The sequence below is a fragment of the Oerskovia sp. NPDC060338 genome, from assembly GCF_042726295.1.
Lineage (GTDB): Bacteria > Actinomycetota > Actinomycetes > Actinomycetales > Cellulomonadaceae > Oerskovia > Oerskovia merdavium.
Genome location: NZ_JBHXCQ010000005.1, coordinates 229,886 through 286,540, shown reverse-complemented (window position 1 = coordinate 286,540; position 56,655 = coordinate 229,886). Strand labels below are relative to the sequence as shown.

The window sequence follows — 56,655 nt, the reverse complement described above, 5'->3', positions numbered from 1 at the left end:
CCACCCGGGGAGGGCTTCGATCTCGGGGGTGGGGCGGGGCACGACGACGTCGCTGGCCGCGAGCGCCACCCGGCCGTAGGCGGTCAGGGAGTGGTGGGAGATGCCGAGGTGGCGGTCGCGGGGGTCGGCGCCGGAGACGCGCAGGGAGGCGACGGGCAGGGCTCCGAGCGTGGCGGCGGCGTTGAGGGCTTCTCCGGCGGCGACGCCGGAGAAGCCCCAACGGGTGCCGGTGCCGAGGTTGCCGGGTCCTTGGGCGACGATCGCGAGGTCGGCGCCGGTGACGTGGCGGGCGGCGAGGAGCCCGGTGTGGACGGTGACGGCTTCGTGGTCGCCTCCGTAGGCCTGTCCGACGGTGAGGCAGGTGTGGATCCAGCCGGCGTCGCGCAGTCCGGAGACGGTGCGGGAGAACGCTGCGGGCAGGGCGCCGCCGTCGGTCATGACGTAGGCGATGCGGGGGGCGGGGCGTCCGTCCTGGGCTGCGGCGAGGCGGGCGCCGGCGACGATCGCGGGCAGCGCGGAGTGCAGGTCGGCGACGACGACGGGCATGCCGGCGAGGTCGTCGGCGTCGCGCAGCGTGTCGTGGTGGGGGGACTCCTGCTCGTCGACGCCCAGGACGAGGGCCTGCAGGGGGGTGTAGCGGGCCTTGACGAGGTGGCCGGGGCCCGCGGGCGGGTCGGTGGGGAGCGTGTCGGGCAGGGCGACGACGAGCGCGTACCCGCCGGTGCCGAGCCCCCGGGCGAGGGCGCTGACGTTGAGGAGGACGCGGTCGCCGACCTGGGGGTCGCCCACGAGCTGCGGGTAGGCGAGCGCGCGCACGGTCCGGGGGCGTTCTTGGTCGCCTGGTCCTGCGGTCGCGGGCAGCGGTTCGTCGAGCTCGACGGTCAGTTCTTGCGCGCCCTGCCAGCCTCGGCCGCGCGACATCACCCTTGCAGATCGCCACGTCATCACACGGGTGAGGCTACCGTTCGTTAGCGTGGGTGCCGATGCCTGATCAGACGAGCCAACCAGTCAACCCTGCGACGAGGCTGTTGAACCTCGTGATCGCCCTCGTGAACACGAGCGTGTCGATGACGAAGCAGCAGATCCGCACGAGCGTGGCGGGGTATGCCGACGCGCCCTCGCCCGAGGCGTTCGAGCGGATGTTCGAGCGCGACAAGGACTCCTTGCGCGACCTGGGGATCCCGATCGTGACGGTCGACGCCGGGGGCCACAGCGACGACGTGGGGTACCGGATCGACCAGGACGCGTACGCGCTGCCCGCGGTGGACCTGACCCCGGCCGAGTTCGGGGTCCTGTCGCTGGCCGCGCAGTTCTGGCAGGACAAGACGCTGCGGACGGACATCTCGCGCGCCCTGACGAAGCTGCGGGCGGCGGGGGCGGGGGAGATCGCGAACGACGCGGTCGCGGGCCTGGCGCCCCGGGTGCGGGCCGTGGGTGACGCGTACGGGCCGTTGCTCGACGCGATCGAGGCGCTGCGCGTGGTGTCGTTCACGTACCGGGCGGCGTCCACGGGCGAGGTGCGCACGCGCACGGTCGAGCCGTGGCGCATCGCGGCGCGCCGGGGCGGCTGGTACCTGCTGGGCTTCGACCGCGAGCGCCAGGCGCCGCGCGCGTACCGGCTGAGCCGTATCGAGGGGCGGGTGCGTCTGCTGGGGCGGGCGGGGGCGTTCACCATCCCGGAGGGTGTGGACGTCGACGCCCTGCTGGGGGCGCGCGCGGGGCGCGAGCTCGAGGCGCGCCTGGCGATCGGTCCGGAGCGGGCCGAGGCGTTGCGTGCGCGGGGGCGCAGCGACGGTGACGGCGATGGCACGGGCGAGGGCACGGGCGAGGGGGCGGGGCCCCGTCGGGACGGGCGCGACGTCGTGCACGTGCCCTACACGAACGCGCACACGTTCGCGGACGAGATCGCGGGGTACGGTGACGCGGTCGTGGTGCTGAGCCCGCCCGAGCTGCGCGACGCCGTCGTGCGCCGGTTGCGCGCCGCGGCGCGCCTGGGGTCCGCGGACCCGGCCACGGGTCTCACCCCTTCCCCGACCGACCGGTCCCTCGACCGGGACGGCACGAGCACGACGACGACCGAGGAGCAGCGTGGCTGAGCGCGCGGACGACCGGCTGGTGCGCCTGCTGGGCATCGTCAGCTATCTGGACGGGGCGGGCGGCGTGCCCGTCGAGGAGCTCGCGTCCCGGTTCGGGGTCACGACCCGCCAGATCGTCGAGGACGTCGACGCCCTGTGGGTGTCCGGCACACCCGGGTACTGGCCCGACGACCTGATCGACTTCGACGCGGACTCCCTCGAGCGCGGCGTGGTGCGCCTGACCGAGGCGCGCGGCATGACCCGACCCCTGCGCCTGGGCACGCGCGAGGCGGTCGCGCTCATCGCGGCGCTGCGCGCCATGGGGGAGACGGGCGCGGTCCGCTCGGACCGGGCACGCTCCGACGTCGTCGCCTCGGTCCTGGACAAGCTCACGGGCGCGACGGGCGAGGCCGCCGCAGCCCTGGACGTGCGCCTGCCCACCGACGGGGACCCCGCGGTCGTGGCGACCGTGTCCTCGGCCCTGGCGAACCGGCACCGGTTGCGCGTGCGGTACGTGACGAGCGCCGACGTGGTCTCCGAGCGGGAGATCGACCCCGTGGCCCTGCACACCCAGGACGCCTGGTCGTACCTCCTTGCGTGGTGCTACCGCGCGCAGGGTCAGCGCACGTTCCGCCTCGACCGGCTCCTGGCCGCGACCGAGCTCGACGTGCCCGCCGCCGAGCACGATCTGCCGACCGAGGTCGACTTCACGCCCACGGGCGACGCGCCCCTGGCCACGATCACGTTCGCGAGCCCCGCACGCTGGGTCGCCGAGCAGGTCCCGGTGGAGAAGGTCCGCAACCTGCCCGGCGGCGCGTTCGAGGTGTCGTTGCGGGTGACGAACCCCGTGTGGTTGCGCCGGCTGCTGCTCGAGCACGCCCGCCACGTCCTGGCCGTCACGCCCCAGGCCGTGGCCGACGACGTCGCGCAGGCCGCGAGCGCCGCCCTGGCCGCGTACGGGGAGTCCGCGGTCGGCGGCGGTGCGGTCGACGAGGAGCCCGACCCGGCCCCGAGCGTGCCGTCCGCGAACTAGGCTGGTCGGTATGTGGTTCACCATCTGGTCGGTCCTGGTCGTCGGCACGCTCGTCGGCGCGTTCTTCCTGGGGCGCGACCTGTGGCGCAAGGCCAAGGCGCTCCTGCGGCAGATGTCGGAGTCGTCGCAGGTCATGGACCGCTTCGCCCGGCGCACCGACGAGCTCACCGCGGCGGTGGCGGCCGCGCAGCCCAGCACCGCGCCCACCCTGTTCGACGACCCGGTGCTGCTGCACGAGCGCGTGGAGGAGCTGCGCGCCGAGCGGGCCGAGCGCCGGTCCCAGCGCAGGACCCGCAACAAAGTGACGTGGGACCGCTGGCGCCGATTCAACGCGTAGGATCTGCGACAACAAGACTCGCGTCCGACTCCAAGGGAGCCATCTCATGGGCATGCTGAAGCCCTGGCACATCATCGTTCTTGTCGTCGTCGTCCTGCTCCTGTTCGGGGCGAAGCGACTTCCCGACCTGGCCCGCAGCGTCGGCCAGTCGCTCAAGATCTTCAAGAGCGAGGTCAAGGACCTGCGCGACGACGACAAGCCCGCGGAGCCTGCCGTCAAGGATGACGACGCCCCCAAGGCCTGACCCGTGTCCAGCTCGACCAAGACGTCCGAAGGGCGCATGCCGCTGCGCGAGCACCTGCTCGAGATCCGCAAGCGACTCTTCCTGGTCTCGTGCGGCCTGGTCGCCGGCGCGATCCTGGGGTGGTTCCTGTACCAGCCGCTCCTGGACGCGTTGCAGGCCCCGCTCGAGAAGGCTGCCGCGGAGCAGGGCAAGGTCATCAACCTGAACTTCTCGGGCATGGCGACCGCGCTCGACATGAAGATCAAGGTCTCCTTGTTCCTCGGGGTCATCGTGTCCTGCCCGTGGTGGCTGTACCAGCTGTGGGCGTTCATCACCCCGGGACTCACGTCGAAGGAACGCCGCTACGCCATGGGCTTCCTGGGGGCATCGGTGCCCCTGTTCCTCGGCGGGGCGTTCCTGGCGTGGTGGGTCCTCCCGCACGCGGTCGACATCCTGGCCGGCTTCGTGCCCGAGGGCGCGACCAACCTCACCGACGCCCAGGGGTACCTGAGCTTCGTGATGCGGCTGGTCCTGGCGTTCGGGCTGGCGTTCGTCCTGCCCGTGGTCCTGGTCGCCCTGAACTTCGCGGGACTCGTCCGGGCCAAGGCGCTGTTCGCCGGGTGGCGCTGGGCCGTGCTCATCGCGTTCGTGTTCGCGGCCGTCATGACCCCGACCCCGGACGCGCTCACGATGATCCTCGTGGCCCTGCCGATCTGCCTGCTGTACTTCGGGGCCGTCGGGATCGCCTTCCTGCGCGACCGCAGCACCGACAAGCGCGACGCCGCAGCCCTCGCCGGTGCCTGAGGCACCTTCGCGCCCGGCCCGCCTCGGTGTCGTCGTCAACCCGACGGCCGACCGTGGGCGCGGCCGGGGCGACGGCGCCCGCACGCTCGAGCTCCTGCGCCAGGCCGGGCACGACGTCCTGGACCTCAGCGCCCCCAACGCGCCCCTCGCGCTCGAGAACGCCCGCGACGCGGTCGCCGGCAGCAGCACCCGCGGTCCGCTCGACGCGCTCGTCGTCGTGGGCGGGGACGGCATGGTCCACCTCGGCGTCAACGCGGTCGCCGGGACCACGATCCCGCTCGGGGTGGTAGCCGCCGGGACGGGCAACGACTTCGCCTCGGCCCTCGAGCTGCCCGTGCACGACGTCGACGCGGCCGTCACCCTGCTCCTCGAGTCCCTGCGTGCCCGCGCCGCCGGCACGGGCGGCACCCGCCTCGTGGACGCGGCCCGCGCAGAGCCCCTCGACGACCGGCTGGAGCCCCGTCCCGGACGCGAGCGCTGGTTCTGCGGCGTCCTGTCCGCAGGCCTGGACGCCGCGGTCAACGCGCGCGCCAACGCCCTGACCTGGCCGCGCGGCCGCGCCAAGTACGTGCGCGCCGTCGCGAGCGAGCTCGCGCGCTTCCGCCCCTACGGGTACCGCATCACGGCCGAGCTCGTCGGCGCCCCGGACGCCGCGGGTGCCGCGGCCGTCCTCCCCGCGGCACCCGCGGCGTCGGGGCCCCTCGACCCGGCCGGGACAGCCCCGAGCGCGCCGCCCGACGACGCCTCGCACCCCTTCGTGTGGGAGTCACCCGGGACCGTGGTCGCCGTGGCCAACGGGCCCCGCATCGGCGGCGGCGTCCTCATCGCCCCCGAGGCGTCGATCGACGACGGCCTGCTCGACCTCGTGACCGCAGGCCCGCTGACCCGCCTGGGCGCTGCCCGTGTCTTCCCGGGCATGTACCGCGGCAAGCACGTGCACCACCCGGCCGTCGACGTGCACCAGGCCCGCTCGGTCGTCCTGGAGGCCAGCGACGCCGGCGGACCGCCCCCACCCGCGTTCGCCGACGGGGAACGGATCTCGCGGCTCCCCGTGCGCGTCACCGTCGTCCCCGGCGCCCTCACGGTCCTCGACCCCCGCGCCTACCCCGACCGCGTGACGGCACCACGCCACCCCTGACCCACCGGCGGGCGGCGGACGCCGCGGTGCTGGCCGGGTGCCGGCCGCAGGACGACGACGTCCCCCGGCTGCGCCTGACGCCGGCACGTCACCGGCGGACCGTAGGGTGGAGCCATGACCGCAGCACCCCGCTCCGCCGGGACCGACGAGACCCAGAGCCCCGCGGAGCGCTACGCGGCGTCGCGCGCGCTCCAGGCAGCCTCCCGCACCCAGCTCGCAGCCTTCCGTGAGGTCGTCGGCTTCCCGTTCGACGACTTCCAGGTCCGCGCCTGCCAGGCACTCGAAGAAGGACGAGGCGTGCTCGTGGCCGCCCCCACGGGCGCCGGCAAGACCGTCGTGGGGGAGTTCGCGGTCCACCTGGCCCTCGCCGGTGGGCGCAAGGCGTTCTACACCACGCCCATCAAGGCCCTGTCCAACCAGAAGTACGCCGACCTCGCGCGCCGCCACGGCGCCGACCAGGTCGGGCTCCTGACGGGCGACACGTCGATCAACGGCGACGCCCCGATCGTCGTCATGACGACCGAGGTCCTGCGCAACATGCTCTACGCGGGCTCCCGCGCCCTCGACGGCCTCGCGTTCGTCGTCATGGACGAGGTCCACTACCTCGCCGACCGGTTCCGCGGCCCCGTCTGGGAAGAGGTCATCATCCACCTCTCGGACGACGTCCAGCTCGTGTCCCTGTCCGCGACGGTGTCCAACGCCGAGGAGTTCGGCGACTGGCTCGAGATGGTTCGCGGCGACACCGCCGTGATCGTCAGCGAGCGCCGACCGGTCCCGCTGTGGCAGCACGTCTTGGTGGGCTCGCGCGACCGTGGGGGGCGCACCCCGGGGGAGGCCGTACGCCCGGGGACCGGCGCCGACCTGATCGACCTGTACGCGGGGCACGTGGACCCGACGGACCCCGGGGTCAACCCGCCCATCAACCCCGACCTGCTGGTCGCGTTCCGCAGCGGTGCGCGCGACGGCGGGTACCCGGGCCGTGGCGGTGGCCGCGGCGATCGCGGGTACCGCGGCCGGGGCGGGCGTCCCGGCGGGTCGGGCGGCTACGGGAACCGGGAGGGGTCGGGACGCCGGACGCCGCCGCGTTTCGCGGTCGTCGACGCGCTCGACGCGGACGGCCTGCTGCCCGCGATCTTCTTCATCTTCTCCCGGGCGGGGTGCGAGGCCGCGGTGACCCAGTGCCTGGCCGCGGGCCTGCGCCTGACCACGCCCGACCAGGAGGCCCGGATCCGGGCGATCGTCGAGGAGCGCAGCGCGACGCTGCCCGCCGAGGACCTCGACGTCCTGGGGTACTGGACGTGGAGCGAGTCCCTCGCGCGCGGCATCGCGGCCCACCACGCCGGGATGCTGCCCATCTTCAAGGAGATCGTCGAGGACCTGTTCAGCAAGGGCCTGGTCAAGGTCGTGTTCGCGACCGAGACCCTAGCCCTGGGGATCAACATGCCCGCCCGGTCGGTCGTGCTCGAGAAGCTCGTCAAGTGGGACGGCACCTCGCACGTGGACATGACGCCGGGGGAGTACACCCAGCTCACGGGGCGCGCCGGGCGCCGGGGCATCGACGTCGAGGGGCACGCCGTCGTCGTCGACCACCCGGGGCTGGACCCCGTGGCTCTCGCAGGCCTCGCGTCCAAGCGCCTGTACCCGCTCGAGTCCTCGTTCAGGCCCACCTACAACATGGCCGTCAACCTGGTGGCGCAGGTGGGACGCGAGCGGGCCCGCGACGTCCTGGAGACGTCGTTCGCCCAGTTCCAGGCCGACCGCGGGGTGGTGGGCCTGGCCAAGCAGGCCCAGGCCCACGCCGAGGCCCTCGAGGGCTACGCCCAGGCCATGACGTGCGACCGCGGCGACTTCTCCGAGTACGCCCGGCTCCGGCGCGCCATCGCGACCCGCGAGGCGGACCTGTCGAAGTCCGCGCAGCGCGCCCGCCGGGCCCAGGTCGTCGCGGACTTCGAGAACCTGCGCGTCGGGGACGTCGTCGAGCTGCCCTCGGGGCGCCGCGCGGGGTACGTCGTGGTCCTCGACCCCGGCAAGGACGGCGGGTTCGACGGCCCGCGCCCCACGGTCCTGACGGAGGACAAGCAGGTCAAGAAGCTCACGGTCGCCGACGCCCCCTCGGGCATCCGCACGGTCGGCAAGGTCCGCATCCCCAAGACCTTCAACCCGCGCGTGCCCGCAGCCCGGCGCGACCTGGCGTCGTCGCTGCGCAACGCGCTCGGTGCGTTCGTCGACGTCCCCGGGGCCCCGGCACGCGGTGGCGGCCCGCGGGTACGGTCCTCGGCAGCCGACGACAAGGAGCTCACCCGGCTGCGCGCCGCCCTGCGTGCGCACCCGTGCCACGACTGCCCCGAGCGTGAGGACCACGCACGCTGGGCCGAACGGTGGGCCAAGCTCAAGAAGGAGCACGACGCCCTGGTGCGCCGCGTCGAGGGACGCACCGGTTCGATCGCCCGGGTCTTCGACCGCATCTGCGACATCCTCACCCAGCTCGGGTACCTCGAGGTCGACACGCACCCGGCCGGGGGCGGTCCGCTCGACCGTGACGCCACGGGCGGCGCGCAGGCTCCGGCGCAGGACCCGGCGTCGGCTTCCCGGACCGGGACCGGTCCCCGCCCCGCCCCGGAGGTCAAGGTCACCGACGCAGGGAACTGGTTGCGCCGCCTCTACGCGGAGAACGACCTGCTCCTGGCCGAGTGCCTGCGCCGTGGCGTCTGGGACGAGCTCGACCCGGCCGGCCTGGCCGCCGTCGTCTCGACCCTCGTGTTCTCGGCCCGCCGCGAGGAGCCGGGCGAGCCCTACGTCCCCGGCGGACCTGACGGCAAGCTCGCACGCGCCCTCGACGGCACCGTCGTGGTGTGGTCCGAGGTCGACGACCTCGAGGAGGCGCACCACATCGACGCGAGCGGCACGCTCGACCTGGGTCTCGTCGCCGCGGTGCACCGGTGGGCCAACGGCCGCAGCCTCGACGCCGTCCTGCGCGGGTCCGAGCTCGCCGCGGGCGACTTCGTGCGCTGGTGCAAGCAGATCATCGACGTCCTCGACCAGCTCGCGACGGCGGCCCCCACGCCTGCCCTGCGCAAGACCGCGATCCGCGCGATCGAGGCCGTCCGGCGAGGGGTCGTGGCCTACTCGAGCGTGTGACCTTCGCGTCACGCGCGGCCCTGGGCGCCCCTGGACGAGGCGCGAGGGGCGTCCGGTGGCCTATCGTGTGGTTTCGTGGCCTCCACCCTGTATCGCAACGGTGTCATTCATTCCTCGACCGACCCCTTCGCCGAGGCGATGCTCGTCGACGGCGGGGTGATCACCTGGATCGGCGCGAACGACACGGCCGCCGGGCTCGCCGCCCGTGCCGACCGCGTCATCGACCTCGACGGGGCCCTCGTGGCTCCTGGGTTCGTCGACTCCCACGTCCACGTCCTGGAGACGGGCCTGGCCCTGGCCGGGGTGGACCTGTCCGCGAGCGCCGGCGTCACGTCCCTGGCCGGCGCGCTCGAAGCCCTGCACGCGGCCGTGGCCGCACGCCCGGCGTCCCAGGCCGACGAGGTGCTGCTCGCGTTCGGGTGGGACGAGCAGGGATGGCCCGAGCACCGGGCTCCCACCCGCGAGGAGCTCGACGCGGCGTGCGGGGGAGCGCTCGTCTACGCGGCGCGGGTCGACGTGCACTCCGCGGTCGTCTCGACGTCCCTGGCCCGCAGGGCCGGGCTCGAGGGGCAACGCGGGTGGACCGAGACCGGCTGGGTCACCGAGGACGCGCACCACAGCGCCCGGGACGCGGCGCGCGACCTGAGCCCCGAGCGCCGCACGGCCATGTACCGCACGGCCCTGGACGCTGCGGCGCGCCGGGGGATCGTGTCGGTGCACGAGAACAGCGCCCCCTCGATCGACACGCGTGAGGGTCTGCGCGAGCTCATGGCGCTGACCGCCGACCCGGCGGGAGCCCTGCCGCACCTGGTCGCCTACCGCGGGGAGCTGTGCGCCACGCCCGACGACGCCCGTGCGCTGCTCGCGGACCTGCCCGGGCTCGCGGGCATCGCGGGCGACCTGAACATCGACGGGTCGCTCGGCTCGCGCACCGCGGCCCTGCGGCACCGGTACTCGGACCTGACCGGGGCGCCGGGCGAGGCCGGCCCCGACGGGCGAGGCAACCAGTACCTGAGCGCCGAGCAGATCGCGGCCCACCTGTCCGCGGTCGCCGCCGCCGGGACCCAGGGCGGCTTCCACGTCATCGGCGACCGCGCCATGGACGCCTTCCTCGTGGGTCTGCGCGCCGCGGCCGACGCCGACGGGGCCGCGGCGCACCGCCGGGCCGCGCACCGCGTCGAGCACGCCCTGTTCGTCGACACCAACGCGCTGTCCACGCTCCTGCTGTTCGGGGTCTCCCTGAGCATCCAGCCCGTGTTCGACTCCGCGTGGGGCGGCCCGGCCGGCATGTACGCCTCGCGACTGGGGCCCACCCGTGTCGGGGGCCTGTCCCCGTTCGCGGACCTCGCGGGGGCCGGGGTGCCCCTGGCCTTCGGGTCGGACTCCCCGGTGACGCCCCTGGACCCGTGGTCGGCGGTGCGTGCGGCCATGTCCCACGCGGACCCCGACCAGCGCATCTCCGCCCGGGCGGCGTTCCGGGCGCACACGCGCGGCGGCTGGCGCATCGCCGGCCTGGACCACACGGGCGCGGGACAGCTGCGCGTCGGGTCCCCGGCCCACCTCGCGGTGTGGCGGGCCGAGCACCTCGCGGTGCAGGGAACGGGCACCACGGTCTCCTCGTGGAGCACCGACGCGCGCTCCGGGACGCCTCTGCTGCCCGACCTGACCGACGGTGCGCCCGACCCGACGTGCCTGCAGACCGTGCGCGACGGCGTCGTGCTGTTCGACACGTTCGACTGAGTCCTCCGGCGCCCTCCCGGGCCTGCGGGGCGGTCCGCCGCCCCGCAGGTGCCCGTTCGGATTGACACCACCGTGAGGACCGGTAAGTTCGTTGACGTGTTCCGGCCTTCAGCGCCGCGGGGGAGCGAGCCACCATCTCACCGTTCTCCCCGTGTGCCCTGATGCGCATCGGCTCGACCCGCGCGTTCAGTAGACAACACGGCCTCACCGGTGGCGGTGCGACGTGGTCCGAAGGACGCGCGGGTCGGCCCACATCCACCCGCTGACCTGCAGGTGCGTGGCGTAGTCTGCACGGGTGTCGACCCGTGAGCCGAGCCGCTGGCTGCTGATCCTTCTCGCCGCCGGTGGCGGCCTCCTGACGAACGCCGCCTTCCCCGACCGCGGGTGGTGGCCCCTGGCCTTCCTGGGCGTCGCCGCCTACTTCCTGGCCGTGCGTCGCGACGGCGCCTGGTGGAACGCCCTGGTCGGGTTCGTCTGGGGGCTGGCCTTCTTCCTCCCGCACATCCAGTGGGCGCAGATCGCCACGGACACCGTGCCGTGGCTCGCCCTGAGCGTCCTGGAGGCCGTGTTCCTGGCGCTGCTGGGCGCGATGTGGACGTGGGTTCGACGCATCGGGTTCGTGGGTCGCAACCTCGCGTGGCAGGTCGTGACGTTCTCCGTGCTGTGGGTCGCGATCGAGCAGTGGCGCTCGGAGTTCCCCTTCGGCGGGTTCCCGTGGGGCCGGCTCGCCTTCTCCCAGGTCGACTCCCTGCTGGGGCGCACGGCCTGGCTCGGCGGGGGACTGCTCGTCTCGCTGCTCACGGCCGCGATCGGCGTCCTGCTGGCCGTGTTCCTGCTCGAGTCGCGCCGCCTCAAGGTCTTTCCCGCCCTGTGCTCGCTCGCGACCGCGGCCGTGCTGCTGGGGGTCGGGCTCGTGGTCCCGCTCGACGTGCGCGCCGAGACCGGGACGCTCGCGATCGGCGCGGTCCAGGGCAACGTCGACGAGCCCGGGCTCGGGTCCTTCGCCAACCGTGGCGTGGTCCTGCAGAACCACGTCGACGGCACCCTCGCACTCCTCGACGAGGTAGACCCCGGCGAGCTGGACGTGGTCCTGTGGCCCGAGAACGGCTCCGACCTGGACCCCCAGACCACGCCCGACGTCGCGGCGGACATCGACGAGGCCGCGAGCGCCATCGGCGCCCCGATCCTCGTGGGCGCCCAGGAGTTCCCCGAGTCGGGTGGGCGGTACAACGTGTCGCTCCTCTGGGTCCCCGGCGAGGGGGTCGTCGACCGGTACGCCAAGCAGCACCCTGCCCCGTTCGGCGAGTACATCCCGATGCGCAGCTTCGTGCGGATCTTCTCCGACCAGGTGGACCGGGTGACCACGGACATGATCGCGGGCGACGAGGTCGCCGTGATCGACCTTCCCTCCGAGCGGCTCGGGCGCACCGTGCGGCTCGGCAACGTCATCTGCTTCGAGGTCGCGTACGAGGAGCTGGTGCGTGACGCCGTGAACGCGGGCGCCGAGCTCCTGGTGGTCCCGACCAACAACGCCTCGTTCGGGTACAGCGCCGAGTCCACCCAGCAGCTGGCCATGTCACGCCTGCGGGCGATCGAGACCGGCCGCGCGACCGTGCAGATCTCGACCGTCGGGGTCAGCGGCATCATCGCCCCCAACGGGGCCCTGCTGCAGAGCACCGAGCTCTTCACCCCGGACCAGCTGATCGCCACCCTTCCCCTGCGCGACTCCCTGACCCCGGCCGTGCGCGCGGGCTACTGGCCCGGGTGGATCGCCGGGGGGCTGTCGGTCCTGCTCGTGGTCGCGGGCGTCACGGCTCACGTCAGGCGGGCACCGGCCGCGAGCGCCAAGGGCGGCGCCAAGCGGCCGGCGGCGAAGAAGACTGCGCGCCGGTAGAGGGACACCGGTCCGGTCGGCCCGCTCCACGGAAGCCCCGCTGCCCGACGGCGCCCCCTTCCTGGGTGAGCCGCCCCGCCCTGGGTGCGCGCCGCCGTCGGGCACGCAGAGCGACAACCGAGCGTGCCGTCCGACGGAACGACGAAGGACCCGGAACTCCGAGGAGTTCCGGGCCCTTCGAGGCAGTCGATCAGGCGCTGCGACGCAGCTTGCCGGCACGCAGGAGGCCGAGGCGCTCGTCGAGCAGCTCCTCGAGCTCCTTGATGGTGCGACGCTCCAGCAGCATGTCCCAGTGGGTGCGGGCAGGCTTGCCGGCCTTGGGCTCGGGGCGCTCCGCGTCACGCAGGAGGGCCTCCTCGCCACAACGGCACTCCCAGACCGCCGGCACCTCGGCCTCGGTCGAGAACGGCAGGATGATCGTGTGCCCGTTGGGGCAGTCGTAGTGAGCCTGGAAGCGGGGGGCGAAGTCGACGCCCGCGTCGGACTCCATGCTCTTCGCGCCGATGCTCATTCCACGTAGGGACCGGTCGGCCATGGTGTCCTCCAAGGGGTAGCGGCAGGGTTGTCTATGGGGGTCAACGTCCGGCCGGCTGCGAGTGTTCCGGTCGGACGTGAAGGTCCGGTGAAGCAGGAGGCACGCCGAACCCACCCGTCGAGGCTGCCCAGCAGACCGTGCGCATCGGGTAGGACACGCACTCCCGCGAGACCACCGACCAGGTTTCCGGTTTTCGCGGGCAGGCGCAACTTCAAGCGCAGAATCGGGGTGTGACGTTGCTCCGTCACGTGCGCTCGCGCGCCCGGTCCGGCGGCAAGAAGCCAGGCGACGGGAGGCTCCTCGTCCAGCACGAACGTGTCCTCGGCCGGCATCGACCGCTGCGCCGACGCGACGGGGACGCGCCGGTGCGGGACGGAGGCGGCCTGTCCGGATAGTCTCCAATGCCACGATCGCGGTACGGTTCCTCGTGTGAGGCACCAGGGACACGGCGAGCAGCGGACGGTCGACCATGGCGACCGTTGAGGCCTACGAGACGACCGCCGGACGGCGGTACATGGTTCGCTACCGCACCCCCGAGCGCAAGCAGACCAAGAAGCGCGGCTTCAAGACCAAGCGCAGCGCCGAGGCCTTCGCGTCCTCGCTCGAGGTGTCGATGCTCCGCGGCGAGTTCATCGACCCTGCGGCGGCCCGGTCGACGGTCCTCGAGCTCGGGGGAGCGTGGCTCCAGCGCCAGACCCACCTCAAGCCCTCGACGGCCCGCGCGATCGAGAGCTCGTGGCGCCTGCACGTCACCCCCCGGTGGGGGAGCGTCCCGGTCGCCGAGATCCGGCGCACCGCGGTCCAGGCGTGGGTCTCCGAGCTGAGCGCCGCCTACAGTCCCACGACCGTCGCACGCGCGCACGGCGCACTGGCCTCCTTGCTCGACGACGCGGTCGACGACCGCCGCATCCTCACCAACCCGGCCCGCGGTGTGAACCTGCCGCGCAAGGTCCGCCGAGAGCACACCTACCTCGACCACCAGCAGGTGGCCGCACTGGCCACCGCCGCCGGCCGGCACGAGACGCTCGTCCTGGTCTTCGCGTACTGCGGGCTCCGCTGGGGCGAGGCCGCCGGCCTGCGCGTGAGGGACCTCGACATGCTCCGGCACCGGCTGCGCGTCAACCAGAACGCGGTCGAGGTCGGGTCGGACATCGTCATCGGGACTCCCAAGACGCACGAGCGACGCTCGGTCCCGTTCCCGGCGTTCCTCTCGATGCGGCTCGCTGCCGCGTGCGAGGGCAAGGGGCGCGACGACGTCGTCTTCCACGGCGACCGCGGCGACTACCTCAAGCGCTCGAAGTCCGGCACCGGGTGGTTCTGGCGCGCGGCTCGCGACGCGGGCATCGACGACCACCTGACCCCTCACGACCTGCGCCACACCGCGGCGAGCCTCGCCGTCTCGGCCGGGGCGAACGTCAAGGCCGTCCAGCGCATGCTGGGACATGCCTCCGCGAGCATGACTCTCGACGTCTACGCCGACCTCTTCGACAACGATCTCGACGGCGTCGCGGTCGCTCTGGAGTCCGCGAGACTGCGCGCAGTCTCGCCTGGCTAGTGCCCGTGGTGTGCCCACGGGGTGTGCGCTTGGCTCCTGCAGGCTCGTGAGAGTGGCGGAATTTCAACGTTCCGACGGGGGAGAGGCGCTCATGCCCCGTGGGTATAGAACTCACGGGGTAGGCGCATCCGAGGGCAAATCGGGCATCGTTCATCGAGTGGCGAACTGCGCAGATCGCACCGGAGGCAGATCTCACCCCGACGCTCTCAGGGCTTCCTGGCGAAGTCTGTCGTCATCAAGATACTTCGCCGCACTTCGGACTGGGTGACACGTGAACGCTCCGCCCAGGCGGGTCGAGCGGGCGGGTCAGGGAGCGGCGGGCGGTCGGCAGGCAGGATGCCGACTCGCGGCGCGTTCCGACCTACCCGGTCTGTTGCTGCTCGGTAGGGTCGAGCGACAGGGCGCCGCTCGGGGGAGCGGCGCCGACGATCGACGAAGGGGTCACCCGGTGAGCAGCTCTCCTGGTCCGATGGACGTCACGTTCTCCGCTCCGATCGGAGTGAGCGTGCGCGGCGACGTGTGGTCGTGCGTCGAGGTGCCCGACTCGGTCGAGCTGTTGGGAACAGGGAAGGCCGTGCGGGTGGTCGCCACCGTGGACGGTCACGACCTGACGGCCGGACTGATGCCGACCGGGGCCGGCGGCCACATGCTCTCGATCAGTGCCAAGCTGCGCAAGAAGCTCGGAAAAGACATCGGAGATACCGTCACAGTTCACCTGACCGAACGATTGACGTGACCTTCGGAGTGCTTCCTTCTTTCCCGTCGGTCGCGCGACACGGTTTGCGTAAGCGGCCGACGGGAAATGGACAGGAGCCGTCCGGGGATTCAGTGCCAGAAGGCGATCAACGCGTCGGCCAGGGCCATTCCTTGGGCATGCCCGGCTCGAGCGGCCAGGGGCCGGAGCGACAGGTCCATCGCGTTGGCGCCGAACAGGTGCTCGGAAGCACTGTCCGGGAAGATCGTCTCCACCTCGCTGTCCAGCGCCCGGAGCTCGTCCACCTGCGCGGCGAGCTGCAGACCCCAGGCCGGCGGAGTGAACGACCGGCCGCCGAACGGTGACAGCACCAGCACCCGCTCGCACCCGGCGGCAAGGTCGGCGTTCTCGTTGCGCCGGTAACCCCCGTCGATGTACCGCCGTTCTCCGATCCTGTACGGCAGGCCGCTCGAACAGCTCGCCGCGACAGCGTCCGCCAGATCGACGCCGCTGAGGTGGTCGAACACGGCCGGCTCGCCGGACTCGGCATCGACGGCCGTGAGCAGCACCTTCCGCTGCGGCCAGTGCTGGCTCGGCAGCCGAGAGGCGACGGTGGCGCGCCACTGAGCGTGCCAGGACCCGTCCGATGCCGCTTCGCGGCCGAGGGCTGCGGCACCCACCTTTCGTCGCAGGTCAGCAGCGTCGTCGGCGGAAGCGATGAGAGCGTTCATCCGCTCCAGGTGGTCCACGACCGCGCGGTTCGCGGCACGCCCTCGGTCTGCGCCGGGTGCGCCGTTCGGACGTGGGGGAGCAGCGGCAAGGATCGTCGCGAGCAGCTCGGTCGGAGATGCGCCGGCCAGCTGGGCGGCGGCAGTCGAGCCGGCCGACGTCCCGACGGTGAGATCTGCCGCTGTCACGTCGAGCCCGGCATCGAACAGACCGGCGACGACGCCGATCAGCCAGGCGTTACCGGTGGACCCGCCGCCCCCGAGGACGAGCGCCCGCTCGCCGACAGGGAGCCGCGACAGGCTCTGGTCAATGTTCGAGGCGTCGGGGGCCGGGGAGAAATCAGGTGAGGTGTTCATGGGAGTCGCCTTTCGCGAAGTGCTGGGCGAGCGCTCCCTGCGACGACTAGCTCGGTCGCGCGATCGTGGACTGCAGGGGAGAGCCCGGTACGGGTACGGCGTTCACGGGTCTCACCTCCTCGACGACGGGTCACGATCAGGGCGACGCTAGCACGCCGCACGCGCGGCCGACCACGGAAATTCTCCGCCGACTGCTCCTCGCTGCAGGCTGCCGATTCGCCGACGGAAACTCGGCATGCCCAGGGCGGCCGCTTCGACAGCTTCCGACCTGATCATTACTCGCCCTTACCGTGCGGAATTTCATACCTCGCTCCAGAGCATTTCGTCATCGATTCTCCGAGCGAGGACGGAAGGTAGAACCTCGGCGACGCGAGGTCTTTCTCTGAGACGCGAGCGGGTGCGCCGTCGGTCACGATCGAGCAGATCTGGAGAAGCGCACGACGGCGTCCGTCAGTAGCGTCGAACCTGACGACAGACCCACCGAGAAGGGGGAACCACGATGACCGGCACCACGAAGTCGACCAAGACCGCCAAGGCCTACGAAGGATTCTCGGCCGAGGAGCGCGCGGCGATGAAGGAGCGCGCCAAGGAGCTCAAGGCGTCTGCGAACCGGGCCGAGGCGGAGAAGGCTCAGCTCGAGAAGATCGCTGAGCTGTCCGAGCCGGACCGCTCCATGGCCTCGCGGATCCACGAGCTCGTGGCCGAGCACGCGCCCTCGCTCGCACCGAAGACCTGGTACGGGATGCCCGGGTGGGCCAAGGACGGGAAGATCCTGTGCTTCTTCCAGCCTGCGGAGAAGTTCGGCGCTCGCTACCCGACCTTCGGCTTCAACGATGTCGCCCAGCTCGACGAGGGTACGTTGTGGCCCGTCGCCTATGCCCTCACGGAGCTGACAGCGGAGAACGAGGCGACGATCGCCGCGCTCGTGAAGCGGGCAGCCGGCTGACCGACGGCAGGTGTCGCCACTCCGTCACCATGCGGGTCAGAGCGCAGAAATGCGCTCTGACCTGCGCGAATACACATCCGGGAGCTGAAATCCGGGGGAGTGGCGGGCACACGTCTCCTGGCCGTCGTCTGGCACCATGCTCACCGTGCCCCTCGACATCCTGCTGGTCGCCGTCTCGCAGCGAGGCACGAGCTCTCGCCGTCGCACGCTGAGGACCGTGGCGGCCGCCTGCGACACCGAGGGGCGAGCTCGTCCGGCTGGCCGCGGCGAGCGGGCGGCCGTTGCTGGCGAAGATCGCCCCGTACGGAGACCTCGTCCTGACATCGTCGGAGGTGGACCAGCTGGTCGCCGAGCTGCGATCCGTCGACGGCGCGGCTTCCGGGGCCGCTGCGCGCATCGTGGACGAGGTCGTCGGCCTGGCCGAGCGGTGCGCCGCCGATGTGACCACAGAGCTGCACCTCATCGGTGACTAGCGGTCCTGTCCACAGATCGTTGGAACGACGCCCCTTCCAGCCCCTCTCGACCATCACCCCGCAACGCCGATAATGTACATTATGTCATTATGCCGAACGGGGCCACCCCTCTCGTGCGGCCAGACGGGCCCCTGGCGCCCTGAGCGACCACGCACAGCACGACTGGATCGAGCCTCGCCGGTCGCACGGCGTGCATCAGGATCGCACGCGGCGGACTCTCTCCTTCGCAAGGGCGTCGAGCAGCGGCGCGCAGCAGCCTCTGGAGTCGACGATGAGCTCAGGACCGTTCGCGGCCGCGCAGTCCGACAGGCCGACCGTCGTCGAGCCGGCGCCGTCACCCAGGAGCTCGCCGGCGCCGACCGGCCGTCGGCTTGCGGTCCACGGCGCGCGCGCGACCCTCGTGGCGCTGCTCCTGGTGACGACGCTCGGCGTGGCGGTGCTCGCGGCTGCGCTCGCCTCGATCTTCGCGGTCCTCACGGCCCCCTGGTGGATCTACCGGTTGTGGCTCCGCCCTGCGCTCGACCGGTCCCCCTCGAGTGCGGGCGCCCTCCTGGACGTTCGGCCCGGGCGGGACGGCGACGCGCCCCTCGCTGCGTCGTCGGGCATCTGAGGGCGCAGCTGCCCGCCCTCTTTCGCGATGGCACTGCTGGGGGTACTCTCCTAGATAAGGACATACAGGACAAACCATTGTGTTTGTCACAACACCATGCTCTGAGGGGCGAACGGGAGGACCGGTCCCCTCCAGCGTGTCAGTGGCGCCCCCTATGCTCCGGATGTCCGATGTCATCCCGTTCCCAGGAGTCGCACGGTGGTCGCCCCTCCCCGCCTACGTCGTGTCACGGTCGCCGAGGCAGTCGCCACGTACCTGTCGTCGGTGTCCGCGGAGACCGTCAGGGGTGTCCTCTCCCCCACGACCCAGCGCAACTACGAGCGCGACCTCCGAGAGCTCTCCTCCCTCGCCGGACCGGAGACGATCCTCGACGACATCACGGGCGACGACATCGACGACTTCCTCCTGCGCTACCAGATCACACCCGACGGCCGGTACGCCGATCCCCGGACCAAGCCCGACGGCCCCGGGAGGTCCGCCGCGACCGTGAACCGGTTCCGGCAGTCGATCTCCCGCTTCTTCACGCACGCGGCACGCGACGGCTGGGTCCAGGCCGACCCGATGCAGTGGGCCTCTCCCCCGGCCAGGCTCCGCGGCGGGCTGCGTGTCGCCCGGACCGCACTGTCCGCGACGGCCGCGCAGTCGCTGCTCGTGACGGCGAGCACCAAGCCGCGCACGGGCGACGCCGCGTCGCCGCTGCGCACCGCGTCCGGCGTGACGGCACCGCGCGTCGACCACGACCTCGCCCTGCGAGACCGCCTCATCATCGCGCTCCTGCTCATCCTCGGTCCGAGGGTCTCCGAGGTCGCTCGCGCGGACATCGACGACTTCGTCCGCGAACCGGACCAGACCCGCTGGCGGATCAAGGGCAAGGGCGGGGCCGTCCGCACGGTCAGCTTGTCCGAGCCGCTGTCGCGCGCTCTCGAGGAGTACCTCGCCGGCCTGCGCCCCCAGCTGCTCAGCCGGCGGCCCGGCGACCCTGATGCGACCCGTGCCCTCCTCCTCACCTGGCGAGGCCGGCGCATCGACGCGCAGGCGATCCGCGCACTCCTCAACCGGTGCATCGCCCGCATGCCCGACGAGTACCGACGGGCCGCGACCCCTCACGCCCTGCGACACACGACCGCGACGCTCCTCGTAGCCCAGGGTTGGGACGTCAAGGTCATCGCCGAGCTGCTGGGGCACGCGTCGATCGCGACGACAGGCGTCTACCTCGACCGCATCGAGGGCGAGCTGGCCGCGGCGATCCGGTCGCACCCACTCTCGACCGGGCTGCCTGCGGAGATGGGGAGCGAACCGCCAGCCGAAACAGACAGAGCGGGTGAAATCGGCACCCGGCAGCCCTGACAGCGCGAGCGTCGCGGCCGGTCCGGCCGACGTCACCCTTTTTCTCCGGGTGCTCTCGGTCTCCTGAGGCTACGGTGAGCAGGTGCGCCCCTCGAAGACCTCTCCCGTCCAGCTCGCCCGAACGGTGATGGCCCGTGCGGCAGTTCTCACGGTCGCCGTCCCCATGACCGTGGCCACGGGGCTCGTGATCGCCGATGCGATCCGCAAGCGCCGGGTCACGGACCCCAGCAGGTTCCCTCGATCGGCTCCCGCCGAAGGGCAGATCGGCGAGACGTCGACCACGATCTTCACCTACGGGGACGACCTCTACCGCGAGATGCTCGCCGCCATCCGCGGCGCCAAGCGCCGCATCATGCTCGAGACGTACATCTGGAAGAGCGACGAGCTCGGACAGGAGTTCAAGGACGCCCTCGTCGAGGCCACCGAGCGCGGCGTCGAGGTCTTCGTGATCTACGACGGCTTCGCGAACCTCGTGGTCCCGCGGGAGTTCCTGACGTTCCCCTCCCCCATCCACGTCATCCGGTATCCCGTCTTCCGCCCCGGTGTCCTGGTGCTCAACGTCCGCAAGTCCGGGCGAGACCACCGCAAGATCCTCGTGGTCGACGACGAGATCGGCTTCGTGGGCGGGTACAACATCGGCGCGGTGTACGCGACGCAGTGGCGGGACACGCACATCCGGCTCGACGGCCCGTCGGCCTGGGAGCTGCGCAACGCGTTCGTCGACTTCTGGAACTCCAACCGCAAGTCCCACCAGCCGCCGCTCGAGGACCCGGGCTCGCGCCTGTGGCTCCCCGAGCTCCGCGCGGCGCGCAACGCCCCCGCACACCTGGTCTTCCCGATCCGTGGCATCTACCTGGATGCGATCGACCGGGCCTCGGACCACATCTACATCACCCAGGCGTACTTCATCCCCGACCGGGAGATCCTCGACGCGCTGCTCATGGCCGCACAACGCGGCGTCGACGTCCGTGTCCTGGTGCCCGAGCGCTCCAACCACGTCGTGGCCGACTGGCTCTCGCGCGGGCTCTACACCACGCTCCTGCGGGGCGGGGTCACGATCTGGCTCTACAAGGAAGCCATGGTCCACGCCAAGACCGCGACGATCGACGGCCGCTGGACGACCATCGGCACCGCCAACATCGACCGCCTCAGCCTGACGGGCAACTACGAGGTCAACCTCGAGATCGTCGACGCGGGCATCGCTGGACAGATGGAGAAGGTGTTCGACGTCGACCTCAGCAACTGCCGCGAGCTGACGCTGACGGAGTGGTCGAGCAGGTCGCTCGCGGCCAAGCTCGGAGAGGTCGCGCTGACCCCGCTCCGCCCGCTGCTGTAGAGCCAGGACGGCTCACTCCCTCGTCGCGTCCGCGATCTCCTCCTCGGGGCGCGGCGGGACGGTCTCGTCGATCTCGATGACGGGCACCTCGTCGAACTCGGGGTGCTCGCGCAGGAGCTCCTGCGCGACGGCTTCTGGGTCGCGGTGGGCCTGCTGCTCGGTCATGGTCGGCTCCTCGGGGTGACGTCGAGGTGCTGTCCCACCTCGAGCGGACGGTAGTCGTAGGTCCCGCCGGTGCGCCCCACCCCGAACAGGCGGTGGACCAGGCCGAGCCCGGCGGACGAGAGGATCGCGTCGTGGATCGGCACCACGGTCCACGGGTCCAGCGCCCGGACGAAGTCGATGCCTTCCGACACCTTCATCCACGGCGCTGACACCGGTGCGAGCAGCACGTCGAGACGCCGGTCCGTCAGCGGTGGGACGAGCGAGTCACCCGGGTGGTAGACGCTCGCGCCGCCCGCCGAGAACAGGTACGTGACGTTCGCGACCCGCGGGATGTCGGGATGGATCACCGCGTGCTGACCGCCTCCGACCAGCACGGCGAAAGGCCCCAGGTCGAGCACGTCCCCCGGTTCGACGACCCGGTACCTCTCGCCGTCGGGGACCGCCCCCAGCAGGTCGAAAGCCGCCTGCGGACCGATCATCACCAGGTCCGGGTGCTCGTCGAGGGCCTTGCCGACCGCCGCGACGTCGAGGTGGTCCGGGTGCGCGTGCGTCACGAGGAGCGTCCCGGGGTCGGCGAGCGCGGCCGACGTGTCGGCGAACGTCCCGGGATCGACAGTGAGCGTGGTGCCTTCGTGGCTGAGTGCGACGCAGGAGTGTCCGTGGAACGTGAGGCGCATGAGCCTTCCTTCGACTGGGAGCTGCTGCTTCAAGTGTGCCGTGCGCGGCCGCGTGCGGCGCGAGGTGGCTCGGACGCGGCCGCGTCCCGCGCTCCCGCGGGAGCTCCGTCGTCGGGCTCCCGCTTCTCCGACGACGACGCGGGCCGGTGCGGGAGCGTGACGCTCCCCCACCGGCCCGCGGCCGACCTCCGGATCAGACGATGACCAGGACCAGGTCCCCGCCCTCGAGCTGCTGGACCGCACCGATCGCGACGCGCTGCACCGTGCCCCCGACGGGCGTCGTGATCGCGGCCTCCATCTTCATGGCTTCGACCGTCGCGACGGTCTGCCCGGCCTCGACCACCTCGCCCTCGTGGACCACGGGCGTCACAGCGCCGGCGAACGGCGCGGCGATCTGCCCGGGCGATCCGGGGTCGGCCTTCTCCGCCAACGACGAGTCGACCTCGATCGACCGGTCGCGCACCTGGAGCGGGCGCAGCTGACCGTTGAGAGTGAACATCACGGTCCGGCGACCGCGCTCGTCGGGCTCGCCGACCGCCTCGAGCCCCACCAGGAGCTTGACGCCGCGGCCGAGCGAGACCTCGACCTCCTCGCCGGGCGTCAGGCCGTACAGGTACGCCTGCGTACCCAGCACCGACACGTCGCCGAACGCGGCCCGTGACGCCTCGTACTCCTTGGTCGGGCCGGCGAAGAGCAGGTGGTTGAGCCGGTTGCGGCGCGCGTCCGAGTCCCCGTCGAGGTCCGCCTGGTCCTCGACCGTGAGGGGCGTGACCGCGTTGCGCACGACCCGGCCCGCGAGAGCCTTGCTGCGGAACGGCTCGGGCCACCCGCCGGGCGGGTCGCCCAGCTCGCCGCCCAGGAACGCGATGACCGAGTCCGGGATGTCGTAGTCCTGAGGGTTCTCGGCGAAGTCGGCCGGGTCTGCGCCGCGCGCCACGAGCTGCAGCGCCAGGTCGCCCACGACCTTGGACGACGGGGTCACCTTCACGAGCCGGCCGAGGATGCGGTCGGCCGCGGCATACGTCGCCTCGATCTGCTCGAACCGGTCCCCCAGGCCGAGCGCGATGGCCTGCTGGCGCAGGTTCGAGAGCTGGCCGCCGGGGATCTCGTGCTCGTACACGCGCCCCGTCGGGCTCGACAGCCCCGACTCGAACGGCGCGTAGAGGCGGCGTACGGCCTCCCAGTAGGGCTCCAGGTCGCACACCGCACGCAGCGAGAGGCCCGTGTCGCGCTCGGTGTGCTCGAGGCCCGCGACCAGGGCGGACATCGAGGGCTGGCTCGTGGTGCCCGCCATCGCGGCGCTCGCGACGTCCACGGCGTCGACGCCCGCGGCGACCGCTGCCATGAGGGTCGCCATCTGCCCGCCCGAGGTGTCGTGCGTGTGCAGGTGCACGGGCAGGTCGAAGCGCTCCCGGAGGGCCGTGACGAGGCGAGCGGCAGCCGCAGGACGCAGCAGGCCGGCCATGTCCTTGATCGCCAGGACGTGCGCCCCGGCGTCGACGATGCGGTCGGCGAGCTCGAGGTAGTAGTCGAGCGTGTACAGGGACTCGGCCGGGTCGAGCAGGTTGCCCGTGTAGCACAGGGCGACCTCGGCGACCGCGGTCCCCGTCGCTCGCACCGCGTCGATCGCGGGGCGCATCTGCTCGACGTCGTTGAGGGCGTCGAAGATGCGGAAGATGTCGACCCCGGTGGCCGCGGCCTCGCGGACGAACGCCTCGGTGACCTCGGTGGGGTACGGCGTGTAGCCCACGGTGTTGCGGCCGCGCAGGAGCATCTGCAGCGCGACGTTGGGCATCGCCTCGCGCAGTGCCGCGAGCCGGGCCCACGGGTCCTCGCCGAGGAAACGCAGCGCGACGTCGTACGTCGCCCCGCCCCACGCCTCGACCGACAGGAGCTGCGGTGTCGTGCGCGCCACGTAGGGGGCGACCGTGACCAGGTCGTGCGTGCGGACGCGCGTCGCGAGCAGCGACTGGTGGGCGTCGCGGAACGTCGTGTCGGTGACCTTGACCGCTGTCTCGGCGCGCAGCGCCCGGGCGAAGCCCTCGGGGCCGAGCTCCAGGAGCTGCTGACGGCTGCCGGGGACAGGAGCGACCGAGAGGTCGATCGCGGGAAGCTTGGCGGCGGGGTCGATCCCGCCGGGACCCGTCCCGTGCGGACGGTTGACAGTCACGTCGCCCAGGTAGCTCAGGAGCTTGGTGCCACGGTCCGCGCTCTCGCGCGCCGCGAGCAGCTCGGGGCGCTCGTCGATGAACGACGTCGACAGGTTCCCCGCGATGAACTCCGCGTCCGACAGGACGGCCTGCAGGAACGGGATGTTGGTGCGGATGCCGCGGATGCGGAACTCCGCGAGGGCTCGGCGCGCGCGCCGCACGGCCGTCGGGTAGTCCCGCCCGCGGCACGTGAGCTTGACCAGCATCGAGTCGAAGTGGCCCGAGATCTCCGAACCGGCGGTCGCGGTGGCACCGTCGAGACGGACGCCCGCCCCGCCCGGCGAGCGGTAGGCCACAATCCGGCCCGTGTCGGGGCGGAATCCGTTGGAGGGGTCCTCGGTCGTGATGCGGGACTGGAGGGCCGCGCCGTTCACGTGGACGTCCTCCTGGCGGATGCCGAGGTCCTCGAGCGACTCCCCCGCGGCGATGCGCATCTGCGAGGAGACCAGGTCGATGTCCGTGACCTCCTCGGTCACGGTGTGCTCGACCTGGATGCGCGGGTTCATCTCGATGAACACGTGCTGGCCCGCGCGCTCGCCCACGGTGTCGAGCAGGAACTCGACCGTCCCGGCGTTCTGGTACCCGATCGAGCGCGCGAACTTCACGGCGTCGGCGCACAGCGCCTCGCGGACCGCGGGGTCCAGGTTGGGCGCGGGGGCGATCTCGATGACCTTCTGGTGGCGCCGCTGGACCGAGCAGTCGCGCTCGTACAGGTGCACGACGTTGCCCTGGCCGTCGGCGAGGATCTGCACCTCGATGTGACGCGGGCGCAGGACCGCCTGCTCGAGGAACATGGTCGGGTCGCCGAACGCGCCGTCGGCCTCGCGCATCGCGGCGGCCAACGCCTCGGGCAGGTCCTCACGGCGGTCGACGCGACGCATGCCGCGCCCCCCACCGCCCGCGACGGCCTTGGCGAAGATCGGGAAACCGATCTCGTCGGCGGCGGCGATGAGCTCGTCGATGTCCGACGAGGGCTCGCTCGACGCCAGGACCGGGATCCCTGCCTCGCGCGCCGCCTTGAGCGCGCGGACCTTGTTGCCCGCGAGCTCGAGGACCTCGGCGGGCGGTCCCACGAACGCGATGCCGGCCTCCTTGCAGGCGCGGGCCAGGTCCGGGTTCTCCGAGAGGAAGCCGTAACCGGGGTAGATCGCGTCGGCGCCCGCATCCTTGGCGACGCGCACGATCTCCTCGATGTCGAGGTAGGCCCGGACGGGGTGCCCCTCCTCGCCGATCCGGTACGCCTCGTCGGCCTTCAGCCGGTGCTCGGAGTTTCGATCCTCGTAGGGGAAGACGGCCACCGTCCGGGAGCCGAGCTCGTACGCTGCGCGAAACGCCCGGACCGCGATCTCCGCGCGGTTGGCGACCAGAACTTTCGAGAACACCAAGTACCCCATCCGTCATCGTGGGTCGGGTACGGGACCGTCGCGAGAAGAGGTCCACGCACCCGCTCGTCACGGGCGTCGCTCCGGCACGAGCCGGGACGCCCACAGGCGATCTTCGCACGGCTTCTTCACGGTTCGGGCACCAGGACGTCGCGAGCGGCCGCGAATGTGGCCTGCGACACGGGCGAGCCCCGCCCTGCGGAGGCAGGACGGGGCTCGTCGGAGGGTGTGAGCGACCTGGGTTCAGCCCGCTGTTCGTGCCCGACGGCGCAGCGCCAGCTCGTCCTGCGTAGGACTGCTGGGGGCGTCCTCGGTGTCCGCGAGGGACTCGGTCGGCATCTCGCTGAGCGTGCCCTCGACCTCGCGCCAGACCCGGCCGACCGCGATGCCGAAGACACCCTGCCCACCTTGGACGAGGTCGACGACCTCGTCCGGCGAGGTGCACTCGTAGACGCTCGCGCCGTCGCTCATGAGCGTGATCTGCGCGAGGTCCTCGACTCCGCGCTCGCGCAGGTGGTCGACCGCGGTGCGGATCTGCTGCAAGGAGACCCCGGTGTCCAGGAGTCGCTTGACGATCTTGAGGACGAGGATGTCGCGGAAGCCGTAGAGACGGTGGGTGCCCGAACCGCTGGCGGGACGGACCGTCGGCTCGACGAGCCCCGTGCGCGCCCAGTAGTCGAGCTGGCGATAGGTGATGCCGGCGACACGGCAGGCCGTCGGCCCGCGGTACCCGGTGTTCGTGTCGTGCTCGGTGATGTCCTCACCGAACAGCAGGCCCTGTGCCGCATGGGGAACGGGAGCACCCGGCTCCGCGCTGGCTCCACCGCTGCTGTTCACTGTGCCTCCAAGGGTGATGTGGACTCCACGCTAGGCCCGTGACCGGAGGCCGTCAACGACTGAGCCTCCGAAGTCCGGGCGTGTCGCAGGTGACCGGGAGGCCCTGGAGGCCTCCCCTGGCCCGGCGAACCCTTCCCAGACCTCAGGTCGAGATTGAGTGTCCAAAATAGACGCTTGTGCGCCTATTGTCTCAGGTAAAGCCTGAATGTCACGCGTCCCTTTCGGGGGTTTCGGGCGTTTCCCCTTCCTCGGGTGGACCGAAGTCCTCGGGCGTCACGTGATCCAGGAAATCGCGGAACCGCTCCATCTCCCGTTGCTGCTCGCCGTCGACGAGCTCGACGCCCGCGAGTGCCACGATCTCCGCCGAGCACAGCACGGGGCTCCCGGTCCGCACCGCGACGGCGATCGCGTCCGACGCTCGCGCGTCGACGCGCACCCCTGTTCCCAGCACCATATCGGCGTAGAAGATCCCGTCGTCGAGGGCCACGATCTCGACACGCGTGAGCTCGACGTCGAGCGCGTCCAGGACGTTCCTCAGGAGGTCGTGCGTCATGGGCCGCGGCGCGCTCAGGTGGGCCTGGGCCATCGCGATCGCGCTCGCCTCCCGTGGCCCGATGATGATCGGCACCACGAGCTCGGCCGCCGGGTCGAGAAGGAGGACGACGATCTCCTGACCCGCGCCCTGCTGCTGGCGCACGCCGAGGACCTCCACGGGGACCATCGGCACCTTGTCGCTCACGTCTCCACCGTACGACGCGTGGCCCGCTCCGTCAGGAGCAGGACCGTGCTGCGTCCGCGAAGCACCGCGCCCCCGGTACGTGGGTACGTACCGGGGGCGCAGGTGAACTGTGCCTCAGTTCGTGAGGTCGCCCACTCCCTGGCGGACCCAGACGGTGTGCAGCTTGGCGAAGAGCTCGCCGACCTCGCCAGCCAGAGCGCTGGCGTGAGCGCGGGCCGAGGCGCTCTGCTGGCTACGCCACGGCGCGACGACCTGCTCGACCAGACCGACGTGCCGATCGGCCGACGTGCGCAGGAGACGGAGGTGTCGCGGTTCGATCCCGTACTCGGACAGCGCGGCCGCGAGCTGGACGACCTCGAGCGACCAGGCGTCGAGCTGCCCCCCGGGTGCCTGGCGAAGCACCCCCGCGGAGATGAGCCCCTCGACGAGCGAGACGTCCACCTCGGCGGTCGAGGCCAGGGACGCGACGGTGTACTTCTGCCGCGTGGCCCCACGCTCGGGCTCGCCGCCGCTCGTCGCGAGACGAGGTGCGGGGTTCTCCACGACCTCGCCCTCGTCAAGAGCCGCCAAGTTCTCCTTGATGACCTTGAGCGGGAGGTAGCGGTCGCGCTGCTCGAGCAGGACGTACCTCAGACGCTCCACGTCGGCCGGGCTGTACTGACGGTAGCCCGACGGCGTGCGCTCGGGGTCGATCAGGCCCTGCTCCTCGAGGAAGCGCAGCTTGGAGTGGCTGACCCCCGGGAACTCCGTGCGCAGAGCTCGCAGAACGTCCGAGATGCGCATGGTCGCGCGCCGCGAGATGCCGTGGGGCCATCTCTCGGTGGAGTCCTCGACCTCGTGGTCCGCCAGGGCCCGGGCGGCGTGCGCACCGGCCCCGCCGAACCGGTCCTCGTGTCCCCAGGGGGAACGTGCCGGTTGGTTCACGGGTGCTCTGCCGCACCTTCCGCCGGGCCCGCGGGCTCGTCCACGACGGGGCTGGCGTAGAAGGTCAGGCGGTACTTGCCGATCTGGACCTCGTCGCCGGTCACCAGGTTCACGGCATCCACCCGGTTGCGGTTCACGTAGGTCCCGTTGAGGGAGCCGATGTCACGCACGACGAACTGCCCCCCCTCGCGCACGAACTCGGCGTGCTTGCGCGAGACCGTGACGTCGTCGAGGAAGATGTCCGCGTGCTCGCTGCGGCCTGCGACGACCCGGTCGGCGTCCAGCAGGAAGCGCGAGCCGACGGCCGGTCCCCGCTGCATGACGAGCAGCGCAGAATGGCGCGGCAGTGCCGAGATGGCGGTCTGTTCCTCAGCAGTGAGGCTGCCCGGCTGCAGGCCGTCGTCGATCGGAAGCTCGATTCGTCCGAACGTGACGGTCGTATCGCTGCCTCCCCGGCGCGGCTCCGCAGATTCACCTGGAGTGGTCATCTCGCCTCCTCGGGAGTTTTTACGCATTCAGAGCAAAATACCTTGGGGGGAAGTTACTACACCTACCGGGCTCCCGGGTACAGGGAACGCGGTGAGGCGGAGGAATGCCGCCCAACGCGACCAACCTACCCCGACGGACGGGTCCGAGAGAAGAATCCGTGCACGTCAGGAGGCATGACGAGGGTCAGCTGCCGTCCTCGGCGGGGACCGGCGTCGCGAACTGCGGAGCCTGCGGCTCACGCGTCGCGTCGACCGTCACGAGCTCCTCCTGGGTGATCGTCGGCATGGCGCCGGCGGTCCGGACGGTGGCCATGGCTCCGCCGGGGATCTCGAGGGCCGTCTCGAGCGTCGACGGGTCGCCGATCACGGTCCACCGGTACGGCGAGGTGATCTTCTGGCCGTCGACGACGATCCCCCCGTCCCTGTCCTCGAAATAGCTGCTCGTGACGAGACGGACGCCGTTGACCTCGATGACCTCGGCTCCTGCGTTGCGCAGCTCCTCGAGGATGTTGAACATCTTGGGGGCCGTGAGCGGCTGGCCGGGCTCGACGATCGACAGCTCGATCCCCGGCCCCTCGGCCGGCAGGCGGCCCGAGAGGATCCCCTGCGACTCGGACTGCTTCTGTGCCAGCTCGAGAGCCGCCTGCTTCTGCCCCGAACCCGACTTGAGCTCGTCCCGTGTCGACTGGAGGGTCGCGACCCGCTCCTCGAGCTCGTTCGCGCGCTGCGTGACCTCGTCGAGAAGACGCACGAGGTCGCTCTGACGCAGCGACGAGAGCTGCTGCTCCTGCGTCTGGCTCACCTGGACGGCGAGCGCGAAACCGAGGAGCGCGCACAGCAGGCCTGCGAGCAGCTTGGAACGGGTGAGCTGGGGACGCATCGCGTGCCCGAGCTTGGACCACCCCCCCGAGGAACCTGCAGAGGGCGTCGCCGCCGCCTCGTGGCGACCTTGCGGCGTCGGGCGTGGGTGTGGCGAGGACTGCGGCTCCGCCGTGCCGTCCTGCCCGACGGCGTGCTCAGCGCCCGGCACCGGGGCGTCCGTGGGCGCGCTGGTCTTCCCGGTCGAGGCGGTGACCGCCTCGACGGCCCCCGTGACCGCCGGCGGCCCGTAGCGAGCCTGCACGACGGCCGCGGTGACCGGTTCGGGCGTCGAGGGTGTCGCGGCGGGGGCGGCGTCGGGAAGGCGGCCTGTGACGCCGGGGTCGTCGGACGTGTCGTCCGCGCGATCGTCGACCTGATCGTCGGACGAGACGGGCGGCTCCGGGGCCTCGGGCTCGACGCCGGGCTCGTGCGGTGCTGCGACGCCGGGCTCGACCTCCTCGACCTCCTCGACCTCCTCGGGTTCGTCGGCGGTCTGGGCCTCGTCCGTGGACGGGACGGGCTCGGTCGTCGCTTCGACGGCGTCCTCGTGCGAGGTGTCTTCGACCGGGGAGTCCTCGGGCAACGGAGCGTCGTCGGGCGTCGGGTGCTGAGCCATCGCGGGTCCTAGGCCTTGAACAGGTGCCGGCGGATGGCAGCGGCGTTGGAGAAGATGCGGATGCCGAGGACGACGACGACACCGGTCGACAGCTGCGTGCCCACGCCGAGCTGGTCACCGAGGAAGACGATGAGTGCTGCCACGACGACGTTGGACAGGAACGAGACGAGGAAGACCTTGTCGTCGAACAGTCCGTCGAGCATGGCGCGCAGGCCGCCGAAGAGAGCATCGAGCGCGGCGACCACCGCGATGGGCAGGTAGGGCTGGAGCGCTACGGGCACGGTGGGCTGGAGCACGAGCCCCGCCACGACGCCCAGGACCAGTCCGACGACTGCGATCATTCCGTGCTCTCCTGCTCTGCGGGTGAACTGTCGGTGCCCGCGGGCTCGTCGCCCCCGGTTGCGGTGGAGTCTACGGCGTACGCGTAGTAGAGGCGCTGCACCCCGTTGCCGGGCAGCGAGAGCTTGCTCTGCGCGACGCGGCTCTGCTGGATGCCCCAGGCCTGGCTGATGGTCATCAGGTAGTCCTGCGCGGCAGACCGGGCGAACGCGGTCTCGAGGGTGTCCGGATCCCCGATCGCCTCGACGCGGTACGGGCCGATCAGCGGCTGGAGGTCCACGAGGATCGCCTCGCCCGCGCTGCGCACGGCGCTGAGGGGGGTCAGGCGCTGGCCGTTGATCGCGATCGCTTCCGCCCCCGAGGCCCAGAGGCCGTTGACGACGTGCTGGAGGTCCATGTCCTGGACCTTCTTCTGGAACGAGTCCTCGTCGGACGCCCCGAGCCCTGCCGGCGCGTCCTTGAGCGTCACGACGATCCCCGGCCCCGTCACCGCGATCGAACCGTTGGTCACGCCGTCGACCTTGAGGGACTCCAGGAGGGCAGGGTCGACGTCGGAGAGCGCGACGTTCTGGAGGGCCTCGGTCTCCTCGCTCAGGGCCGTGGCCCGTGCGGTGAGCTCGTCGACGGTCTCGCGACGATCGGTGATCTCGTCCTCGAGAACCTGCCGGGCGGCGATCGCCGATCCCTGGGGAGCCCTGAGGTCGACCGTGGCCGTCGTCGTGACGAAGCCGAGCAGGATGCCCAGCGTCACGACGAGGAGCCAGGCGCGGGGGCCCTTCGACTGCTCCTGGCCGCTCGCGCGGCGCGCGGCGGCCTCGGCGTAGCCGGGGTCGAGCGGGCGGTCCATGACCTCGGTCAGCAAGGTCATCGATGCGTCGACCCGTGGGGGGCGGCGGGTCGCCGGCGCGTCGTTGCGGGGGGCGTTGGTCATCCTGCGGCCGTGTCCTGAGGGTCGGGGCGGTGGCTGGGGGCGAGGAGCTGTCGGGTCTGGCGGACGTACTGGAACCCGGCGAGCCAGTAGAGGCCGACGCCCCACCAGGTGAACGCCCAGCCGATGATCGAGGCCGTGGCGCCCAGGGCGCCCGGGCTCTCGGCGAGCAGGAGCAGGGGGAAGGCGTAGAGCAGCGCGAACGTGGCGGCCTTGCCGACGAAGCTCACGGGCAGCGGGCCGTACCCGTGACGTGTGAGCGCCGGCAGCAGAGCCAGCAGCGTCAGGTCCCGGGCCACGATGACCAGCACGAGCCACAACGGCACGACGTCGCGCCAGGCGAGGCCGAGGAGCGTCACGAAGATGAAGAGCCGGTCGGCTGCCGGGTCGAGCATCTGCCCGAGCTTGGTGACCTGGTTCAGGCGGCGCGCGAGGACGCCGTCGAGCCAGTCCGACGCCCCGGAGATCGCCAGGACCGCGAGCGCCCAGGCGTCGTCGCCGCGGACGATGAGGACGGCGAAGAGGGGGACGAGGGCGAGCCGGAGGAAGCTGATGGCGTTGGGGATGGTGAGGATGCGTGAGCTGACCTCTTGCCCTGCTGCCACGCCCACCGTCCGTTGCTCACTGCGTCTTGCGCATCGCTTGTCCGTCTTCATCCTACGGGTGGTCATCCTAGGGGCGTGGGTGCGGGTTGGTGGGGCATTTGAGGGGTCGCTCGGGGTGTTCTTCCGGGTTTGACCTGTTTTGTGTGGGACGTGGTGTGTGTGACAGCGGCGTTGCGGAACTCGGTTCGCGTGCGGGGCGTTGTGTGTGTGCTGGTTCGCGTGCGCCCGTACGGGTTCTGGGGTGTCCGGGGCCTTGTGGTGGAGGTCACCGGGGCTCGGCACCCTGTGGGGGACGGGTGTCGCGTAGACTGGCAGCACAATCTGGAGTTCGTCGCTGTTCCCGCGTGTTCGTGTGAGTGTGGCCCGCCGCTTTGCTGAGCGGGCGAGTCACCGGTGTGTGTTCGGGAGTGCGGCCAGTGGAGAGCCGACTTGGCAACCACGCGTAACTCCCACCCTCAGCGAAACGGTTGAACACATCTCTATGTCTCTTGACACCTCTGCGCCCTCGTACGCCTCGGACCAGGTCGACTCCGCCCAGACGCCGGCTCCTGCCGAGCAGTCGGGCCCCACGTTCGCGGACCTCGGTCTGCCCTCGAACATCCTCCAGGCCGTGACGGACCTGGGCTTCACCATTCCTTCCGCCATCCAGGAGCGGGCGATCCCCGCGCTGCTCTCGGGGCGTGACATCACGGGCGTCGCCCAGACCGGTACGGGCAAGACGGCCGCGTTCGGTCTGCCGATGCTGGCTGCGATCGACCCGAACCTGGGCCGGGTCCAGGGTCTGGTCCTGGCTCCGACGCGTGAGCTCGCGATGCAGGTCGCCGAGGCCATCGAGAGCTTCGCCAAGCACGTGCCGGGTATCGAGGTCGTCGCGGTCTACGGTGGCTCCCCGTACCAGCCTCAGCAGCGTGCGCTGCAGCGTGGCGCCCAGATCGTCGTCGGGACCCCCGGCCGTGTGATGGACCACCTGGAGCGTCGCAGCCTCGTGCTCGACGACATCCGTTACCTGGTCCTGGACGAGGCCGACGAGATGCTGCGCATGGGCTTCGCCGAGGACGTCGAGAAGATCTTCGGTCAGGCTCCGCGCGAGCGTCAGGTCGCCCTGTTCTCCGCGACCATGCCGGCCCCGATCCGTCGCGTGGCGGCCCAGCACCTGAACGACCCGGTCGAGATCGCGGTCACCCGCCAGTCCTCGACGGTGACCTCGGTGCGTCAGACGTACTCGGTCGTGCCGTTCCGTCACAAGACCGGTGCCCTGGTGCGCGTGCTCGCGACGTCGGACGCGGACGCGGCGATCGTGTTCACCCGTACCCGTGGCGCGGCCGAGGAGGTCGGCTCGGCTCTCGTCGAGCGCGGCATCTCGGCGGCCACGATCTCGGGTGACGTGGCGCAGAAGGACCGCGAGAAGATCGTCGAGCGTCTGCGCTCGGGCGCCCTGGACGTGCTGGTCGCGACGGACGTCGCGGCGCGCGGCCTGGACGTGGACCGTATCGGCCTGGTCGTGAACTTCGACCTGCCCGGTGAGCCTGAGGCGTACGTGCACCGCATCGGTCGTACGGGCCGTGCCGGTCGTACGGGCGAGGCCCTGAGCTTCGTGACGCCGGGCGAGCGCAACCGCCTGAAGTTCATCGAGAAGACGATCCGTGCGACGCTCGAAGAGGTCGACGTGCCCTCCCCCGCGGACGTCTCCGCGCACAAGGCGCGCCGCATCCTCGGTCAGGTCGCCGAGCGTCAGGCCGCCGGCCGTCTGTCGATGTACCGCGACCTGGTCGCGGCGTACGTCGCGGAGTCGGACGTGGACCCGATCGACCTGGCTGCCGTCCTGGTGGCCCTGTCGGTCGGCGACGACGGCCCCAAGGCCCGTGAGGAGCAGGAGCTCTTCGAGGCGCAGCGCGCCGAGGCCAAGAACGCCCGCCGTGAGCGCGAGTCGCGCCCCTACGGCGACCGTGACTCGCGCGGTCCGCGCGAGGGTGGTCGTGGCGGCGAGCGTGGCATCCGCCGCGACGTCGTCGGTACCCGCTACCGCCTGGCCGTCGGGCACACGCACGGCGCTCAGCCGTCCGGCATCGTCGGCGCCCTGACGAACGAGGGTGGCCTCAACGGCAAGGACCTCGGCAAGATCGACATCTTCCCGAGCTTCTCCCTCGTGGACATCGCGACCCCGCTCGACTCGGCGACGATCGACCGCATCTCGCGGGCGCGTGTCGCCGGCAAGTCGCTGCGCATCCAGGTCGACCAGGGCGCGCCCCAGGGCAGCCGCGCACCGCGCGCCGGTGGCTCCGCGCCCCGTTCGGGCGGCTACTCGGGCCACGGCCCGGCCGGTCGCTACGACGAGCGTCCCGAGCGTGGCGGCGAGCGCAAGGCTCCCCGCTACCGCACGGGTGAGCGCTGATCGATCGCTCGGCCTGACACCGGGCCGCTGAGCACGAACGTGAGGGCCCCCGGAACCGCCAGGTTCCGGGGGCCCTCACGCGTTCCGGGGCGGCGCGGGTCAGGTACGCAGGTTTCGGGAGGTAGGCGGAGACCGGACGGGCAGGAGTGCCCGACGGCGCCGCGTCAGCCCTCGGGTGCCTCCCCCAGGGCCTGGACGAGGGCCGCGAGGCGGGCGGCCTCGTTCTCGCTGCGGCGCGCCCCGTCCGCGCGCTGGATGCCCATGACCGCGAGCGCCTTGCCGTCGGAGAGGTCCAGGCGCACCCAGGGGTCGCCGGGGCCGAAACGTACCGAGAGGACCTCTGCCCATTCCAGGCGGCGGGTGAAGACGATGTTGTGGACGGTGAGCTGCTCAGGGGTCACGGTGGCCCGGACCTGGCCCAGGCGCCACAGGATGAGCGCGCAGAAGGCCCCGACCCCGATCGTGGCGGCCTTGTTCCACCCGGAGTCGGTCCCGGGGCCGGTCGCGACGAGGGCGACGAACGTGCACCCGGCGAGGATCACGACGGCGGCCGTGTACGCCACGGCGGTGCCCCAGCGGGGCCGGAAGGGGGCGTAGGGGTTGCCGGGCAGGTCCCCGGGCGGTGGTGCGACGTAGCTGCTCACGTCTTCATCCTCCCCCGTGCGCGGGGCCGGGTCGACGGCCCGGGTGCCGCGGACCTCGTCCGTCCTGTGACCGCGTCGCGGGGCGTGGCCTGCGGGTGAGGGACCATGGGGCGTGCCCACCACCCGTGCCCTGCGTCTCGACGACGCCGCTGCCCTGGCCGACCTCCTGCGCACCAACCGGGAGTTCCTGGCCCCGTTCGAGCCCGAGCGGGGCGAGGAGTGGTTCACGCTCGCGGGTCAGCGCGCGAGCGTCGCCGCGGCCCTGGCGCAGGAGCTCGCGGGGAGCGTCGTGGCCCGGGTGGTCGTGGACGAGGGCGGGCAGGTCGCCGGCTGGACCATCGCGTCGGGGATCGTGCGGGGCGCCCTGCGCTCGTGCGCCCTGGGGTACTGGGTGGACGAGGCGCGCAACGGGCGGGGTCTGGCGACCGCGGCCGTGGGCGAGATGGTCGACCACGCGTTCGGGCCGCTGGGCCTGCACCGGGTGCAGGCGGAGACCCTCGTGCACAACGTCGCGTCCCAGCGGGTGCTCGAGCGCAACGGGTTCACCCGGTACGGTCTGGCCCCCGGCTACCTGCAGATCGCGGGCCGCTGGCAGGACCACGCCATGTTCCAGGTGCTGGCGAGCGACGAGCGACCGGGGCGCTGAGGTTCCGCGCGCGGTCGGCGGGCACGGTCGGCCGTCGACCCGTGGATCCCGTGCCGGGGACGGCGGCGCTCGCGCCGGGGGCGTCGTCGGGCATGCTGCCGGGGGCCGGAGACGACGCTGCCCGGTGACCCCCGCTTGCGCAGGGGGTCACCGGGCAGCGTCACCGGACGGGGTGGCCCGTGGGCTCAGAGGCGGCAGGCGTGGATCGAGGTGACCAGGATCGCGCGCGCCCCGACCTCGTAGAGGGCGTCCATGAGCTTGTTCGTCTGGTCGCGGCGCACCATGGCGCGCACGGCCGCCCAGTCGCGGTCGTGCAGCGGGGAGACCGTCGGGGACTCCAGGCCGGGCGTCAGGGCCACCGCGGCCTCGACGAGGTGCGCGGGCACGTCGTAGTCCATCAGGACGTACTGACGGGCCGTGAGGACGCCCAGCAGGCGGCGCGTGAGCGTCTCCAGGCCCGCGGAGACCGCGTCGTCGCCCACCGAGGCCGGGCGGATCAGGACGGCCTCGGACTTCAGGATCGGGTCGCCGAAGACCTCCAGGCCCGCCCCGCGCAGGGTCGTGCCCGTGGACACGACGTCCGCGACGACGTCGGCGATGCCGAGCTGGACCGCGGACTCGACCGCACCGTCCAGGTGCACGACCGAGGCCGTGACCCCGTTGGCGCGCAGGTGGTTCTCCACCAGGACCTCGTAGGACGTGGCCACGCGCAGGCCCTCGACCTGGTCGAGGGCCGTGATGGTGCCCACGGGGGCCGCGTACCGGAACGTGGAGCCCGCGAAGCCCAGCTGCATGTGCTCGACGGCCGCCGCCCCCGAGTCGAGGAGCAGGTCACGGCCCGTGATGCCGGCGTCGACCGTGCCCGTGCCCACGTACACCGCGATGTCACGCGGGCGCAGGAAGAAGAACTCGACGTCGTTGTCCGGGTCCGCGAGCACGAGCTCACGGGTGTCGCGGCGCTGGCGGTAGCCGGCCTCGCGGAGCATGTCGACGGCGGGCTCGGACAGGGAGCCCTTGTTGGGAACGGCGATGCGGAGCACGAGATCCTCGCGTTTCTTGGGGAGTTCGGGGGACGGGGCGGTCAGGACGACCGATCACCCGGTCGGCGCGCCCGCGACGGCGGGCACGCAGGGACGGACGGTGGACGACGGACATGCGTGAGGGAAGCGACCCGGGTGCCTGGGCCCCCGTGCGCCTCCCCCTGGACCCGGACCTGGCCGGGCTCACAGATGCTTGTACACGTCCTGCAGGGTCAGGCCCTTGGCCAGGAGCAGCACCTGCACGTGGTACAGGAGCTGGGAGACCTCCTCGGCCGTCTTGTCGTCACCCTCGTACTCGGCCGCCATCCACACCTCGGCGGCCTCCTCGACGATCTTCTTCCCGATCGCATGGACACCGGCATCCAGCTCCGCAACCGTGCCGGAACCGGCGGGTCGGGTGGTGGCCTTCTCGGTGAGCTCGGCGAACAGCCCTTCGAACGTCTTCACCCGACCAGGGTAGTCGCCCCGTGACCGGCGGGCCCAACCGTCCCGCCCACCGGTCACCCGTCGTTCCCGCGCCCTGTCACCCGCCCTGACGACGAGGGTCGACGTCAGGGCGAGCGACAGGGCGAGCGACAGACGCAGGAGACGTCAGAGGTCGCGCAGCGCCACGACCGTCGCGATGGCCGCCTCGACGGCCTCGGCCCCCTTGTCCTCGCGCGAGCCCGGCAGCCCCGCACGGTCCAGCGCCTGCTGCTCGTCGTCGCACGTGAGGACCCCGAAGCCCACCGGGACCCCCGTGCGCACCGAGACGTCCGTCAGGCCCGTGGTCGCGGCCGAGCACACGTACTCGAAGTGCGGGGTACCCCCACGGATCACGACGCCGAGCGCGATCACCGCGTCCGTGCCGCGCTCGGCCGCCCGCGCCGCGGCCACGGGCAGCTCGAACGAGCCCGGGACGCGGATCTCCTTGACGTGCGTGACGTTCGCGGCCGCGAGCGCCCGGCGGGCCCCCGCGAGGAGGCCGTCCATGACCTCGGTGTGCCAGCTGGCGGCGACCACGGTGATCCGTAGCCCGGTGCCGTCGACGGTGATCTGGGGTGCTCCTGCGCCGCTCATCGGTCGCTCTCCTCGGTGGTGGTGGGTGTGGTGGGGTCGGTCGGGACGGGCCCGGTGCCCTGCTCGGGCGTGATCTCCAGGGTGTCCAGGAGGTGGCCCATCGCGACCTTCTTGGTCATGAGGTACCCGTGGTTGTGCTCGCCGTGCCCGACCTCGAGCCGGTGGGCGTCCACGACGTCGATGCCGTGCGCGGCCAGGCCGGTGACCTTGGCCGGGTTGTTCGTCAGCAGCGTGACGCGGTCCAGGCCCAGGTCGGTCAGGATCGCGGCTGCAGCCCCGTACTCGCGCCGGTCCACGGGCCAGCCGAGCTCGAGGTTGGCCTGGACGGTGTCGAAGCCCGCGTCCTGGAGCTCGTAGGCGCCGATCTTGGCGAGCAGGCCGATCCCGCGGCCCTCGTGCCCGCGCAGGTACACCACGGCCCCGCCCTGGGCGGCCACGCGCTCCATGGAGGCCTGCAGCTGGGGGCCGCAGTCGCAGCGCAGCGACCCGAACGCGTCCCCGGTCAGGCACTCGGAGTGCACGCGCACGAGCGGCGCGGCGACCGTCGCGCCCGGAGCCGGGTCGACGGCGCCCCCTCCCCCGGCGGGCACGGCCACCGGCACCAGGGCCACGTGCTCGGCCCCCGTGCGCAGGTCGCGGTAGCCGTGGACGCGGAAGTGCCCGTGCGCGGTGGGCAGGTCCGCGACGCTCGTGGCCTGCACGCGCGGCGCGGACGACGGCCCGGCCTCGTGCTCGGGCACGACGGGGTCGTGCTCGCGGCGCCAGGCGATGAGGTCCGCGATGGTGATCAGGACCAGGCCCGCCTCCTGCGCGGCGTGCGCGGCGTCGTCGAGCCGCATCATGGTGCCGTCGTCGTTGACGAGCTCGGCGATGCCCCCGACTTCCCCCGCCCCGGCCAGGCGCACCAGGTCCACCGCGGCCTCGGTGTGCCCGGCACGGTGCAGTACCCCGCCGGGCACGGCGCGCAGGGGCAGGACGTGCCCGGGGCGGATGAGGTCGCCCGAGCCCGAGGCCGGGTCGGCCAGGACGTGCAGGGTCCGGGCACGGTCGGCCGCGGAGATGCCCGTGGTCACTCCCGTGGCCGCGTCGACCGTGACCGTGTACGCCGTGCGCCGCGGGTCCTGGCTGTGCGGGACCATGAGCGGCAGGTCCAGGGCGTCGGCGCGCGCGGCCGGCATGGGCGCGCACAGGTAGCCCGAGGAGTGGCGGATCGTCCACGCGACCCACTCGGGGGTCACGGTGCGGGCCGCGAAGACCACGTCGGCCTCGTTCTCACGGTCCGGGGAGTCCGCGACCAGGACGGGGCGCCCCGCGCGGATCGCGTCCAGGGCCTCCTCGACGGTGCCGGTGCGCACAGGGTCCACGTGCGGTGCCGCGGCGCGGGCTGCGGGGTCGCGGGGTTCGTGACTGTCCGGGACGGTGTTCATGGCGGTGCTCATTCCTGTGCTGCGCTCGTACCGAGCAGGTCGGCGGCGGTCGTCGCGCCTGGGGCGCCGGACGCGTGGGTCCCGCGAGCGCCCAGCAGGCGCTCGACGTACTTGGCGATCACGTCGACCTCGAGGTTGACCCGGTCCCCCGGCACGAGCGAGCCGAGGATCGTGGCCTCGAGCGTCGTGGGGATCAGGGAGACGCCGAACGTGGTCTCGTCCACGTGCGTCACGGTCAGGGAGACGCCGCTGACCGTGATCGAGCCCTTCTCAGCGACGTAGCGGGTCAGGCCGGCGGGCGCGGACAGGACCAGGTCGTCCCACCGCTCGCCCGGCGTGCGGCGCACGAGCTCGCCGACGCCGTCGACGTGGCCCTGGACGATGTGCCCGCCCAGGCGCGTGTCGGCGCGCACGGCCCGCTCGAGGTTCACGGGCGAGCCCGCGACCAGGTCGCCGAGCGCGGTGCGGCGCAACGACTCGGGCATCACGTCGGCCGTGAACGTGCCGTCCTGTCCCACGCCCGTGACGGTCAGGCACACGCCGTTGACGGCGATCGAGTCGCCCAGGTGCGCGTCCGAGGTGGCGAGGGGGCCGTGCACGGTCAGGACCGCGTCGGACTCCTGGCCGCCCGGGAATGCGATCTCGCGGACCGTACCGATCTCTTCGACGATTCCGGTGAACATCAGCTCTCCTGTTCGGGGGTGGTGCTGGGGACGGTGGTCGGGTGGTGGGCGGAGGGCGAGGCGCGGGCCACGACCAGGACGTCCGCGCCCAGGCGGCGCACGTCGTGCGTGACGAAGCGCGGGGCGCCCGCGAGCGTGGTCACGCCCAGGTCGCCCACCGCGCCCAGGCCCGCGCCCAGCAGGACCGGCGCGAGGTAGGCGTGGATCTCGTCGACGGCCCCGGCCGCGAGGAACGCGGTCGCCAGGCCGGGGCCGCCCTCGACCAGGACGTGGCGGGCCTCGCGCCCGGCCAGCTCGGCCAGGACCGCGCGGACGTCGCGCGTGCGCAGGTGCAGCACGGGGCCGCCGCCGTCGGTGGTCCAGGACCCTCCTGGCGCGAGCCGCACGTGCGGCGGGAGGTCACGGAGCCCGACGACGACCCGCACCGGCTGATGCCCCGCGAGCCCGGGCTCCAGCCCGACCACCCCACCAGCGGCGCGCACCGGCCGGTGCCCCGCGAGCCCCGCCTCGTGCTCGCCCTCGGCGGCCCCACCCGGTGCCGGCACGGGGGTGCGCGCCGTGAGCGACGGGTCGTCGGCCAGGACCGTCCCGGTGCCCACGAGGATCGCGTCGACCTGTGCCCGCACCCGGTGGGCGTGCTCGCGCGCGGCCGGTCCGGTGATCCACTGCGAGGTGCCGTCCGCCGCGGCGACCCGCCCGTCCAGGGTCGTGGCGAGCTTGAGGGTCACGTACGGGCTCCCCCGGCGCACGGCCACCAGCCACGGGCCGAGCAGGCGCTCGCCCTCGGCCTCGCGCAGCCCCGCGGCGACGCGCACCCCGGCCGCGCGCAGGCGCTCGCCGCCGCCGGTCGCGACGGGGTTCGGGTCCCCCACGGCGTACACGACCTCCGCCACGCCCGCGTCCAGCAGCGCCTGCGCGCACGGCCCGGTGCGTCCGGTGTGGTTGCAGGGCTCGAGCGTCACCACGGCCGTCGCGCCGCGCACGTCCACGCCGCGCTCGCGGGCGTCGGCCAGGGCCGCGGCCTCGGCGTGCGGGCTGCCCGCGCCCCGGTGGAAGCCCTCGGCGAGCACCGCCCGGGGTGCGTCGTCCACGGGGCCGGGAGCGGCGGCGTCGGGCAGGGAGTCCAGCGGGCGGGGCGCGGGTCCCAGCAGGACGGCGCCCACGCGCGGGTTGGGGCCGTGCGCGGGGCCGCGCGCGGCCAGCTCGAGCGCGCGCACCATCGCGGCGTCGATCGTCAGGGTGGGCCTGGCGCCCATGCGTCCTCCTCCCGGTGAGCACGATGCTCCGGGGTGAGGGGTCGGCGACGCCACGGGGACCCCTGAGGGTCCACGGACGTCACGACACCACGGCACAGGGCTCCGCCCCGCGCCGCCACGTACTTCCTCCCATCCGGACTTTCACCGTCGGTCCTGGAGTTCCACCAGGTCAACCACGCCGAGGCGTGGGTCGCGGACTGTCACCGCCGGCTCGGAATTGCACCGACCCCGGAGCACGTGTGTGCGTACTGCTCATGCGCTCGAACCCGGACCTTGCTCACCGAAGGTGCGCGCCGGGCCCGGCTTCTCGTCTCCACCCAGCATGCCACACCGGCGTCGGCCGGCAGGCACGCGGCCCCGCCCGTCCCGCGGGCTGGACCGATGTGAACGGCGTCAGTGCGCGTGGCCCTCCGCGAGCGCCCGCAGGGCCGCGATCTCCTCGGGGATGTTCTGCGCCCCGTAGACCGCGGAGCCCGCGACGAACACGTTGGCGCCGGCCTCGGCCGCGCGCTCGATCGTGGCGCGCGAGACGCCGCCGTCGACCTGGATCCACACGTCGAGCCCTGCCTCGGACACCGCGTCGCGGATGCGGCGGATCTTGGGCAGCGTGCCCTCGATGAAGGACTGGCCGCCGAACCCGGGCTCGACCGTCATGACCAGGAGCATGTCGAACTCGGGCAGCAGGTCCAGGAACGGCTCGACCGACGTCGCGGGACGCAGCGCGAGGCCCGCGCGCGAGCCCAGGCGGCGCAGCTCGCGCGCCAGGCGCACGGGGGCCGTGGCGGCCTCGGCGTGGAACGTGACGGACGCGGCGCCCGCCTCGGCGTAGCCCGGCGCCCAGCGGTCGGGGTCGGCGATCATGAGGTGCGCGTCGATCGGCACCGGGGACACCTGGACCAGGCGCTCGAAGATCGGCAGCCCCAGGGTCAGGTTGGGCACGAAGTGGTTGTCCATCACGTCGACGTGCGCGTAGTCGGCGGTCGCGATCGCGCCCAGGTCGCGCTCGAGGTTCGCGAAGTCGGCGGACAGGATGCTGGGGGCGATGAGTGCGGACATGGGCACCAGCCTAGAGGGCGCCCGCGCCCCGTGCGGAGACGCGGAACGGCCGGGTCGGGTGGCGAGGGCCACCCGACCCGGCCGCGGACGGCAGGTGCTCAGGCCCGACGGCGCAGCAGCGTCAGGTGCATCGCGTCGGTCCCGTGGACGTGCGGCCACAGCTGGACGTCGGTGCGGTCGGCGAGGGGGATGTCGTCCCCCGCGACCTGCCGCACGGCCGCGGCCGCGTCGAGGACCTCGACGTCGTCGCGCCCGGCCAGGACGTCCTTGACCACGAGCTGGGTCTCCGCGAGGTGCGGGGAGCACGTGACGTACCCGACGACGCCGCCGGGGCGCACCGCGTCCAGGGCCGAGCCGAGCAGCTCGCGCTGCAGCGTCGTGAGGGTCGCGATGTCCCCCGGGGTGCGGCGCCAGCGCGACTCGGGGCGCCGGCGCAGCGCCCCCAGGCCGGTGCAGGGTGCGTCGACCAGGACGCGGTCGTACGCGCCGGGCTCCTCGACCCCCACCCGGCGCCCGTCACCCACCTGCACGCGCTCGACCGCGTCCGCGGGCACGGCCGCGAGCGCCTGCTCGACCAGGCGGGCGCGGTGCGGGGCGACCTCGTTCGCGACGATGCGCGCACCCTGCTCGCCCGCGAGGGACGCCAGGAGCGCCGCCTTGCCGCCGGGGCCCGCGCACAGGTCGAGCCAGCGCTCGTCGGGGTTCGCCGCACGGTCGGACCGGTCGCCCGCCGTGGGCGTCGAGGGTGCGGCGGGCAGGGTGGGCACTGCCGCGAACGCGAGCGTCACGAGCTGGCTGCCCTCGTCCTGGACGCCTGCGGCGCCGTGGCGGACCGCGGGGATCGCGGCCGGGTCCGAGCCGGACAGCACCAGGGCCGTGGGGGCCCAGCGGCCGGGTTCCGTGGTGGCGTCCCCGCGCACGTCGTGCGTGACCTCGCCCGCGAGGCGCTCGCGGCCGACCAGGCCGGGGCGCGCCACGAGGGTCACCCGGGGTGCGGTGTTGTCGGCCTCGAGGAGCTCGGCCAGGTCGTCGGCCGAGCGTCCCGTGCCGATCAGGGCCTCGCGCATCGCGCGCGCGATCCACACGGGGTGGGACTGGGTGATCGCGAGGCGCGTGACGTCGTCGGGCGCGTCGGCGGAGATGACCTCGAGCCACTCCTCGAGGGTCGAGCGCGAGATCTTGCGCAGGACCGCGTTGACGAACTGGGCGCTGCCGGCGCCAGCGCGGGCGCGGGCCAGGCCCACGGTCTCCGAGACGGCCGCGTGCTGGGCCACGCGCATGCCCAGGAGCTGGTGGGCGCCCAGGCGCAGCAGGTCGAGCACGTTCGGGTCGACCTGGTCGAGGGGACGGTCCACGCACCGGGAGATGATCGCGTCGTAGCGCCCGCGCAGGCGCAGGGTGCCGTAGGCGAGCTCGGTCGCGAAGGCCGCGTCGCGACCGCGGATGCCGCGCGCGCGCAGCAGGGGCGGCAGGACGAGGTTCGCGTAGGCGTCGGAGGACGCGACCTCCTGCAGGACGTCGAACGCGACGTTGCGCGCGGGGTCGGTCACCTTGGCGCGCTGGGAGGGCGCCGACTCGGACCGTTGTCCCGCGCCCCGGGCGCGCGCCGCGCCGCGCTCGCGGCCCTGGGCGTCGCGGCGGTCGTCGCCGCCGCCGCGCTGGGGGCTTCCGTGGGTGCGTGCCTCGCCGCTCATGCGTGGTCCTTCGTGTCGTCGGGGGTCCCGAGGACGACGTGGTCGCCCAGGCGGGCGCCGCGGGCCCAGTCGGTCGCGGCCATGTGCTTCTTGCCCACGGGGGCGACCTCGCCGAGCGCGACCGCGTGGGTGCCGGTGCCCACGAGGACCTCACGCTTGCCGGCGCGCAGCTCCCCGGGGGCCAGGTCGTCCACGTCGGGGCGCGGCGTGACGGGACCCAGGCCCAGGCGCGCGCCGTCGGGCAGCGTGGTCCAGGCGCCGGGCGCGGGCGTGCAGCCGCGCACCTGGCGGTCGATCGCGAGCGCCGGGTGGGCCCAGCGCACGTGCGCGTCCTCCGGGACGAGCTTCGCGGCGATGCTGACCCCCTCGGCCGGCTGGGCGACCGGGGACGCCACACCGTCCTCGATCGCGTCGAGGGTCGCCACGAGCAGGCCGGCCCCCGAGGTCGCGAGGCGCCCCAGGAGGTCGCCCGAGGTGTCGCGGGGGCGGATGGTCTCGGTCGCGGTGCCCAGCACGGGGCCGGTGTCCAGGCCCTCCTCGAGCAGGAAGGTCGTGGCGCCGGCGACCTCGTCGCCCGCGATGATCGCGCGCTGCACGGGGGCCGCGCCGCGCCAGGCGGGCAGCACCGAGAAGTGCAGGTTGACCCACCCGTAGCGGGGCACGTCGAGCACCTCGCGGCGCAGGATCTGCCCGTACGCCACGACGGGCGCGCAGTCGATCTCGAGGGCCTCGAGCCGGGCGACGAACTCCGCACCGCGGGGCACGTCGGTGATGACCGGGATCCCGGCCTCCTCTGCCCGCACCCGCACGGGACTGGGGGTCAGCCTGCGGCCGCGACCCGAGGGCGCGTCGGCACGGGTCAGGACAGCGACCACCTCGTGCCGGGAGTCGATCAGGGCATCGAGGGCCGGGACGGCCGCTTCCGGGGTTCCGGCGAAGAGCACACGCATGGGGCGAGTCTAGGCGGTGCACCCCTGCCGGCCGCCCCGTCCGGACCCCGCGGGCGGCCCGGACGGGGCGGCCGGTACCCGGGCATCACCGGCGGACCAGGACCGGGCAGAGCGCGGGTCAGGCCTCGGCGACCTGGACGCCGAGCTCTCGCAGCCTCGCCCGCAGCCCCTCGACGTGCTCGAAGCGCAGCGTCCGGAACCCCAGCGCACGGGCGGCCGTGACGTTCGCCACGGAGTCGTCGACGAAGAGCGTGCGCGCGGGGTCCAGGGCGAAGCGCTCGGTCGCGACCTCGAAGATGCGCGGGTCCGGCTTGACGAGCCCCACCCGGCCCGAGACCAGCACGTCCTCCATGAGCCCGACCGCCGGGGCCGCGGGCTCCGCCTCGTGGAACATCTCCGCGGACCAGTTCGTCAGCCCGTACTGCCGGACACCGAGCGTGCGCAGCTCGCGCACCACCTCCTCGGTGCCGGGCACGGGACCGACAAGGCTCGCTGCGAAGTTCTCGGTGTACACGTCGAGGGTCTGCACGTGCTCGGGGTGGTGCTCCGCGAGCTCGCGGCGGGCGTCGGCCCAGGACCGGCCCGCGTCCTGACGCGCGTTGAACGTGGGGAAGTCGACGGCCTCGAAGAAGGTCTCGACGTCGGCACGGGCCATGCGTCCCTCGTAGGCCGCGTACGGGTCCCACGTCACCAGGACGTTGCCGAAGTCGAAGAGCACGGTGTCGATCGCCGGGGCGGGCGCGCTCCCCTCGGGCGCGCCGCCCGGGGTCGTGGACGTGGTGGGGTTCACAGCATCTCCTTGGGGTCGAGCTGGACGCGTACGCTCCCACCTTCTCGCTTGGCAGAGCGCACCGCGAGAGAGGCCGAGAGCTCGCGGGCGAGCCTGCGGCCCTCACGCAGAGGGACACGCACGATGGTGCGCACGGGCGGCTGCAGCGAGGGATCACGCCCAGGACCGCCGCGTGCGGGGCGCCCTGCCCCCTCGGCGACCTCCACGGGCCCCAGCGTCGTCGAGGCGTCCGCGAGGCCCACCCGGGCCACGACCGCGTCCACGGCCTGCCGGTCCCCCGTGACGGCGGCGACCCGCACCGCGGGCGGCAGGTCGAGCTCGCGGCGCTCGGCCAGCTCACGGTCCGCGAACCCCGCCGGGTCCCAGCGCACCAGGGCGTTGGTGGGCCCCGGTGCCGCGTCGCCCACGAGCAGCACCTGCCCGCCCTCGCGGGCCGCGCGCACCAGGCCCGCGGCCGCGAGCCAGCGGTGCAGGGCGTCCTGGGCGACCGCGAGCCCCACGTGCGCGGTGCTCAGCGCGGCGTCGAGCAGCAGCGCGGCGGCGTAGCCGCCCTCGGCCACGGGCTCCGCGCCCGGGGTCGCCACGACCACGGCGGGACGCGGCCCGACGGCGGCGATCACCCCACCCGGGGCGCTCGCGCCCGAGACGCGCACCGCGACGCCCGGGAAGGCGCGGCCGAGCTCCTCGGCCGTGCGCCCCGACCCGACCCGCACCGAACGCAGGCCTGTCCAGTGGCACTCGTCGCACGACCACGCCCCGGCCAGGGCCCCGCACCACGCGCACTGCGGCGGCGCCCCGGGGCCAGGCAGCATGAGCGGCCCGTGGCACGTGCCGCAGTGCGCGGCCGTGCGGCAGCGGGCGCACGCCACGACGGGCATGTAGCCGGCACGCGGGACCTGGACCAGGACCGGCCCGGTGCCCAGGGCGTCCCGCACGGCCCGCCAGGCGGCGCTCGGCAGGCGCGCCGCGGCACCCGCGCCCTCGGACGCGAGCTCGACCGACGTCAGCGCCCGCACCCGCGGGGCCCGCGCACGCAGGACCTCACGCGGCGCGGCGACCTCCCGGGCCCAGCCCGACTCGAGCAGCGCCTGGGCCTGCACCGTGCGGCTCACCGAACCGAGCAGGAACGCGGCCCCCTCCAGCTCGCTGCGCAGCGCGAGGACCTCGCGCGCGTGCGGGTACGGCGAGCGCGGCTCGGCGAGCGTCTCCTCGCCGTCGTTCCAGCACACCACCAGCCCCAGGTCCTGCACGGGCGCGAACGCCGCGGCACGCGTGCCGATCACGATCGGAACCTCGCCGCGCAGCGCCGCGAGGAAGCTGCGGTAACGGGGCGAGGGCCCCTCGTCCGCGGTCAGCCGGACGAACTGCCCGTCCTGGCGCGCCGTGCGGGCCGTGTAGCCGGCGAGCTCGAGCGCCCGCGACATCTGGTCGACGTCCCGCGCGTCGGGCAGCACGACGAGCGCCCCGCGCCCGCCCGTCACGGTCGCGCGCACGGCCTCGGCCAGGGCCAGGGCCCAGTGCTGGACGGCCTGCGCCGGGTCCTCCTCGCCCGCCGGACGATCACGGGGGACGGGCACGCCGTCGGCCACGCGGCCCGGCAGCGCCGTCCAGACCGCGCGCGGGCCCGACCCGCCGACCAGGTGGCTCAGGAACGCGGCCCCGCCGCGATAGGGGGCCCACTCCGAGGGACGCGCCGGGCCGGAGGGCGCCGGTGCCGTGGGGGCGGTCGGTGCCACGGAGGGAGCGGAGCCCGAGGACACGGCGCTCCCCGGGGCGTCGGGGCCGGAGGACGCGCCCGGGGGGCTCGTGCGTTCCCCGTCGGGGACGCTCGGGTCCACCTGGGCGTCCGCGGTCGGCTGCTCGCTGCCCGACGGCGCCGCTTCCGCCCGCGCGTGACGCGGCGGGATCGCGAGACGCAGCACGTCCGAGAGCGTGCCCGCGTAGTGGTCGGCGACCGTGCGGCACAGCCGCGCGACCTGCGGGGTGAGCACCTGCTCGGGCGAGACGAGGCGCTTGAGCGGCACGAGACGACCGTCGTGGTCGCTGCGGTCCGCACGGGCCAGGACGAATCCGTCGACCTCCTGCGGGCCGAACCGCGCCTTGACCCGGACCCCCGGCCGAGCGTCCGCGGCCATCGAGGCGGGCACCAGGTAGTCGAACGTGCGGTCCAGGTGGTGCGGCGACAGGTCGAGGACCACGCGGGCGACCGGCTGGTCGCCCGCGATCTCCAGCGCGCCCACCGGACGCGCGGCCTTGCCCGCCCGCCGGGCGCGAGGGGCCGCCTCGGGAGCGGGGAGCAGCGTGAGCTGCTCCCCCGCGTCCTCGGCGGTGTCCTGGCTGGTCATCGCCCTATCTCAGCACGCGCCACCCACACCGGGGAAGCCGGTGCGACGCGGCTCAGACGGCGGCCTGGAGCGCGGCGACGCGGTCCGTGCGCTCCCACGTGAAGTCGGGCAGCTCGCGACCGAAGTGACCGTACGCAGCGGTCTGCGAGTAGATGGGACGAAGAAGGTCCAGGTCCGCGATGATCGCGGCCGGGCGCAGGTCGAAGACCTCGTCGATCGCGGCACGGATGCGCTCGACCGGGACCGTCTCGGTGCCGAACGTCTCGACGTACAGGCCCACGGGGTGCGCCTTGCCGATCGCGTAGGCGACCTGGACCTCGCAGCGGCGCGCGAGCCCGGCCGCGACGACGTTCTTGGCGACCCAGCGCGTGGCGTAGGCGGCCGAACGGTCGACCTTCGACGGGTCCTTGCCCGAGAAGGCGCCGCCGCCGTGCCGGGCCATGCCACCGTACGTGTCGACGATGATCTTGCGGCCCGTCAGCCCGGCATCGCCCTGGGGGCCGCCGATGACGAACTTGCCGGTCGGGTTCACGAGCAGGCGGAAGTCCGCGACGTCCAGGTCCAGCCCGGCGACGACCGGGGCCACGACGAGCTCGGCGACCTGGGCGCGCAGCGTCTCCTGCAGCACGTCCTCGTCGTGCTGGGTCGAGAGCACCACGGTGTCGAGGCGGACGGCACGGTCCCCGTCGTAGCCGATGGTCACCTGCGTCTTGCCGTCGGGGCGCAGGCCCGGCAGAGACCCGTCCTTGCGGACCAGCGCGAGGCGCTCGGCCAGGCGGTGCGCGAGGAAGATCGGCAGGGGCAGGAGCGTGGGGGTCTCGTCGCTCGCGTAGCCGAACATCAGGCCCTGGTCGCCGGCGCCCTGGGCGTCGAGCGGGTCACGCGAGATGCTCGGGCCCGAGGAGTCGTCTCGCTCCTCCAGGCTCTTGTCGACGCCCTGCGCGATGTCCGGGGACTGCTGGCCGATCGAGACCGACACGCCGCACGAGTCGCCGTCGAAGCCGATCGCGGAGGACGTGTACCCGATGCCCTTGACGACGTCGCGGATGATCTGCGGGATCTCGACGTACGCGTTGGTCGTCACCTCCCCCGCGACGTGGACCAGGCCCGTGGTGACCATGGTCTCGACCGCGACGCGCGAGGTGGGGTCCTGCTCGAGGAGCGCATCGAGGATCGCGTCGGAGATCTGGTCACAGACCTTGTCCGGGTGGCCTTCCGTCACGGACTCGGACGTGAACAGGCGCAGGTCGTCAGAACTCATGGGATCCAGCGTACTGTCCCGCTAGGTGATACGCGGCATCCGACCACTGAGACGTGAAGGAGATCTCAGTCCGTGGTCGCGGCGAGCGGCGGCGAGAGCTTGAGGACCGCGTCCCACACCGCGTCCGCGACCTCGCGCTTGGACCCGGCGGCCTGGGCGACGGTCTCGCCCTGCGCGTCGACGATCGTGACCTCGTTGGTGTCCGTACCGAACCCTCGCCCGCCACCGACGGGGTTGATCACCAGCAGGTCGGCACCCTTGCGGCGCGCCTTGGCGCGGCCGTGGTGCAGGACGTCGCCGGTGTCGTCGCCAGTCTCGGCGGCGAACCCGACCACGACCTGCCCGGGGCGCAGGCGTTCGCGTGCCAGCTCGGCCAGGATGTCCGGGTTCTCGACGAGCTCGATGGGCGCGGGCCCCTGGCCCGGCACCTTCTTGATCTTGGCCCTCGGGGTCCGGGCCGGACGGAAGTCCGCGACCGCGGCGGTCATGACCACCACGTCGGCGTCAGGCGCGACCGCGCGGACAGCGTCCCGCAGCTCGGCCGTGGACCCCACGCGCACGACGTCCGCGATCCCGTCGAGCGGCTCGGTCAGGTTCGCCCCGACGAGGGTCACATCCGCTCCACGGTCCTGGGCGGCGCGCGCGAGCGCGATCCCCTGGCGTCCGCTCGAGTGGTTCCCGATGAAGCGCACCGGGTCGATCGGTTCGCGCGTTCCGCCCGCCGAGACCACCACGCGCAGCCCGGCCAGGTCCTGCGGAGCCCCGCCGGTGCCCGCCCGACCGGCGACCTCGAGCGCGACGCGGGCGATGTCCTCGGGCTCGGGCAGGCGCCCGGGGCCCGTGTCCTTGCCCGTGAGCCGGCCGCTGGCCGGCTCGATCACGTGGACGCCGCGCGAGCGCAGGGTCGCGACGTTGGCCACGGTCGCCGGGTGCTGCCACATCTCGGTGTGCATGGCCGGAGCCATGACCACGGGGCAGTGCACGGTCAGGAGGGTCGAGGTGAGGAGGTCGTCGGCGCGGCCCGCGGCCGCGCGCGCGAGGAGGTCCGCCGTGGCGGGGGCGACGATCACCAGGTCCGCGCCCTGGCCGAGCGCGACGTGCGCGACCTGCGGGACGTCGTCGAACACCTCGGTGCTGACCTTCTCGCCCGACAGCGCCTCGAACGTGGGCGCACCCACGAAGCGCAGGGCGGAGGCGGTGGGGACGACTCGTACCCGGTGCCCCTGCTCACGCAGGAGACGCAGCAGGAGGACGGCCTTGTAGGCCGCCACTCCCCCGCTGACACCCAGCAGGATCCTCATCGGTACGAGCCCTCCCTCGCGCCCACGCCTCGCACAGAACGTCCGTCCGCCCGGAGGCGGTCGACGATCAGGGAGCCGGGACGTCCACGGTCTCGATGGTGAGCAGGCCCTGGTTGATCTCGCGCATCGCGATCGACAGCGGCTTCTCCTGGTTGCGGGTCTCGACGAGCGGGCCCACGTTCTCCAGCAGGCCCTCGTTGAGCTGGGAGTAGTACGCGTTGATCTGGCGCGCACGCTTGGCGGCGTAGATCACGAGCGCGTACTTGGAGTCGGCGCGCTCCAGCAGCTTGTCGATGGGCGGGTCGGTGATGCCCTCGGGGGCGGCGATGGTTCCGGACACAGTCTCACTCCGTGAGTCAGGGGGACCTGCGACGGTCTGTCAGGGCCGGTGCAGGATGGATGGTTCAGGTACGACGTGCGGACCTTGTACAGCTGGGTCGATCACGAGGTTGCGCGCGCTCAGCACGCACGCGCCTGACGACCAGTCTACTGGGCAGGCACAAATCCTCCCGAGGGACCGATCGCCCTGCCCCGACGGGGCAGGCTCGGGCGTTGGCGCGGGTCGCCTCAGGCGACGGGCGTCAGGCCCATGGCCTCGACGAGCGCGTCGGTCGCCCGGTGCACCTCGTCGTTGACGATCACGACGTCGAACTCGGGCTCTGCGGCCAGCTCGACGCGTGCGGTCGCCAGGCGGCGCTCACGTTCCTCGGGTCCCTCCGTGCCACGGCCCACGAGGCGCCGCTCGAGCTCCTCCCAGCTGGGCGGGGCCAGGAACACGAACCGTGCCTCCGGCATGGAGGCACGGACCTGGCGCGCGCCCTGGAGGTCGATCTCCAGCAGGGCGGGCACGCCCGCCGCCAGCTTCTCCTCGACCGGGCGACGCGGGGTGCCGTACCGGTTGCGTCCGTGCACCACGGCCCACTCGAGCATCTCGCCCTCGGCGACCAGGCGGTCGAACTCCTCGGCCGAGATGAAGTGGTAGTGGACGCCGTCCACCTCGCCCGGGCGCGCCTCGCGGGTCGTCGCGGACACGGACAGCCACACCTGCGGGTAGCGGGCGCGGATGTCCGCGGACACCGTCCCCTTCCCGACGGCGGTCGGGCCCGCCAGGACGGTCAGGCGGGCAGGGTGCTGTGGTGCGGCGGGTGACGAGGCAACCGGCGCAGCGGGTGAAGCGGAAATGTCAGCCAAACCTCTCGATGAGCGCCGCGGACTGGTGGGGGCCCAGCCCGCGGACGCGACGCGTCTCGGCGATCCCGATCTCTTCCATGATCGCCCGGGCCTTCACCTTACCTACGCCGGGGAGCGACTCCAGCAGCGCGACGACGCGCAGCTTGCCGATCACGTCGTCGGTGCGCCCCTGCTCGATCACCTCGGCGAGGGAGCCCTGGGAGTACTTCAACCGGTTCTTGACCTCGGCGCGCGCTCGGCGCGCCTCGGCCGCCTTCTCGAGATTGGCCGCGCGCTGCTCGGGGGTCAGGGATGGTAGTGCCACGCAAGTCACCTACTTGTCCTCAGACGGATGGGCCCACACGTGCACCGGGGCCGCCGACCGGATCACGAGCCCCGGTGGCGACCTCGACACCTTCGAAACTAGTCACACCTGGCAGGTCAGGCAACGCTCACACGCCCTGAGCAGCGAACTTCCTGACGATCTTCTCCCTGGTCGCAGGCCCGACGCCGCACGCCTCGAGGTACCCGTCGATGCTCCCGAACTCCTTCTCGGCCGGCTCCCACGCGCCCAGGAGGTACTCCGGCTCGACGCCCAGCAGGGGCGTCAGGGCCTCCTTGTCCAGCCCGGGGATCGGGGGGATCACGGCCGCGATCCCGTCGACCGCGGCCCCGCTCGCGAGGTACTCGGCGAGCCGGTCCTCGTCGCTCACGCCGCAGACGTACTGGACGAGCGCGACGATCCACCCGGTACGGTCCTTGCCCGCCGAGCAGTGCACGACGACCGCCCCGTCCGCGTCCGCGACGTCCTGGAGAGCCTCCCCCACGGTCCGGCGGATCCCCGGGTCCGTGACGAACGTCGCATAGACGCCGTGCATCATGGCGCGGGCCAGTGCCTGGGGGTCCTTCGACCCGATCAGCTGGGCGATCATGGCCGCGGTGTCGGCCGAGCGCTCCTCACCGTCGGACGCGCCGTCCGCGCCACCGGTCCCCGCGTCCGAGCCGCGCAACGCGTGCCCGACGCCGGCGCCCGGGTCCATCCGCCGAGGCACCACGCGCGTGGTCGCCGGGACGACGTCCTGCCCGTCGCGCTCGACCTCGTCCTCACCACGCAGGTCCAGGTCGACGGTCACCCCGAGGGCCTCGAGAGCCGCGACGCCCTCGGGGGTCAGGCGGGACAGGCCGGCGGTGCGCAGCAGCACCCCGGTGCGCAACGGCTCGGTGGCGCCGACGGGCACGGCGCGCCCGCCCACGTCGCGGGCGTTCCAGGTCCCGGGGATGTCGAGGGCCCCGGGGTCGTCCGTCCGGGCGTCTGCAGCGAGGGAGGAAGTCATGGGGCGAGTCTTTCAGGTGGCGTCAAGAGCCGCCGCACGGCACCTCACGTGCCGCCGCACGCCCGAGGGGGCGCCCACCGGGATCGGTGGGCGCCCCCTCGGACGTGCGCGAGCGTGCCGCAGGCCTTCAGCCGCGCAGCGCCTCGGCTGCCTCGCGCGAAGCGGCTCGGGCGGCCTCGAGGAGCGAGGCCGCGTCGGGTCCTGCCGCGAGCACGCCGCGCGAGGACGACGCGAGCACCTGGCGGCGGGCGTCGCCGAACACCGCGGCGAGCTCGGTAGCCCCCGCACCCTGTGCCCCGACGCCAGGAGCCAGCAGCGGACCGTTGACGGCAGGCAGGTCCACCCCGGTGTTGCGAGCCGCGTCACCGATGGTCGCGCCCACGACCAGGCCGATCGAACCGAGCGGGTCGGCGCCCTCGTTGAGAGCCGCGGCCTCCGCCGCGATGCGCGCGGCGACCGAGCGGACGTCGGCCCCGGCCCCCGTGCGGGCGTGCTGGACCTGCGCGCCCTCCGGGTTGGACGTCAGGCACAGCACGAACAGCCCGCGCCCCGACTCGAGCGCGGCCTCCACCGCAGGGGTCAGCGAGCCGAACCCGAGGTACGGCGAGACGGTCAGGGCGTCGCCGGCGAGCGGCGAGCCGTCGCGCAGGTAGGCGTCCGCGTATCCCGCCATGGTCGAACCGATGTCGCCACGCTTGGCATCGACGATCGTCAGCGTCCCGGAGGGCCCCGCGGCCGCCGCGGCGGCCAGGACCTCCTCGAGAGCCGCGACCCCGCGCGAGCCGTGGCGCTCGAACAGCGCCGACTGCGGCTTGAGCGCGGCGACGTGCCCGCCCAGGGCCTCCACGACCCGCAGGCCGAACTCACGGACTCCCGTGGCGTCGTCGGGCAGGCCCCACGCTGCGAGCAGACCCGGGTGCGGGTCGATACCCACGCACAGCGGCCCGTGGGAGTCCATGGCCGCGGCGAGCCGCTCCCCGAAGGGCCGGCGCGCCCCGGTCACCGCGGCGCTCACGCGTCCGCCGCTGCGTGACGCTCGGCCGTGGCCGCCATGTGCTCCTGCAGGCTCCACACGTCGAACGGACCCGCGAGCACGGCCTCGATGCCCTGGACCGCTGCAGCGAGCTGCTGGGTCGTCGTGACGATCGGCTTGTCCGCGGCGGTCGTGGCAGCGCGGATCTCGTAGCCGTCGGCGCGCGCGCCCTGGCCCGACGGCGTGTTGATGACCATGTCGACCTTGCCCTCGGTGATGAGGTCGACGATCGTCGGCTCACCGTCCGCGCCGCGGCCCGAGGAGAACTTGCGCACGATCGTGGCCGGGATGCCGTTGCGGCGCAGGACGCCCGCGGTGCCCTGGGTCGCGAGGATCTCGAAGCCCAGCTCCGTGAGGCGCTTGATCGGGAAGACGATCGAGCGCTTGTCGCGGTCGGCGACCGACACGAAGACCGAGCCCTTGGTCGGCAGGCCGCCGAACGCCGCCGCCTGGGACTTGGCGAACGCACGCGGGAAGTCGCGGTCGAATCCCATGACCTCGCCCGTCGAGCGCATCTCCGGGCCCAGGACCGTGTCGACCACGATGCCGTCGGTCGTGCGGAACCGCTTGAACGGCAGCACGGCCTCCTTGACCGCGATGGGGGCGTCGAGGTCGAGCGTGCCGCCGTCGCTCTCGGCGGGCAGGACGCCGCTCGCGCGCAGGTCCGCGATGGTCTCGCCCACCATGACGCGGGCCGCGGCCTTGGCCAGGGACACGCCCGTGGCCTTGGAGACGAACGGGACCGTGCGCGAGGCGCGCGGGTTGGCCTCCAGGACGTACAGGACGTCCGAGACCAGCGCGTACTGCACGTTGAGCAGGCCGCGCACGCCCACGCCCTTGGCGATGGCCTCGGTCGAGCGACGGATGCGCTCGATCTCGGCCTCGCTCAGCGAGACGGGGGGCAGCACGCAGGCCGAGTCGCCCGAGTGGATGCCGGCCTCCTCGATGTGCTCCATGACGCCGCCGAGGTACATCTCGGTGCCGTCGTAGAGCGCGTCGACGTCGATCTCCATCGCGTCGTCGAGGAAGCGGTCGATGAGCAGCGGCGCGGGCAGCGAGCCCGTCGTCGTCCGGTCGTCCGTGGCTGCGGCGTGCAGCGCACGCTCGACGTAGCCCGTGAGCTGCTCAGCCGAGTAGACGATCTCCATGCCGCGCCCGCCGAGCACGTAGGAGGGACGCACGAGCACCGGGTAGCCGATGCCCTCGGCGATCTCCTGGGCCTCGGCCAGGGACGTCGCCGTGCCGAACGCCGGGGCCGGCAGGCCCGCCTCGGCCAGGACGCGGCCGAACACACCGCGGTCCTCCGCTGCGTCGATCGCCTCGGGCGAGGTGCCCAGGATCGGCAGGCCCGCGTCGGCCAGGCGCTGCGCGAGGCTCAGCGGGGTCTGGCCGCCGAGCTGGACGATGATGCCCGCGACCGGGCCGGCCGCGAGCTCGGCCTGGTAGACCTCCAGGACGTCCTCGAACGTGAGCGGCTCGAAGTACAGGCGGTCCGAGGTGTCGTAGTCCGTCGAGACGGTCTCCGGGTTGCAGTTGACCATGACGGTCTCGTACTCGTCCTTGAGCGCGAGGGTCGCGTGCACGCACGAGTAGTCGAACTCGATGCCCTGACCGATGCGGTTGGGGCCCGAGCCCAGGATGAGGACCGCGGGACGCTCGCGCGGGGCGACCTCGGACTCGAGGTCGTACGACGAGTAGTGGTACGGCGTCTTGGCCGCGAACTCGGCCGCGCACGTGTCGACCGTCTTGTAGACCGGGCGCACGTCGAGCGCGTAGCGGACCTCGCGGACCGTCGACTCCCCCGCCGCTCCCATGCCGCGCAGCTTCGCGATCTGCGGGTCCGACAGGCCGTGGCGCTTGGCCTCGAGCAGCACGTCGCGCGTGAGCGCGTCGGCCGAGGCGACCGACTCGGCGACCTCGTTGACGAGCTGGATCTGGTCCAGGAACCACGGGTCGATCTTGGTGGCCTCGAAGACCTGCTCGAGGCTCGCGCCGGCGCGCAGCGCCTGCTGGGTCGCGACCAGGCGGCCCTCGGTCGGGCGCGCGATCTCCACCAGGAGCTCGTCGAGCGCCTCGCCCGAGACGGGCTCGCCGTCCCAGTGGAAGACCGAGCCGGCCTTGTCGATCGAGCGCATGGCCTTGCCGAGCGCCTCGGTGAAGTTGCGGCCCATGGCCATGGCCTCGCCGACCGACTTCATGGTGGTCGAGAGCGTCGGGTCCGCGGCCGGGAACTTCTCGAACGCGAAGCGCGGGACCTTGACCACGACGTAGTCGAGCGTGGGCTCGAACGACGCGGGCGTGACCTGCGTGATGTCGTTGGGGATCTCGTCGAGCGTGTAGCCCACCGCGAGCTTCGCGGCGATCTTCGCGATCGGGAAGCCCGTGGCCTTGGACGCCAGCGCCGAGGAGCGCGAGACGCGCGGGTTCATCTCGATGACGATGATGCGGCCCGTGTCGGGGTGCACCGCGTACTGGATGTTGCAGCCACCCGTGTCGACGCCGACCTCGCGGATGACCGCGATGCCGATGTCGCGCAGCTTCTGGAACTCGCGGTCCGTGAGCGTGAGCGCCGGGGCGACCGTGACCGAGTCGCCCGTGTGCACGCCGACCGGGTCCACGTTCTCGATCGAGCACACGACGACCACGTTGTCCGCGGTGTCGCGCATGAGCTCGAGCTCGTACTCCTTCCAGCCGAGGATCGACTCCTCGAGGAGCACCTCGGTCGTGGGCGAGTAGTGCAGGCCCTGGCCCACGATGCGGCGCAGGTCCTGCTCGTCGTAGGCGATGCCCGAGCCGAGCCCGCCCATGGTGAAGGACGGGCGCACGACCATGGGGTAGCC

52 protein-coding genes and 1 riboswitch (2 of these 53 only partly in view) are annotated in these 56,655 nt (G+C 72.8%); of the genes, 18 read left to right on the top strand and 34 right to left on the bottom strand.

Annotation, left to right across the window (positions count from 1 at the left end; all coding sequences use genetic code 11):
* Nucleotides 1-948, bottom strand: partial view of a DUF3866 family protein gene (locus ACFWGN_RS08705; RefSeq protein ID WP_377616520.1) — the 5' portion only. Its footprint begins 225 nt before the window's first position; the window shows 948 of its 1,173 coding nt (coding positions 1-948); its start codon is at nt 946-948; its stop codon lies off the left edge, out of view.
* 35 nt (nt 949-983) lie between these two features.
* On the opposite strand from ACFWGN_RS08705, the gene ACFWGN_RS08700 reads away from it, so the two are divergent.
* The 9 genes from ACFWGN_RS08700 to lnt all read left to right on the top strand — a co-directional run bounded on the left by ACFWGN_RS08700 (nt 984) and on the right by lnt (nt 12,382).
* On the top strand, nt 984-2,096 hold the full coding sequence (locus ACFWGN_RS08700) for a helix-turn-helix transcriptional regulator (RefSeq protein ID WP_377616519.1): 1,113 nt from the start codon (nt 984-986) through the stop codon (nt 2,094-2,096).
* Nucleotides 2,089-3,108, top strand: a complete 1,020-nt coding sequence (locus tag ACFWGN_RS08695; RefSeq protein ID WP_377616518.1) for a helix-turn-helix transcriptional regulator — start codon at nt 2,089-2,091, stop codon at nt 3,106-3,108. Before ACFWGN_RS08700 ends, ACFWGN_RS08695 begins: the two co-directional genes overlap by 8 nt.
* Nucleotides 3,109-3,118: 10 nt before the next feature.
* Nucleotides 3,119-3,445, top strand: a complete 327-nt coding sequence (locus ACFWGN_RS08690) for a hypothetical protein (protein WP_056651892.1) — start codon at nt 3,119-3,121, stop codon at nt 3,443-3,445.
* A 46-nt stretch (nt 3,446-3,491) separates the two neighbouring features.
* Nucleotides 3,492-3,689 (top strand): Sec-independent protein translocase subunit TatA, encoded by a 198-nt coding sequence (gene tatA, locus ACFWGN_RS08685; protein ID WP_036571710.1) that lies wholly within the window; start codon nt 3,492-3,494, stop codon nt 3,687-3,689.
* A gap of 36 nt (nt 3,690-3,725) precedes the next feature.
* Nucleotides 3,726-4,472 carry a twin-arginine translocase subunit TatC gene (gene tatC, locus ACFWGN_RS08680; RefSeq protein WP_191802601.1) on the top strand — a complete coding sequence of 249 codons (747 nt, stop codon included), beginning with the start codon at nt 3,726-3,728 and terminating at the stop codon, nt 4,470-4,472.
* Nucleotides 4,465-5,610, top strand: coding sequence for a diacylglycerol/lipid kinase family protein (locus ACFWGN_RS08675; RefSeq protein ID WP_377616517.1), 1,146 nt, complete (start codon nt 4,465-4,467; stop codon nt 5,608-5,610). Before tatC ends, ACFWGN_RS08675 begins: the two co-directional genes overlap by 8 nt.
* A 114-nt stretch (nt 5,611-5,724) precedes the next feature.
* Nucleotides 5,725-8,748, top strand: coding sequence for a DEAD/DEAH box helicase (locus ACFWGN_RS08670; protein WP_377616516.1), 3,024 nt, complete (start codon nt 5,725-5,727; stop codon nt 8,746-8,748).
* A 75-nt stretch (nt 8,749-8,823) separates the two neighbouring features.
* Complete coding sequence (locus ACFWGN_RS08665; protein ID WP_377616515.1) at nt 8,824-10,488, top strand: amidohydrolase; 1,665 nt, start codon at nt 8,824-8,826, stop codon at nt 10,486-10,488.
* A gap of 295 nt (nt 10,489-10,783) precedes the next feature.
* Entirely contained in the window at nt 10,784-12,382 is a 1,599-nt protein-coding gene (gene lnt / locus ACFWGN_RS08660) for an apolipoprotein N-acyltransferase (protein ID WP_377616514.1), read from the top strand.
* 190 nt (nt 12,383-12,572) lie between these two features.
* Here lnt and ACFWGN_RS08655 read toward each other — a convergent pair whose 3' ends face one another.
* Nucleotides 12,573-12,917 (bottom strand): RNA polymerase-binding protein RbpA, encoded by a 345-nt coding sequence (locus ACFWGN_RS08655; RefSeq protein WP_030151331.1) that lies wholly within the window; start codon nt 12,915-12,917, stop codon nt 12,573-12,575.
* A gap of 469 nt (nt 12,918-13,386) precedes the next feature.
* Here ACFWGN_RS08655 and ACFWGN_RS08650 point away from each other — a divergent pair, with 469 nt between their 5' ends.
* Both ACFWGN_RS08650 and ACFWGN_RS08645 read left to right on the top strand, forming a co-directional pair.
* A complete protein-coding gene (locus ACFWGN_RS08650) occupies nt 13,387-14,472 on the top strand; it encodes a tyrosine-type recombinase/integrase (RefSeq protein WP_191802456.1) in 1,086 nt (361 codons plus the stop codon).
* 469 nt (nt 14,473-14,941) lie between these two features.
* Nucleotides 14,942-15,208, top strand: a complete 267-nt coding sequence (locus ACFWGN_RS08645; RefSeq protein ID WP_354505628.1) for a DUF1905 domain-containing protein — start codon at nt 14,942-14,944, stop codon at nt 15,206-15,208.
* An 89-nt stretch (nt 15,209-15,297) separates the two neighbouring features.
* On the opposite strand, the gene ACFWGN_RS08640 is transcribed toward ACFWGN_RS08645, so the two are convergent.
* Nucleotides 15,298-16,251 carry a patatin-like phospholipase family protein gene (locus ACFWGN_RS08640; protein ID WP_377616513.1) on the bottom strand — a complete coding sequence of 318 codons (954 nt, stop codon included), beginning with the start codon at nt 16,249-16,251 and terminating at the stop codon, nt 15,298-15,300.
* Nucleotides 16,252-16,750: 499 nt separating this feature from the next.
* Between ACFWGN_RS08640 and ACFWGN_RS08635 the strand changes: the two genes are divergently transcribed.
* The 5 genes from ACFWGN_RS08635 to ACFWGN_RS08615 all read left to right on the top strand — a co-directional run bounded on the left by ACFWGN_RS08635 (nt 16,751) and on the right by ACFWGN_RS08615 (nt 20,963).
* Nucleotides 16,751-17,197 (top strand): iron chaperone, encoded by a 447-nt coding sequence (locus ACFWGN_RS08635; protein ID WP_377616512.1) that lies wholly within the window; start codon nt 16,751-16,753, stop codon nt 17,195-17,197.
* A 332-nt stretch (nt 17,198-17,529) separates the two neighbouring features.
* Nucleotides 17,530-17,670 (top strand): hypothetical protein, encoded by a 141-nt coding sequence (locus ACFWGN_RS08630; protein WP_377616511.1) that lies wholly within the window; start codon nt 17,530-17,532, stop codon nt 17,668-17,670.
* Between the two features lie 271 nt (nt 17,671-17,941).
* The gene (locus tag ACFWGN_RS08625) at nt 17,942-18,280 is read left to right on the top strand and encodes a hypothetical protein (protein ID WP_377616510.1); all 339 of its coding nucleotides are present in this window, start codon (nt 17,942-17,944) and stop codon (nt 18,278-18,280) included.
* 198 nt (nt 18,281-18,478) lie between these two features.
* Complete coding sequence (locus ACFWGN_RS08620; RefSeq protein ID WP_191802464.1) at nt 18,479-19,627, top strand: tyrosine-type recombinase/integrase; 1,149 nt, start codon at nt 18,479-18,481, stop codon at nt 19,625-19,627.
* Between the two features lie 82 nt (nt 19,628-19,709).
* Nucleotides 19,710-20,963: a phosphatidylserine/phosphatidylglycerophosphate/cardiolipin synthase family protein gene (locus tag ACFWGN_RS08615; RefSeq protein WP_377616509.1), complete on the top strand. Its 1,254-nt coding sequence runs from the start codon at nt 19,710-19,712 to the stop codon at nt 20,961-20,963.
* Nucleotides 20,964-20,975: 12 nt separating this feature from the next.
* Here ACFWGN_RS08615 and ACFWGN_RS08610 read toward each other — a convergent pair whose 3' ends face one another.
* The 11 genes from ACFWGN_RS08610 to ACFWGN_RS08560 all read right to left on the bottom strand — a co-directional run bounded on the left by ACFWGN_RS08610 (nt 20,976) and on the right by ACFWGN_RS08560 (nt 31,734).
* Entirely contained in the window at nt 20,976-21,128 is a 153-nt protein-coding gene (locus ACFWGN_RS08610) for a hypothetical protein (protein ID WP_191802466.1), read from the bottom strand.
* Nucleotides 21,125-21,805 (bottom strand): MBL fold metallo-hydrolase, encoded by a 681-nt coding sequence (locus ACFWGN_RS08605; RefSeq protein WP_377616508.1) that lies wholly within the window; start codon nt 21,803-21,805, stop codon nt 21,125-21,127. The genes ACFWGN_RS08610 and ACFWGN_RS08605 overlap by 4 nt, the downstream gene beginning before the upstream one ends.
* 193 nt (nt 21,806-21,998) lie before the next feature.
* A complete protein-coding gene (locus ACFWGN_RS08600) occupies nt 21,999-25,397 on the bottom strand; it encodes a pyruvate carboxylase (protein ID WP_377616538.1) in 3,399 nt (1,132 codons plus the stop codon).
* Between the two features lie 243 nt (nt 25,398-25,640).
* Nucleotides 25,641-26,234, bottom strand: a complete 594-nt coding sequence (locus ACFWGN_RS08595) for a MerR family transcriptional regulator (protein WP_191802470.1) — start codon at nt 26,232-26,234, stop codon at nt 25,641-25,643.
* A gap of 208 nt (nt 26,235-26,442) precedes the next feature.
* Complete coding sequence (locus ACFWGN_RS08590) at nt 26,443-26,973, bottom strand: bifunctional nuclease family protein (protein ID WP_377616507.1); 531 nt, start codon at nt 26,971-26,973, stop codon at nt 26,443-26,445.
* 114 nt (nt 26,974-27,087) lie between these two features.
* Nucleotides 27,088-27,897, bottom strand: a complete 810-nt coding sequence (locus tag ACFWGN_RS08585) for a MerR family transcriptional regulator (protein ID WP_377616506.1) — start codon at nt 27,895-27,897, stop codon at nt 27,088-27,090.
* A complete protein-coding gene (locus tag ACFWGN_RS08580) occupies nt 27,894-28,385 on the bottom strand; it encodes an FHA domain-containing protein (protein ID WP_377616505.1) in 492 nt (163 codons plus the stop codon). Before ACFWGN_RS08580 ends, ACFWGN_RS08585 begins: the two co-directional genes overlap by 4 nt.
* A gap of 184 nt (nt 28,386-28,569) precedes the next feature.
* On the bottom strand, nt 28,570-29,862 hold the full coding sequence (locus ACFWGN_RS08575) for a DUF881 domain-containing protein (RefSeq protein WP_377616504.1): 1,293 nt from the start codon (nt 29,860-29,862) through the stop codon (nt 28,570-28,572).
* Between the two features lie 8 nt (nt 29,863-29,870).
* The gene (locus ACFWGN_RS08570) at nt 29,871-30,203 is read right to left on the bottom strand and encodes a small basic family protein (protein WP_056651935.1); all 333 of its coding nucleotides are present in this window, start codon (nt 30,201-30,203) and stop codon (nt 29,871-29,873) included.
* Nucleotides 30,200-31,132, bottom strand: a complete 933-nt coding sequence (locus ACFWGN_RS08565) for a DUF881 domain-containing protein (protein WP_377616503.1) — start codon at nt 31,130-31,132, stop codon at nt 30,200-30,202. Before ACFWGN_RS08565 ends, ACFWGN_RS08570 begins: the two co-directional genes overlap by 4 nt.
* Nucleotides 31,129-31,734: a CDP-alcohol phosphatidyltransferase family protein gene (locus ACFWGN_RS08560; RefSeq protein ID WP_318244444.1), complete on the bottom strand. Its 606-nt coding sequence runs from the start codon at nt 31,732-31,734 to the stop codon at nt 31,129-31,131. The genes ACFWGN_RS08565 and ACFWGN_RS08560 overlap by 4 nt, the downstream gene beginning before the upstream one ends.
* A gap of 481 nt (nt 31,735-32,215) precedes the next feature.
* On the opposite strand from ACFWGN_RS08560, the gene ACFWGN_RS08555 reads away from it, so the two are divergent.
* Entirely contained in the window at nt 32,216-34,126 is a 1,911-nt protein-coding gene (locus tag ACFWGN_RS08555) for a DEAD/DEAH box helicase (RefSeq protein WP_377616502.1), read from the top strand.
* A gap of 164 nt (nt 34,127-34,290) precedes the next feature.
* Here the strand turns inward: ACFWGN_RS08555 and ACFWGN_RS08550 are convergent, their stop codons facing one another.
* Nucleotides 34,291-34,770: a PH domain-containing protein gene (locus ACFWGN_RS08550; protein WP_377616501.1), complete on the bottom strand. Its 480-nt coding sequence runs from the start codon at nt 34,768-34,770 to the stop codon at nt 34,291-34,293.
* A 112-nt stretch (nt 34,771-34,882) separates the two neighbouring features.
* On the opposite strand from ACFWGN_RS08550, the gene ACFWGN_RS08545 reads away from it, so the two are divergent.
* Entirely contained in the window at nt 34,883-35,416 is a 534-nt protein-coding gene (locus ACFWGN_RS08545) for a GNAT family N-acetyltransferase (RefSeq protein WP_377616500.1), read from the top strand.
* 185 nt (nt 35,417-35,601) lie between these two features.
* Here the strand turns inward: ACFWGN_RS08545 and hisG are convergent, their stop codons facing one another.
* From hisG to carB, 19 genes are all read right to left on the bottom strand, one after another.
* Entirely contained in the window at nt 35,602-36,456 is an 855-nt protein-coding gene (hisG, locus tag ACFWGN_RS08540) for an ATP phosphoribosyltransferase (protein ID WP_377616499.1), read from the bottom strand.
* A gap of 183 nt (nt 36,457-36,639) precedes the next feature.
* On the bottom strand, nt 36,640-36,903 hold the full coding sequence (locus ACFWGN_RS08535) for a phosphoribosyl-ATP diphosphatase (protein ID WP_056651951.1): 264 nt from the start codon (nt 36,901-36,903) through the stop codon (nt 36,640-36,642).
* A gap of 144 nt (nt 36,904-37,047) precedes the next feature.
* Nucleotides 37,048-37,515, bottom strand: coding sequence for a 6,7-dimethyl-8-ribityllumazine synthase (gene ribH / locus ACFWGN_RS08530; protein WP_354505570.1), 468 nt, complete (start codon nt 37,513-37,515; stop codon nt 37,048-37,050).
* Nucleotides 37,512-38,942, bottom strand: coding sequence for a 3,4-dihydroxy-2-butanone-4-phosphate synthase (gene ribB / locus ACFWGN_RS08525; RefSeq protein ID WP_377616498.1), 1,431 nt, complete (start codon nt 38,940-38,942; stop codon nt 37,512-37,514). The genes ribH and ribB overlap by 4 nt, the downstream gene beginning before the upstream one ends.
* Before the next feature lie 8 nt (nt 38,943-38,950).
* Nucleotides 38,951-39,625 (bottom strand): riboflavin synthase, encoded by a 675-nt coding sequence (locus ACFWGN_RS08520; RefSeq protein WP_377616497.1) that lies wholly within the window; start codon nt 39,623-39,625, stop codon nt 38,951-38,953.
* On the bottom strand, nt 39,625-40,881 hold the full coding sequence (ribD, locus tag ACFWGN_RS08515; RefSeq protein WP_377616496.1) for a bifunctional diaminohydroxyphosphoribosylaminopyrimidine deaminase/5-amino-6-(5-phosphoribosylamino)uracil reductase RibD: 1,257 nt from the start codon (nt 40,879-40,881) through the stop codon (nt 39,625-39,627). Before ribD ends, ACFWGN_RS08520 begins: the two co-directional genes overlap by 1 nt.
* Before the next feature lie 115 nt (nt 40,882-40,996).
* Nucleotides 40,997-41,122: riboswitch (FMN riboswitch) on the bottom strand.
* Between the two features lie 152 nt (nt 41,123-41,274).
* Nucleotides 41,275-41,937 carry a ribulose-phosphate 3-epimerase gene (rpe, locus tag ACFWGN_RS08510; RefSeq protein WP_377616495.1) on the bottom strand — a complete coding sequence of 221 codons (663 nt, stop codon included), beginning with the start codon at nt 41,935-41,937 and terminating at the stop codon, nt 41,275-41,277.
* A 98-nt stretch (nt 41,938-42,035) separates the two neighbouring features.
* Nucleotides 42,036-43,631, bottom strand: coding sequence for an RsmB/NOP family class I SAM-dependent RNA methyltransferase (locus ACFWGN_RS08505; protein WP_377616494.1), 1,596 nt, complete (start codon nt 43,629-43,631; stop codon nt 42,036-42,038).
* Nucleotides 43,628-44,581, bottom strand: coding sequence for a methionyl-tRNA formyltransferase (gene fmt, locus ACFWGN_RS08500; protein ID WP_377616493.1), 954 nt, complete (start codon nt 44,579-44,581; stop codon nt 43,628-43,630). Before fmt ends, ACFWGN_RS08505 begins: the two co-directional genes overlap by 4 nt.
* Nucleotides 44,582-44,699: 118 nt before the next feature.
* Nucleotides 44,700-45,371, bottom strand: a complete 672-nt coding sequence (locus ACFWGN_RS08495; protein ID WP_377616492.1) for an HAD family hydrolase — start codon at nt 45,369-45,371, stop codon at nt 44,700-44,702.
* Complete coding sequence (locus ACFWGN_RS08490) at nt 45,368-47,716, bottom strand: primosomal protein N' (protein WP_377616491.1); 2,349 nt, start codon at nt 47,714-47,716, stop codon at nt 45,368-45,370. Before ACFWGN_RS08490 ends, ACFWGN_RS08495 begins: the two co-directional genes overlap by 4 nt.
* A gap of 52 nt (nt 47,717-47,768) precedes the next feature.
* A complete protein-coding gene (gene metK, locus ACFWGN_RS08485; protein ID WP_191802505.1) occupies nt 47,769-48,977 on the bottom strand; it encodes a methionine adenosyltransferase in 1,209 nt (402 codons plus the stop codon).
* A 65-nt stretch (nt 48,978-49,042) separates the two neighbouring features.
* The gene (gene coaBC / locus ACFWGN_RS08480) at nt 49,043-50,278 is read right to left on the bottom strand and encodes a bifunctional phosphopantothenoylcysteine decarboxylase/phosphopantothenate--cysteine ligase CoaBC (RefSeq protein ID WP_377616490.1); all 1,236 of its coding nucleotides are present in this window, start codon (nt 50,276-50,278) and stop codon (nt 49,043-49,045) included.
* Between the two features lie 67 nt (nt 50,279-50,345).
* Nucleotides 50,346-50,618, bottom strand: a complete 273-nt coding sequence (gene rpoZ / locus ACFWGN_RS08475; protein ID WP_056651983.1) for a DNA-directed RNA polymerase subunit omega — start codon at nt 50,616-50,618, stop codon at nt 50,346-50,348.
* A gap of 227 nt (nt 50,619-50,845) precedes the next feature.
* Nucleotides 50,846-51,460 (bottom strand): guanylate kinase, encoded by a 615-nt coding sequence (gene gmk / locus ACFWGN_RS08470; protein WP_191802618.1) that lies wholly within the window; start codon nt 51,458-51,460, stop codon nt 50,846-50,848.
* A gap of 1 nt (nt 51,461) precedes the next feature.
* Complete coding sequence (gene mihF, locus ACFWGN_RS08465; RefSeq protein ID WP_056651986.1) at nt 51,462-51,773, bottom strand: integration host factor, actinobacterial type; 312 nt, start codon at nt 51,771-51,773, stop codon at nt 51,462-51,464.
* Nucleotides 51,774-51,900: 127 nt separating this feature from the next.
* On the bottom strand, nt 51,901-52,782 hold the full coding sequence (locus ACFWGN_RS08460; protein ID WP_377616489.1) for a tyrosine-protein phosphatase: 882 nt from the start codon (nt 52,780-52,782) through the stop codon (nt 51,901-51,903).
* Between the two features lie 127 nt (nt 52,783-52,909).
* Complete coding sequence (gene pyrF, locus ACFWGN_RS08455; protein WP_318244447.1) at nt 52,910-53,797, bottom strand: orotidine-5'-phosphate decarboxylase; 888 nt, start codon at nt 53,795-53,797, stop codon at nt 52,910-52,912.
* Nucleotides 53,794-56,655, bottom strand: partial view of a carbamoyl-phosphate synthase large subunit gene (gene carB, locus ACFWGN_RS08450; RefSeq protein WP_377616488.1) — the 3' portion only. The gene runs 486 nt beyond the window's last position; 2,862 of the gene's 3,348 nt are visible here — the last part of the coding sequence; its start codon lies off the right edge, out of view; its stop codon occupies nt 53,794-53,796. The genes pyrF and carB overlap by 4 nt, the downstream gene beginning before the upstream one ends.

Excerpts from the sequence above, each read along its gene's own strand:
- ACFWGN_RS08700 (WP_377616519.1), top strand. The coding sequence starts at position 984 with ATGCCTGATCAGACGAGCCAACCAGTCAACCCTGCGACGAGGCTGTTG.
- ACFWGN_RS08690 (WP_056651892.1), top strand. The coding sequence starts at position 3,119 with ATGTGGTTCACCATCTGGTCGGTCCTGGTCGTCGGCACGCTCGTCGGC.
- tatA (WP_036571710.1), top strand. The coding sequence starts at position 3,492 with ATGGGCATGCTGAAGCCCTGGCACATCATCGTTCTTGTCGTCGTCGTC.
- tatC (WP_191802601.1), top strand. The coding sequence starts at position 3,726 with ATGCCGCTGCGCGAGCACCTGCTCGAGATCCGCAAGCGACTCTTCCTG.
- ACFWGN_RS08670 (WP_377616516.1), top strand. The coding sequence starts at position 5,725 with ATGACCGCAGCACCCCGCTCCGCCGGGACCGACGAGACCCAGAGCCCC.
- ACFWGN_RS08655 (WP_030151331.1), bottom strand. The coding sequence starts at position 12,917 with ATGGCCGACCGGTCCCTACGTGGAATGAGCATCGGCGCGAAGAGCATG.
- ACFWGN_RS08650 (WP_191802456.1), top strand. The coding sequence starts at position 13,387 with ATGGCGACCGTTGAGGCCTACGAGACGACCGCCGGACGGCGGTACATG.
- ACFWGN_RS08645 (WP_354505628.1), top strand. The coding sequence starts at position 14,942 with ATGGACGTCACGTTCTCCGCTCCGATCGGAGTGAGCGTGCGCGGCGAC.
- ACFWGN_RS08640 (WP_377616513.1), bottom strand. The coding sequence starts at position 16,251 with ATGAACACCTCACCTGATTTCTCCCCGGCCCCCGACGCCTCGAACATT.
- ACFWGN_RS08635 (WP_377616512.1), top strand. The coding sequence starts at position 16,751 with ATGACCGGCACCACGAAGTCGACCAAGACCGCCAAGGCCTACGAAGGA.
- ACFWGN_RS08625 (WP_377616510.1), top strand. The coding sequence starts at position 17,942 with ATGAGCTCAGGACCGTTCGCGGCCGCGCAGTCCGACAGGCCGACCGTC.
- ACFWGN_RS08610 (WP_191802466.1), bottom strand. The coding sequence starts at position 21,128 with ATGACCGAGCAGCAGGCCCACCGCGACCCAGAAGCCGTCGCGCAGGAG.
- ACFWGN_RS08605 (WP_377616508.1), bottom strand. The coding sequence starts at position 21,805 with ATGCGCCTCACGTTCCACGGACACTCCTGCGTCGCACTCAGCCACGAA.
- ACFWGN_RS08580 (WP_377616505.1), bottom strand. The coding sequence starts at position 28,385 with ATGACCACTCCAGGTGAATCTGCGGAGCCGCGCCGGGGAGGCAGCGAT.
- ACFWGN_RS08575 (WP_377616504.1), bottom strand. The coding sequence starts at position 29,862 with ATGGCTCAGCACCCGACGCCCGACGACGCTCCGTTGCCCGAGGACTCC.
- ACFWGN_RS08570 (WP_056651935.1), bottom strand. The coding sequence starts at position 30,203 with ATGATCGCAGTCGTCGGACTGGTCCTGGGCGTCGTGGCGGGGCTCGTG.
- ACFWGN_RS08565 (WP_377616503.1), bottom strand. The coding sequence starts at position 31,132 with ATGACCAACGCCCCCCGCAACGACGCGCCGGCGACCCGCCGCCCCCCA.
- ACFWGN_RS08555 (WP_377616502.1), top strand. The coding sequence starts at position 32,216 with ATGTCTCTTGACACCTCTGCGCCCTCGTACGCCTCGGACCAGGTCGAC.
- ribH (WP_354505570.1), bottom strand. The coding sequence starts at position 37,515 with ATGAGCGGCGCAGGAGCACCCCAGATCACCGTCGACGGCACCGGGCTA.
- ribB (WP_377616498.1), bottom strand. The coding sequence starts at position 38,942 with ATGAACACCGTCCCGGACAGTCACGAACCCCGCGACCCCGCAGCCCGC.
- ACFWGN_RS08520 (WP_377616497.1), bottom strand. The coding sequence starts at position 39,625 with ATGTTCACCGGAATCGTCGAAGAGATCGGTACGGTCCGCGAGATCGCA.
- ribD (WP_377616496.1), bottom strand. The coding sequence starts at position 40,881 with ATGGGCGCCAGGCCCACCCTGACGATCGACGCCGCGATGGTGCGCGCG.
- rpe (WP_377616495.1), bottom strand. The coding sequence starts at position 41,937 with ATGTCCGCACTCATCGCCCCCAGCATCCTGTCCGCCGACTTCGCGAAC.
- ACFWGN_RS08505 (WP_377616494.1), bottom strand. The coding sequence starts at position 43,631 with ATGAGCGGCGAGGCACGCACCCACGGAAGCCCCCAGCGCGGCGGCGGC.
- fmt (WP_377616493.1), bottom strand. The coding sequence starts at position 44,581 with ATGCGTGTGCTCTTCGCCGGAACCCCGGAAGCGGCCGTCCCGGCCCTC.
- ACFWGN_RS08490 (WP_377616491.1), bottom strand. The coding sequence starts at position 47,716 with ATGACCAGCCAGGACACCGCCGAGGACGCGGGGGAGCAGCTCACGCTG.
- metK (WP_191802505.1), bottom strand. The coding sequence starts at position 48,977 with ATGAGTTCTGACGACCTGCGCCTGTTCACGTCCGAGTCCGTGACGGAA.
- coaBC (WP_377616490.1), bottom strand. The coding sequence starts at position 50,278 with ATGAGGATCCTGCTGGGTGTCAGCGGGGGAGTGGCGGCCTACAAGGCC.
- ACFWGN_RS08460 (WP_377616489.1), bottom strand. The coding sequence starts at position 52,782 with ATGACTTCCTCCCTCGCTGCAGACGCCCGGACGGACGACCCCGGGGCC.